The following is a 57671-nucleotide window of genomic DNA, read 5'->3' on the forward strand; positions in this document are numbered from 1 at the left end:
CGAGGGCGGCCGGGTGGTCGCCCTGGCCTCGGCCGGCAGCCAGCAGTGGAACGCCGACCACGTCATCGACGCGACCGACAAGTACGTCATCCCGGGCGGCGTGGACGCCCACACCCACATGGAGATGCCGTTCGGCGGCACCTTCGCCTCCGACACCTTCGAGACCGGAACCCGGGCCGCGGCCTGGGGGGGCACCACCACCATCGTGGACTTCGCCATCCAGCCCAAGGGCAGCTCCCTCCAGCGCGGACTGGACGCCTGGCTGGAGAAGGCGGACGGCCGCTGCTCCGTCGACTACGGCTTCCACATGATCATGTCCGACGTCGACGAGTCCTCCCTCAAGGAGATGGACGCCCTCGTGGAGCAGGGCGTGACCTCGTTCAAGGGTTTTGCTGGTCGACGTACCCCTGGGTCATTCTCCCGAATCGGCGCGCTGACCAGCGCTCATGTCGCCCAGATGCCCTGCCCGAACACGCCGCGAAGCTGAGACGAAGGGGGTATCGGCCATGACCCGCACCCTGATCACCCACGGCCTGGTGATCACCGCCGCCGACGAACTCCACGCCGACGTCCTCATCGAGAACGGCCGGGTGGCCGCCCTGGCCACGCCCGGCAGCCAGCAGTGGGACGCCGACCACGTCATCGACGCGAGCGACAAGTACGTCATCCCGGGCGGCGTGGACGGCCACACCCACATGGAGATGCCCTTCGGCGGCACCTACGCCTCCGACACCTTCGAGACGGGCACCCAGGCCGCGGCTTGGGGCGGCACGACCACCGTCATCGATTTCGCCATCCAGTCCAAGGGCGGCTCACTCCGCCAGGGCCTGGACGCCTGGCACGAGAAGGCCAACGGCCGCTGCGCGATCGACTACGGCTTCCACATGATCATGTCGGATGTCAACGAGTCCTCCCTCAAGGAGATGGACCGCTTGGTCGAGGAAGGCCTCACCTCCTTCAAACTGTTCTGTGCTTATCCTGACGTCTTCTATTCCGACGACGGCCAGATCCTGCGCGCGATGCAACGGGCGGCCGGCAACGGCGGGTTGGTGATGACCCACGCCGAGAACGGTCTGGCCATCGACGTCCTCGTCGAGCAGGCCCTGGCGCGCGGCGAGACCGATCCGCGCTACCACGGCGAGGTCCGCAAGGCACTTCTCGAAGCCGAGGCCACCCACCGCGTCATCCGCCTCGCCCAGGTGGCCGGCGCCCCGGTCTACGTCGTCCACGTCTCCGCGCAGGAGGCCGTCGCCGAGATCGCCCGCGCCCGCGACGACGGCCTCCCCGTCTACGGCGAGACCTGCCCCCAGTACCTCTTCCTCTCCACCGACAACCTCGCCGAGCCGAACTTCGAGGGCGCCAAGTACGTCTGCTCCACCCCGCTGCGCCCGCGCGAACACCAAGCCGCCCTGTGGAAGTCCCTCCGCACCAACGACCTCCAGGTGGTCTCCACCGACCACTGCCCCTTCTGCTTCAAGGGCCAGAAGGAGCTGGGCCGCGGCGACTTCTCCAAGATCCCCAACGGCATGCCCGGCGTGGAGAACCGCATGGACCTCCTCCACCAGGCCGTGGTCGAGGGCCACCTCACCCGCCGCCGCTGGATCGAGCTCGCCTGCGCCGCCCCGGCCCGCATGTTCGGCCTCTACCCCCGCAAGGGCACCATCGCCCCCGGCTCCGACGCCGACCTCGTCATCTACGACCCGGCCGCCACGCAGACCCTCTCCGCCTCCACCCACCACATGAACGTCGACTACTCCCCCTACGAGGGCAAGAAGATCACCGGCGCCGTCCACACCGTCCTCTCCCGAGGCATCCCCGTCATCACCAACCACACCTACACCGGCCACCCCGGCCACGGCGCCTACCTCCCCCGCGGCCTCACCCAGTACCCGGGCTGAACCAAGCGCCCCGCCGAGAGCGAACGCAGCCCGAGCCCCAGCGGCGACAGAACCCGGCGTATAGGTCGACTCGTCCGCCGCCTGGATCGCGAAGGGCTCCTGATCTGCTTCTGTGCAGGTCGGGAGCCCTTTTCCAGTTCTGCGGCTGATGCTGATCCATCTGGGTTTTGCTGCCCATTTCGGCCTGTCTCCGGGTGTCGTGTGGCGATCGTGTGGCGGTGATCATGGTGCCGATCATGGCGCTGAGCTGGGCTTTGGGGGATCTCGGCAGCCTGCCGCCACATGGTGCCGGATGGTAGAGCTGCCTGTGGTGTCCGCAGGTGGCGAATGGTCCCGCCGGGGACCTCCCGGGGGGTGCTACATCTCAGGTCGGGGCGGCATGCGCGACGCTGAGAACCCGGCGTAGGTACCTCCTGGCCTGGTCATCAGGGCCGGTTCTGGGGTCGGGCAAGGCGCGTGCTCCAGGCCGGCTTCCTCGCTCCGCGCTCCGTGGGGTGTTCGGCGTTCTTGCATGGCGCGTATCGAGGGTCCTTCAAGCTGCGGCTCGTCTCCGGCCGGTACCTGCTCAGGCGTCCTGGTGGATCTTTCGACGTGTTCTCGATGACGCACCACTTCGAGTGCGTGGCGGTGCTGGAGCCTGCGAGGGAAGGCTCCTGATCTGCACTTTTGTCGATGTGCATGATGCGCCTTTTGGGCGTTACGGGCGATATCTTGACGCTGAAATGACGCTTGTGACGCTCATTTGACGCTCGTTCTGACGAGGCGTCAGGCAATGAAAGCCGGGCTGGGCGCTGGCGATGAGCAGGCCCAACGCGGCAGCCGCGGCGTCACGATGCCTCCGGAGATCCTCGGCTGACTCGGGCCGACGCCTCTGGGGCGCCGGACTTTTCGTGCTCACGCGATCTAATCGCCGGCCCCGGTCTCGGCCCCGACCGGATAGCCGCATCGCGCCGAGGGGGCTGGCGTCACGGCTGCGAAGTCGGGACGCCTCGCGTCCAACTCCTCGGCCTGCCACACTGTTTGGGCACCTATCACCTCATAGTGACTGCGCATGTGGTGGAGGACGTGTGGCGAACATCGTCTGGCATGCCATCCGCGAGCTGAAGATCAACCTGAGCTTTCCCGACCTCGGGCATCCTGAGCTTCCTGACCTGCTCGAAGAGATAACAACCCCCGTGGGCGAGCGCGATCGGCGCATGCTCATGTGCTGGGAGTGCCACGAGAGGGGCCGGTGCAACTCCGTAGCGGCGGGCAAAGGACCCTGGGTCGGCATCCGAAGAGCCCGTCGCCGCGACGGCACCCGCATCCTCGCTGCTGCCCATCTCCCCGTCACTCACCGCGCTACCGCCGAGGAATCGGACCTCCACAAGGCGGTCAAGCGGCGGATTGCCCTTGCCGCGACCAATTGCGGCCTGTGGGCGGACACCGAAGTGTTCAGCTCCGACGGCAGCACCCGGGCCGACGTCCTGGTCCGAGGTCCCGAGGGGGACGAATACGACTGGGAGCCTCAGATCAAGAATATTCGCGGGGAGAGCGCCCGCACTCGCGACCGCAGTGCCCGCCGGGTCGGCCGACTCCCCGTGTGGGTCGTGGTTGCTGCGGATGCCCCGCTCATCGACAAGGTGAACTGGGCTCGGATCGACAAGATGGGCTGGCACGACGTGGAGCGCGGCCGCGCACTTCTGGTCCGCGGCGGCTACCGGAGACTGCAGACCTGGCACTGCACTCCAGGTGCTGAACGCGCCTGCCCCGACCGTCATCACAGCGGTACCTCTCCGCTGTACTGCTGGGGGCATCATGTGGCGTTCATGCACCCCACGCAGTGCATCCCTCCGCAACCCGATATCGGTCTCGATCGCCTTGTACCGGCAATCGCCGAACACGAGATCGTTCCGGTCCGAATCCCCTCGCCAGTTTCCCCGCGTCAGGGCAGCCATGTCTTGGCCCTGCAGCACGAGCGCGAGGAATTCGTTGCACTCGTAGGGGAGTGCGAAGAGGCTGAGTCCACCGAAAGCGACCGGGACGACGAAGACCCGATCGGCTTCGACGAAGAAGCTCCAGAGGACGGCACCTGCCCTTACGGGCGTGACGAATACACCCTGGGCGGCCCCCGCCCCATCCTCGACCACCCTGCGCAGGCGCTGGCCTTCACCCTCGACCGCCCTAAGCTCCCCGCGTGGTTCGCGGCGCTAACCCCCGCTGACAAGCGCGCCATTGCTCGCCAGTTGGGTTGCTGGCCTCATCAGATCCGACCCTGTATTCGCTGCGCTAGCGAACCGGCTTCCGTGTACCGCTACGACGACATCCCAATGTGTCGCGGGTGCCGCCGGGGCAGGCCCTGAACTGGAGGTACTCGAACTTCGGCATCGCCGGACGGCCAGGATCAAGTGTCGCCGCTGCGAGATGCCCAGGCCCGACACAAGTGAGGCGATGTGTGGTCTGGAGAATCCGCTGGGACGCCTGGCGACGCATACGACAGGGCAGGTGCTTAGAAGGCACTCGACTCGTCCTGGAGGCAAGGCAGTTGACCTGCGCGTTCACATGCATCTGATGCTCCGTCAGTCAGCTTGTGGGACGTATGCGGGACGGGTTCGCTCTCGACCCTTTGGTGCTTCAGCGACGAAATATTCGCCGGTCCTGGCACGTTGGTGAGCCGCGTCGCGGAGATCGGGAGGGGACGGTGCCGGGCCTGAAGCTGTTCAGCCTGCTGGGCGAGGTGGATGAGATCGAGCCGCGGCTCGCCGACCTTGAGGTGGACGTCCAGCGCCTCGTCGAGGCCAACATGGAGTCGATGCTCGGGGTGCGATTCCTGGCGAGCGAGTTCGTCATCGACTGCGGCGAGGGCGGCCGGATCGACTCGCTGGGCCTGGATGAGAACGGTGCTCCGGTGGTGATCGAGTACAAGCGCGGCACCGATCCGGGAGTGATCACCCAGGGCCTGTTCTACCTGGCCTGGCTCACCGCCCACCGTGGCGCCTTCGACCAGCTGGTCCGCGACCGACTCGGGGCGGCAGCCGCCGCCCGGGTGCTATGGAGTGCGCCCCGGCTGATCTGCGTCGCCGGTGACTTCACCCGCTACGACGCGCATGCCGTGCGCGAGCAGCGGCGCAGCATCGACTTGCTGCGCTACCGCTTCTACGGACCGGGCCTGTTCGCTCTGGAGACGGTCGCCTCGACCACTGGCACCGTGGAGCCCCGCCGGGCACGCCGGGGGCCGGACGTGAGGCGGGTGCATCGGGGGCCGGCTGGGGCCATGGCGGGGCTCGCCTCGGCGCTGGATGGGGCCCTCCTGGGCGTGGGAGAGGGGGTGGCAAGGGTGCAACGCCGGCAGTACGCGGCCTACCGGCGGCTGCGGAACTTCGCCTGCGTGCTGCGGCCGCAGCAGACCAAGCTGCTGATCTACCTGCGCCTCGATCCGGCGCGGGTCGACCTCGTCCCCGGCTTCACCCGGGACATGAGGGGCCTGGGCCACCACGGGACCGGTGACCTGGAGGTCCAACTGCGCACCGAGCGGGACCTGGAGCGCGCCCATGACCTGTTCCGTCTCGCCTATGCCGCAGCATGACGCGTGCCCGGCGGCCGGAGCGGCGAGGTTTTCGAGACGGAAGACTTGGGCGTCGTAGAGGCGCTGCCCTTCGGCGATGCGGTCATGGAGTGGCGGTGGAGGCCCAAGTATCCGGCGGATCGCCGATTTCGATAACCGGGGTCCCACCCGTATGCTGCCGAGCGCAGTCTGCCATCCCTCGACAGGCTGAACGGCAGAGCGGATCACCCCCCGCGCTGGCGGGAAGCACGAGTGCAAGAGGTGTACCGCTCCCTCGGATTCCGGACCACCCCCGCGTCGGCGGGGAGCACATCGCGATCAGGTGGAGGAACTTCAGGGCCTCGGGACCACCCTCGCGTCGGCGGGGAGTACCAGCCGGCCGCGCACAGGAACGCCACTGAGGCCGGACCACCCCCGCGTCGGCGAGGAGCACCACGCGGCGAGGAAGGCCTCGCGCTCCTGCGGCGGACCACCCCCGCGTCGGCGGGGAGCACAGCAGTACCCCCACGAGGAATCGAACCCCGATCGGACCCCCCGTCGGCGGGGAGCACGCGGGCTCCGCCGGTAATCAGGCCCACATGTCCGGACCACCCCCGCGTCGGCGGGGAGCACGTGCGGCGGATGGCGATCGACATCTGCGTGATCGGACCACCCCCGCGTCCGCGGGGAGCACCGGATGCGCTCGGCGGCCGCGGCGGCGTCGAGCGGACCACCCCCGCGTCGGCGGGGAGCACGAGGACCGGCATCGCCGGTTCGGGCCCGGTCACGGACCACCCCCGCGTCGGCGGGGAGCACGGCATCGGCGCCTCGCGGCGGCGCTTCGCCTCCGGACCACCCCCGCGTCGGCGGGGAGCACATGTTCAACGAGCCGAACGCCTTGCTGTTGAACGGACCACCCCCGCGTCGGCGGGGAGCACCTGGGCAAGGTGGCCAGTCGTGACCTGCACGCCGGACCACCCCCGCGTCGGCGGGGAGCACGTCGACACCGAGCCGGGCAGCACCCCGCCGGACGGACCACCCCCGCGTCGGCGGGGAGCACATGGCAGCGATGCGCGGTGATGACGCGCTCACCGGACCACCCCCGCGTCGGCGGGGAGCACGCGATGTGCTGGCGTTGGCGCGGCCAGCAGATCGGACCACCCCCGCGTCGGCGGGGAGCACTGGACCGGCGACGAGCACGAGCCGCTGACCATCGGACCACCCCCGCGTCGGCGGGGAGCACGTCACCCTGTACGGCTTGTGCGCACACGTGGCCGGACCACCCCCGCGTCGGCGGGGAGCACCACCACCCGCCCCTGCCTATTTCCGCTGCTACCGGACCACCCCCGCGTCGGCGGGGAGCACGAGGGCCGCGCGGGGCCGTCCTCCATCGGGTCCGGACCACCCCCGCGTCGGCGGGGAGCACGCACAACGCGCTCTCCAAGCTGGGCGCCGACACGGACCACCCCCGCGTCGGCGGGGAGCACATGACGACGGCAACGCCCTTGGCCTCGGGCTGCGGACCACCCCCGCGTCGGCAGGGAGCACGAGGACTTCCCCACCGAGGAGCAGTGCGTGGACGGACCACCCCCGCGTCGGCGGGGAGCACACCGCGGCCCGCTGCTCGTCCGTGAGGGCGACCGGACCACCCCCGCGTCGGCGGGGAGCACCACCAAGGCCAGCTCGCCAACACTCGGAAGATCGGACCACCCCCGCGTCGGCGGGGAGCACCCTCAGCGTGGCGCGCAGCATGTCGCGGCTGGCGGACCACCCCCGCGTCGGCGGGGAGCACACGGTCGAGCCGGCTCCGAGGGGCAACGTACGCGGACCACCCCCGCGTCGGCGGGGAGCACTGCTCATCCGCGCGGATGGCGGACCGCTCCGCCGGACCACCCCCGCGTCGGCGGGGAGCACGGTCGCGATCCATCAGGGTCGCGATCTCGGCGCGGACCACCCCCGCGTCGGCGGGGAGCACGGACCGTGCTCCTGCGAGGTACGGCGCCGGAACGGACCACCCCCGCGTCGGCGGGGAGCACGGACCGTGCTCCTGCGAGGTACGGCGCCGGAACGGACCACCCCTGCGTCGGCGGGGAGCACTGGGCCTCGGCAACCTGCTGCTCGGCGGCGGCCGGACCACCCCCGCGTCGGCGGGGAGCACCAGACAGGCGCCTACGAGGCCGGTTTACCGATCGGACCACCCCCGCGTCGGCGGGGAGCACAAGGAAAGCCATACCAAGCCGTTGCCGGAGAACGGACCACCCCCGCGTCGGCGGGGAGCACCTGCTGGACCTGGCCGCACGCCAGGAACAGGACGGACCACCCCCGCGTCGGCGGGGAGCACGCGCTGTGCGGCCGGTAGAGCAGGGTGACGCGCGGACCACCCCCGCGTCGGCGGGGAGCACCCGCTCTTCCTGCTGCACAATCACGCCCACTCCGGACCACCCCCGCGTCGGCGGGGAGCACCTCCTGGCGCTCCTCTTCGTCGCCTACCTCCTCGGACCACCCCCGCGTGGGCCTGTCCTGAGGATTGTGTTTCGCCTGGTGTGACCTGAGTTGGCATGAGCTGGGTGCTCTGCCGGGAAGGATCACAGATGGGTACCAGGGACGAGTCTTCCGCGAACGCGAAGGCGAGTGTGCAGACGGGGGCGGAGTTGGCACAACAGGCCGAGCTGGACCGGGAGATGGCACAGCGGCTGGTGGAGCGGGCCCGGAGCCAGGGGGTGAGCCTGACCGGCCAGGACGGGCTGCTCAAGGGCCTGGTCAAGCTGATCCTGGAGGGCGCGCTGGAAGCGGAGATGACCGACCACCTGGGCTACGCGCGCGGCGAGGCCGGCCCGGCGGAGAAGTCCAACAGCCGCAACGGCAGCTACCGCAAGACGGTCCGCACCGACATCGGCGAGGTCGAGTTGGACGTGCCGCGCGATCGGGCCGGCAGCTTCACCCCGCAGGTCGTGCCCAAGCACCAGCGCCGGATCTCCGGGTTCGATGAGACCGTGATCTCCCTGTATGCCAAGGGGTTGACTACCGGGGAGATCCAGGACCACCTCGCGCAGATCTACGACATGGACGTCTCGAGGGACCTGATCTCCCGCGCCACCGGCCGCGTCAGCGCCGAGTTGGAGGAGTGGCGCTCCCGCCCGCTGGACTCGCTCTACGCGGTCGTCATGATCGACGCCCTGGTCGTCAAGGTCCGCGACGGGGCGGTGGCCAACCGGCCGATCTACCTCGCGGTGGGGATCAACCTGCGCGGCGAGCGGGACGTGCTGGGCATGTGGGCCGGCACCGGCGCCGAGGGCGCCAAGCAGTGGATGACCTGGCTGACCGAACTGCGCAACCGCGGAGTCGGCGACGTCCTGATCGCCTGCTGCGACGGCCTGAAGGGCCTGCCCGACTCCATCAACGCCGTGTGGCCGCTGGCCGAGGTCCAGCTGTGCGTGGTCCACATGGTCCGCGCGGGACTGCGCTACGTCTCCCGCAAGCACTGGGCCACCGTCGCCAAGGAACTGCGCGAGGTCTACACCGCGCCGACGGTGGAGGAGGCCGAGCGCCGCTTCGCCGCCTTCGAGGAGGACTGGGGCGACAAGGCCCCCGGCCTGATCGCGACCTGGCGCCGGAACTGGGAGCACTTCGAGACCTTCCTGAAGTTCCCGCCGCCGGTCCGGAAGATCGTCTACACCACCAACATGATCGAGAGCATCAACGCCCGCCTGCGGCGCGCGGTCGACCGCCGCGGACACTTCCCCAGCGAAGACGCCGTCTTCAAGGTCCTCTACCTCGTCCTGCGCGACCGCCACCCCCGCCGGACCAACCCCACCGGCCGCACCCGCGACTGGATGGAAGCCGTCAACACCCTCGCCGCCTACTACGGCGACCGCGTCACCAACCACCAGTAACAACAAGCACCAGCGAAACACAAACGATCAGACAGTCCCCCCCGCGCCCGCTCGGCCTCCGGGCCGCGACCGCCACCCCCGAGACGGGCCCCCGTCCGCCGCCGCCCCCGGACCCGCCCCGGTATCCGCCATCCCGTCGCCCCCGTCAGCCGCATCCGCCCCCGCACCGCCCGCGGGCGGGCGCCCCGGACCGGTGACCCGGCCCAACGGTCAGCCCTACCACCCCCGGAAGCTCGCGGGCCTGCCCGACGTCCTCGCCCTTCAGAAGCTCCGCGCCGCCGGTGTGCCCGCTCTTCTCTACGGCCCGCCCGGCACCGGGAAGACGGCGCTGGTCGAGGCCGCCTTCCCCGACCTGATCACGGTCGCCGGGGACGGCGACACCACCGTCGGCGACCTGATCGGCGAGTACACCCAGGACCCCTCCGGCGGCTACACCTTCGTCTACGGGCCGCTGGTGGTCGCCATGCTGGAAGGCCGCCCCCTGCTCCTGGACGACGCCACCCTCATCTCCCCCCGCGTCCTGGCCTGCGCCTACAGCGCCCTGGACGGCCGCCGCCAGCTCCAGGTCAAGGCGCACAAGGGCGAGACGATCACCGCCGCCGAGGGGTTCTACGCCCTTGCGGGCCACAACCCCGGGGTGCACGGCGCGGTACTTTCCGACGCCCTCGCCTCCCGCTTCGCCGTCCAGTTGCACGTCGCCACCGACTACAGCCTCGCCGACGCCCTCGGTATCGACTCCAAGGCCGTACGCATCGCCCGCAATCTCGCCAAGCGCGTCGAGTCCGGTGAGATCGGCTGGACCCTCCAACTCCGCGAACTCATCGCCTTCCAGAGGATCGCCGACACCCTCGGCGCGCAGGCCGCCTTCGCCAACCTGGTCGGCATCGCCCCGCCCGAGGACCGCGACACGGTGATCGACGTCGTCACCCGCATCATCGGCAGCGAGGTCGCCCCGCTCACCCTCGGCCCGCGCATCTGAGCGCGATCCCTCGACCGCGCGATCCCCAGCCCGATCGCCCGATCACTGACGCCGCCTCAACTCCGCCTCCCCGCGAAGGACCGTGATCCGCCATGCCTGCACACATCCACCTCGACCCCGGAGCCGGCCCCGCCGCCCCCTCCTCGACCGCCGCTGCCGCCGCTGAAGACGCGATCGCCCGCTGGGCGGACGACGGCGGCGCCCCGGCCCCCGAGCGCACCGTCGACGCCGAGGCGCACTGGCTGCGCGTCTCGGCCGCCCTGACCGCCCGCCTGCCCGAGCTGACCGGACGCGAGGACCTCGTCGTCACCTGCCGCCCCGGCACCGAATCCGGCGCCCCCGCCGCCTTCTTCCCCACCCGCGCCGCCATCGAGGTCGACGGCACCCTCTTCCGCCCCCACCCGCCCGCGGCCCTGCGGCCCGACCAGCACGGAGACGAGGAGCGCTACCCCGCCGCGTGGGGCGCCCTCGTCCACGAGGCCGCCCACGCCGTGCACTCCCGCTGGGTCCCCGCGCCCTGCGAGCGTGGCAGCCGGGCCGCCGAAGCCGCCGGGCTCCTCGAGGAATCCCGCATCGAGAAACGCCACCTGAACCGCCGCCCCCAGGACCGCCGATGGCTGCGCGCCTCCCTCCACCGCATCGTCCTGGCCGACCTCGGCCCAGCCCTGCCCGACACCCCGCACAGCGCCGCCCGCCTGGCCACCCTCGTCCTCGCCCGCACCGACGCCGGAATCCTCGACGAAGCCGAGACCGCCCCCGTACGCCGCGTCGTCGAAGACGTCCTCGACCCCGAACTCCTCGCCCGCCTCGCCGCCCTGTGGAACCGCGCTCACACCCTGGCCGACGAGGACGGCGCCGCCATGCTCGACCTCGGCCGCCAGTGGTGCGACCTCCTCGGCCCACTCCCCACTCCGCCCGGAACCGCGCCCGGTGCCCCAAGGCGGCCCGGTCTCGGCGACGACGCGTCCGCCCCGACCTCCTCCCGCCCAACCGGCGGGCGTCTGGCCGACTCGCTGTCCGACCTCGGCGGTGAGATCGCCGCCGACGAGAAGGCCCGCGCCGCCCGCAGCGCCCGCACCCGGGACTGCGCCGCACAGGCGGCCGAGCAACGACGCGCCGCCGATCTCGCCAAGAAGGTCTTCGACTCCGCCCGCGGAACTCACCCGATCAACGCCCACACCGGAGCTGAAGGCCCGCGCAGCCCGCTGCGCGGTACCCGACCCCCGACTACCGCCGAACGAGCCGCCGCCGGGAAACTCGCCCGCGCCCTGCGGGCCGCCGCCTACCGCGAGCGCACCGAGACCACCCTCACCTGCGCCACCCCGCCCGGCCGGCTGCGGATGCGGGCCGCCCTCGCACGCGACGCCCAACGCGCCGCGGGTGCCGCGCCCACCGCCGAGCCCTTCACCCGGACCGTCCGCCGCAGCGTGCCCAGCCCCCCGCTCCGGGTCGGCATCGCCGTCGACGTCTCCGGCTCCATGGCCCGGGCCACCGCACCCATGGCTTCCGCCACCTGGATCCTCGCCCGCGCCACCGCACTGACCGACCCCGACTCCCGCACCGCCGCCCTCACCTACGACGCCCACCTCACCGCCGTGACCCGCCCCGGCCACCACCCGGCCCAGGTCACCGAGTTCCGCGCCCGCGGCAACGTCGAACGCCTCGCCGCCGCCACCAGCGTGCTCACCGCGGCCCTGGACCTCGACCAACCCGGCGCCGGACGCCTCCTGGTCATCGCCACCGACGGCCACTACACCCGCGAGGAGACCCAGGCCGCCCGCGCCCGCCTCGCCGCCCTGTCCGCCACCGGCTGCGCGGTCCTCCACCTCGCCTTCGCCCCCGCCGCCACCCGCTTCCCCGGCGTTCCCCTGGCCATCCTGCGCAATCCGGACCGCGCCGTCGACATCATCTGCCGCGCCGCCACCCTCGCCATCACCACGACTCAGTGACCCCCACTCCCCGGCCCCGCCAAGGCCGGGGGTACGCACCCGCGCACTCAACCCACTCCCGGCCCGCTCAACCCGCCTTCCTCACCCAGGAGTTGAAACCCATGACCCTGAACGCCGACCTCTTTTTCACCCACGACTTCCGCCTCCCCCTGAACGGCGCCACCGTCGTCGGCAACACCCTCTACGCCGCCCCCGACCCCGCAAGCCCTCTGCGCCTGCGCATCGACTTCCACCCCGGCCCGCACCACAACTCCTACACGGGCCTCCGAATCACCCTCCTCCACCCCGAAGCCGGTCAGGTCGACCACACCGTCCTGACCTTCGCCGACCACCACACCTACCCCGACCGCCCGCAGCCCGTCATCCGCGACTGGCACGACGAGGACTGTCCTTGGGCCGGCGGGAGCTTCGGCGAGCTCTGGCACGCCGTTGCGCGCTACGTCGCCCTCTGGTTCACCGTCGACCTCGAAGCCGACCGACCTGCTTGATCGGCTTGAACGGCTTGAGATTCTTCGGCCACTGCAACGGGTGAATGGACGCAGTAGGAGAAACCTGGGCCGATCTCAGCTCGTTCCCTGGTGCAGGCCGCCTCCGCATCCCCCGGCGGAGGCGGCCGCAGCAGGCCGGTGACGCACCGGCCACCGCGCTGCTGTCGCTCTGACAGGAGCACGGTCTCAGGGGCGGGGTGTGCATACCGACATGCGGCGGCCCGGATGCACGACCAGCACGACTAAGGTGGGCCGCTCGACAGCTCGGCGGCCGAGGCTCGGCCGGATGGGGAGTGCCATGGAGAGCAGCACCGCGCAGCCGTTCCGTCTCCTGGTGACCGGTGGCGGTACCGGCGGGCACACCTACCCCGCGCTGACCGCTGTGCGCACACTGCGGGCCCGACTGGCCGCCGAGGGGCGGGCCCTGGAGCCGTTGTGGGTGGGCCAGGCCGATTCCCTGGAGGAGCGGGTCGCGGCCGGCGAGGGCATCGCGTTCCGCTCGGTGGCGACCGGAAAGATCCGACGCTCCAGCAGTCCGCTGAAGATGCTGTCCGCGGCGAACATGCGGGACATGGGGCGGGTCCCGCTCGGCGCTGCGCAGGCCCGCTCGATCGTCTCCGATTTCCATCCCGATGTGGTGCTGGCCACCGGCGGCTATGTCGCGGTGCCGATCGGGCTCGCCGCTGGGGTGTGCCGTCGGCCGCTGGTGGTGCACGAGCAGACGGTGCGGCTGGGGCTGGCGAACCGGGGGCTGGCCAGGGTGGCTGACCGGATGGCAGTCTCCTCGGAGTCCACGTTGGAGCTGCTGTCGGAGTCGGTGCGGCGGCGGGCGGTGGTGACCGGAAACCCGGTGCGCCCGGAGGTCCTGACCGGACGGGTCGACAAGGCCCTCGGGCTTCCGGCTCTGGCGGGATTCGCCCCAGGGCTGCCGACCGTGTACGTGACGGGTGGAGCGCAAGGCGCCCAGCAGGTCAACCGGCTGGTCAGCCAGGTGCTGCCGGAGCTGCTGCAACACGCCAACGTGATCCACCAATGCGGTCCTGACAACGAGGCCTCGCTGCGCGAGCACGCGACTGGGCTGCCGCCGGATGCGGCCGCACGGTACTGGCTGACGGGCTACGTGGGGGCCGAACTGCCGGACGTGCTGGCCCTGGCCGACGTCGTGGTCGCGCGCAGCGGGGCCGGGACGATCGCCGAGCTCACGGCGCTGGGCAAGCCGGGGGTGCTGGTGCCGCTGGCCTCGTCGGCCGGGAACGAGCAGGTGCACAACGCGCGCCATCTCGAAACCGCCGGGGCCGCGGTCGCGCTGGTCGGCGAGGTGGCGGCCGAGGATCTGACGGCGGCGCTGGGGCCGCTGCTCGCTGATCCGGCGCGCCGCTCGGGAATGGGCGAGCGCGCCCGATCGCTCGGGCGCCCGGACGCTGCCGAGCGCCTCGCGGACGTGCTGCTGGCCGCCGCCGACCGGTGAGACCCCGGTGGGCGGCGGCCCGGCGTGCTATGCGTTCATCCAGTGGGCGGCCCCATCCGCGATGAGCGCGGCGCACTGGGCGAAGCTGCGGGCGTCGCCGCCGTAGGGGTCGGGAACCTCGCGATCGGGCAGGTAGAGGCGCAGCCGGGGCAGGGCTGCGGGGTAGCGGGCGGCGAGTTCGTCGCGGACGGCGTAGTCCATTGCCAGGACGAGATCGGCCTGGGCGACCAGCGCCGCGGTGACCTGCCGGGCGCGGTGCCGGGCCAGGTCGTAGCCCAGGGCCGCAGCGGTGGAGACCATCGGCGGGTGGGCCGGCCGGCCGCGCCAGCGGTCGCGCAGCCCGGCCGAGCGGACGAGGGTGCCGGCCGGGGCGCGGTCGGCGAGGACGGCGGCGGCCAGCGGGGAGCGGCAGATATTGCCCAGGCAGACGGCCAGGATCCGGCACTGAACAGGCTTCTGACGGCTCATCGCCCCGCCAGGGCTTGGCGCAGGGCATCCGCGACGCGTGCCGGATCACCGGGGCGCAGGTGCTGGTGGAAGGGGAGGGTGAGGATCTCCCGTCCGGTCTGCTCGGTGACCGGCATGGGCCGGGTCCAGGCGCGGAAGGCGGGCTGCAGGTGGTTGGGCGGGTAGTGCACGCCGACACCGACGCCGGCCGCGCGCAGCGCCACGAAGGTCCGGTCGCGCTGCTCGATGGGCACCCGCACCGCGCACAACGAGGGCACGCTGCGGGCGACGTCCACGTCGACCGTGCGTACCCCGTCGATGTCGGCGAGTGCCTCACGGTAGGCCGTCCACAGGGTCCGGCGTTCCCGCTCGGCGCGATCGCGGTGGGCGAGCTGGACCCGGCCGATCGCCGCGTTCAGGGCCGGGAGGCCGGCCCGCAGGCCGTGTCCGGTGACGCGGTAGCCGGTGGCGGCGGCCCGCTGTTCGGCGCTCTCGGCGATGCCGAGGCCGCGCAGGGTTCGCAAGGCGGCGGCGTCGAGGGGGTGACGGGGGACGACGGCGCCGCCCTGGCCGCAGGTCAGGTTCTTGATGGGGCCGAAGGAGAAGCACGTCAACTCGCCGGTGGCACCGACCCGGAGGCGGCCGTGCCGGGAGCCGAAAGCGTGGGCGGCGTCCTCGACCACCGTGATCCGTCGCCGGGTCAGCTCCGCCCGCAGCGGGTCGAGGTCCACCGCCCGCCCGCCGTAGAGCACCGGGAGGACGGCGCGGGTGGAAGCAGTGAGGGCGGCGGCCACGCTGTCGGCCGTGACGCACAGCGTGTCCGGGTCGATCTCGGCGAAGCGCGGCGAGGCGCCGACGGCGAGCACTGCCTGGACGGTGGCGCAGAAGGTCATCGAGGGCACCACCACCTCGTCCCCGGCGCTGATCCCGGCAGCGTGCAGGGCGAGTTGGAGGGCGGTGGTGCCGGAGGCGACCGCGACCACGTCGGGTACGCCGAGGAACGAGGCGAGTTCGCTTTCGAATTCTTCGGTTTCGGCGGTGTGCCCGTACTGGCCCTGGGCGAGTACGCGGCTCAGGGCTTCGTGTTCGGGTCCGTACAGGTACGGCGCGGCGTTGCGCTCGATGCCCGGGATGGGGACCTGGGAGGGTACGCGGTAGGTGACACTCATGGCTGGTCTTCTCCTTCGTGGGTCAGGTTGCAGTGGTGGGAGTGGTGGGAGCGGGGCCGGTGATGGCTGTGGTGCCTGTGGTCGTGACGGCGAGCGTGGTCACGGCCTTGGTGAGGCGCACACCGGGGTGGTAGGCGAGGCGCGCGTGCTCGACGGGACGGCCGAACAGCCCGTTGAGTAGTTGCAGGACGAGTTCGGCGCCGGCCGCCTCGGCCACTGCGAATCCGCCGGCGACCCGCGCGTTCATCTCCGTGATGACCACCCGGGGGTCGTCATCGCGCAGGAACCCCTGGACGCAGCACAGCCCAGCTGCCCCTGTCGCGGCGAGTACCTCCTTGACCACGCTCTCGGCCGCAGGGTCGGTGAAGGTTCGCGAGACGACGGCCAGGCCTCCCTTGACCCGTTCGCGGTCGCGAAGGATCACTGACGCCCGCCCGCCGCGGTCGACGAGGCAGTCCGCGGTGAATTCCTGTCCGGTGACGCGCTCCTGGACCAGCGGATCCGGGGTGAGTTCGCAGAGCACCCGGGCCTGTGCGACGTCTTCGCAGGTGTGCACGCCCTGGGAGCCGTGCCCGCGGCGGGGTTTGACGATCAGCGGGGTTCCCTCGGGAACGCGCTCCAGACGGTCGGGCGGCCAGCTGCGCGGGGCCGGAATGCGGTGCGCGGCCAGAACGGCGGCGAAGGCGCCCTTGTCCAGTGCGGCGGTCATCGCCCGTGCCGGGGGCAGCCAGGTGCGTACCCCTCGCGCGAGCAGCGTCCGCCGCAGGCCCCGCAGCCGGGGCAGTTCCTCCTCGACGGTGCTCACCATCGCATCGGGGCGCCATCGTCGGCACAGGTCGAGCAGCACCGCCGGGAACGCCGGAGCGGAGGCCCGGGCCAGCACCGTGGGTGTGGCGAAGGGCAGGTGGAGACCGGGGGCGAGCGGGTCGGAGTCGGCGACGATCACCCGGTGCCCGGCGCGTTGGATGGAACGGGCGAGATCCAGGCCGGGGGCGGCGCCCACGCCGGTGACCAGCACGGTGCACGGGGCGGCCATGGGTCAGCCCTGCCGCTGCGGGTGCGGCCGCAGTCCGACGCGGGGGAGCGGGGCCCGGGGATTGCGCTTCAGCGGCGCCCAGCGGTCGGGATGGTCCCGGTACCACTCCACGGTCGCGGCCAGTCCCGCCTCCAGCGGGACGACGGGCCGGTAGCCCAGCCGGTGAATCTTGGCCCAGTCCATGGCGTAGCGGCGGTCGTTGGCCGGCCGGTCCGGGACCTGAGTCACGGCGTCCCAGCCGGCCCCGCACGCGTTGAGCAGCAGCTGCGTCAGCTGGCGATTGGTCAGGTCGGTGCCGCCGGCGATGTTGTAGACCTCGCCGGGGGTGCCGTGGCGCAGGACGAGTTCGATGCCGGCGCTGTTGTCCGCCACATGCAGCCAGTTGCGTACGTGCCCGCCGTCGCCGTGCAGTGGCACGGTCGCGCCCTTGAGGAGATTGGTCACGAACAGGGGGATGATCTTCTCGGGGTGCTGGGCCGGGCCGTAGTTGTTCGAGGACCGCGTCACGCACACCGGGACTCCGTAGGTCTGGCAGGCCGACAGCGCCACCAGGTCGGAGGCGGCCTTTGACGCGGCGTACGGGACACTCGGGCGCAGGGGCGCGTGCTCATCGGCCCGTCCGGATGCGAGCGGCCCGTACACCTCGTCCGTGGACACGTGTACGAAGCGGCGCACCGCGTGCCGGCGGGCGGCCTCCAGCAGGGTGTGGGTGCCGAGTACGTTCGTCGCCAGGAACGTCCCGCCCTGCAGAAAGGAGCGGTCGACATGGGACTCGGCGGCGAAGTGCACCACCGCGTCGTGGCGGGCGACGAGCTCGTCCACCAGTGCGGCGTCCAGGATGTTTCCCTCGACGAAGTCGAAGCGCTCGCAGAGGTAGGCCTCCCCGAGGTTGGCCCGGTGCCCGGCGTAGGTGAGCGCGTCCAGGACGGTGACGCGGGCGATGTCGTCGGCCGCGAGCAGCCGTTTGGTGAAGTGCGAGCCGATGAACCCGGCGCCGCCGGTGACGAGCACGCTGCCGCCACTGAATTCGGGCTGTTTGCACTGCTCGGTCATGATGCCTCCCAAGGGAATGGGGGAGATGGAGGGTTGCGGACCGTCACGGTCGGGATGTGACCGCAGCGGTGAAGTGCTCGGGCACGGCGCGTACCAGCGCGCGGTGCGTGACGTCCGGGTCGGTCTCGTCCGATGGGGCGACCTCCGCCCAGACGATCTTCCCGGCGTCACGTGACGCGCAGCCCCAGCGCTCGGTGAGGGCCTGTACGAGTAGCAGGCCGCGTCCGCTGGTCGACTCTTCGTCCGGCGGGACCCCGGCGGTGGGCGGGAGCGTCGAGCCATCGGCGACCTCGATCCGCAGCGACCGCCCGGTCCACATCAACGCCAGTTCGCACGGGCTGTCCGGACACGCGTGCGTGAGGGCGTTGGCCACCAGCTCGTCGGCCACCAGCTGGGCATCGGCCAGGGCTTCGGCGGTCATCGGCAGCAGCCAAGCCGTTGCGAGGGTGAAGAGCTGCCGCCGGGCCTTGGGCCCGATCTCTCCCGGTGTCGCGACGACGTCGACGAACGGGTGTTTCGGCGCGGTGACGCGGCGCACATGGGCCCGCGGGGGTGGCGTTGGATTGGGGCGGGCGAGCGGCATGCGGGCCTCCGTACGCTTGCCGGCGGGCCGTGTGGCCGGCCGGGATCCGGTGATGCACCGTCACGAACCGGCGCGTGGACCAGAAAGCCAGCCCTGTCCCGTGCGCTCCAGCGTTTATGCGGACCGGCATACGGATATCCACCGACCGCATACGCACGGCGGCCGGGCCGCGGGAGCGTGCCTAGGCTGGGACGGAGGAACACCATGGACTGGGAGAGCCACGCGCCGCTACGCGACGCCGCCCGCCGCCGGGACTACGGGCAGGTGATCAATCTCGCGCGGCGGATGCGCGGTGAGACCCAGGCCCAACTCGGCCGCGGCTGCGGGCTGTCCCAGTCCGCCGTCTCCCGGCTGGAGACCCGGGGTTCTGACGGCCCCTACACCCTGCAGCACCTGGCGAGCGCGGCCACCCATCTGGGCATCCCCCCAGGCCTGGTCGGCCTCGCCGACGACGGAAACGGATCAACCACCGTGCAACGGCGGACCTTTCTCACCGGCGTGGCCGCCCTCGCGGCCGCGTCGGCCCTCCACCAGCCCGACCCTCCGCACAGCTCAGCGACGGACGATACCGCCGAGGCCGCATGTCTCCGCCAGGCCACCAACGCCTATCGGCGGCTGGACGCCACGGTGCCTTCGCGCGATCTGCTGCCCGCTGCCCACGAGCACCTCCGGCTCATCCAGCGCACCACCGACGCGGGCCCCGACCGCGCCCACCGCGCCCGGATGGCCGCCATCGGTTCTGAGGCCGCCTCCCTGACCGGCTGGCTGGCCTGGGACATGGCCGACCACGGCTCGGCCCGCCGCTGGTACGGAGCCGCGGTCAAGGCGGCCCGCACGGCCGGCGACCATCTGCTGATGGCCTACCAGATCGGGAGCCTGGCCCAGTTCGAGGTCGAGGTCGGCAACGCCCATGAGGGCCTGCGCCTGATCACCCGGGCTCGCCGACCCGAGACCGAACTGCCGGTCATCGCCACCGCCTGGCTGTCCTCCTTGGAAGCCGTCGCCCACGCCGGCCTCGGCGACCAGCAGGCCAGCGCCCGCGCCCTGGACGCCTGCTCCCGGCTCACCGAGACCATCCCGGGACAGGAGGCGCCCCCGTGGCCGTGGGTGTTCACCTTCGACCAGCGCAAGGTCGCCGCAGCCCGGATCACCAGCACCGCCCGGTTGGGCCGACCGGCCTGGAAGGCTCTCACCGTCACCGACATCACCACCGCGCTGAGCGGCGGCCACGCCAAGCAGCGCGCCTTGCTGAGCCTGGACGTGGCCACCGGCCAACTCGCCTCCGGCCGCCTGGAATCCGCCTTCGACCTCGCCGCCCAGGCCCTCGCCGACGGACTGCGCCTGCGCTCCGGGCGCGTGGTGGAGCGGGCCCGAACCTTCCGTCGCGGCTTCACCGGCACCTGCCCGCCCGCTATCGTCCGGGACTTCGACGAACGACTGCACGACGCCTACCTGTGACCCGATACCGAACCGACTTCGACCCCGGACGAAAGGCGGCCCATGCGCCTGGGCATCACCGGACACCGCGGCCTGCCCGCCCCCGTCGCCGCCCAGGTGCGCGCGGCCCTCGACGAGTTCGTGGCCGCTCGCGCCCCCGCGGCGGTCGGCCCGACGAAGCTGACCGCCGTCTCCAACCTCGCCGACGGCCCCGACAGCTGGTTCGCCCGTGCCGTCCTGGACCACGGCGGAAGCCTGGAGGTCGTAGTCCCCGCCGGCGAATACCGCGCCGGTCTACCCACCTGGCACCACCCCGAGTACGACGCCCTCTACGCCCGCGCCACCGCCGTCCACCGCACCGGCCTGACCGCCTCCACCCCCGAAGCCCACCAGACCGGCAGCGAAATGCTGGTCAGCCTGGTCGACGAACTGGTCGCCGTATGGGACGGCCGTCCCGCCCGAGGCTACGGAGGCACCGCCGACGTCGTCGCCCACGCCCGTCACCTTGGCATCCCGGTCCGTATCGTCTGGCCCGATGGCGCAACCCGCTGACGCAGCATCCTCGGCGATGAGAAGACTGCTTCCTTCGGGGACCTGGACAGACGCCCTGCGAGGAGCTGACTCACGGGCTCGGCGGGAGGAGGTCGGTCGTGTTGAGGAGGCCGTCGGCGACGGCCTGGTACCCGTCGTTGGTGAGGTTGACGTGGTCACCGGCATCGAAGCTGACGGTGGCTCCGCTGCTGTTGGTGCCCTGGGTGTTGAGCTGCTCCTCGAGGTTGGTGGAGTCGATGGCGGCGATGGCTCCGTCGGCGTCGTAGGCGTAGGTGTAGGGGCCGGTTCCGACGGGCGGCGGGGCCATGTCCTGGATGTCCTGGTTGATGCTGGCGCGGGTGGCGTCCACGGTGCTGGTGCAGGCGGCGTAGCCGTCGCAGGGCGTCTGGGTGGTGAAGATCGCGGTGATGCCCCAGTCGGCGAGGGTCTGCTTCAGGGCGAGGTCGGCCGCGTCCTGGGTGCCTTCGTCGACGCCGCCCAGGGTGTCGTGGAGGCCTTCCTCGATCACGACGGTGGTCAGGCCGGGCTCGCTGAGGACGTCGCGGTCCAGGCGGGTCAGCGCGGCCAGGCCGGTGTAGCCGAGGGTGTCCTGGTTGAGGCTGTTGTTCTGGATGCCGGCACCGACGACCCCGGACTGGGGCGCGCTCCAGGTGTTGCGGCTGGGGTCGGCGAGATCGTCGGCGATGTCCCGGGAGAGCCGCCTGCTGCCGATCGTGGCGCTTGCCGTGCTGCTGAACGGATCGACCAGGCCGTCACCGAGCACGGCCAGGGTCGGCTCGCTCCCGGCGGAGGCGGTGACGTCCACTCCGGTGAGGATGTTGGTGAAGGCCCCGCTCTTGGTGCCGGTCCCGGTGAAGGCGCCGGCCGCGGTGTCAGCGGTGTGATCGCCGGAGCCGGCGGCGGTGACCCAGGTGTAGCCGTCGGTCGCCCAGGTGTGCTCGACCAGGTAGGGGACGTCGCCGGTCAGGTGCGAGCTGACCAGGAGGTTCTGGCCCGCGGTGACGGGGAAGCTGACCGGGTCGCTGTAGATGTCCGCGCCCGCGGGGAGGGTGATCGAGGAGGCGCCGTCGAAGGTGACGGCGACCGGGGCGGCCTTCGCGCTGGACTGGTAGTTCTGGGCGGCGAGGGTGACGTGGTCCAGGGTGATCGGGCTGGTGCCCTGGGCGTTGGAGAGGTGGATGCGGGTGCTGCTCCCGGTCACGGTGGGGGTCAGTGCGGTGCGGATGGTCTGGTCCTTCCAGTCCGCGCCCTGGAAGTTGACGGTGGTCTCGGTCGGGGAGGCCCAGGCGCCGGTCCAGGAGGCTCCGCCGGCGGCGGAGGTGGTGTCGCGCACGTTCATCGCCAGGATGTGCAGGGCGGGGAAGCCCTGCCGGGCCGAACCGCTGACGTCCGGGAGGGTGATGGAGGAGACGGTCTTGCTCGAGTCGAGGTGGACCGTGATCGCGTACAGGTTGACGGCGCCGTCGAAGGTGCCGCTCGGGTTGTGCCGGTGCGCCAGGGTGAGCACGGCGTAGGGCGAGGTCAGGTTGTCGGTGGCCCCGTCGGGGCGGTCGACCCAGTCCGGGGGCCGCAGGTAGTAGGTGCCGGTGCTGCCGTCGCTGTACTGGATGGTCCCGGTGGGATCGGCGCAGTCGGTGGAACTGCCGTTGGTGAAGGTGCAGTTGGTGCCCGAGGTGTCGGTGGTGGGCGGGATGAAGGGGGTGCTGGAGTCGTCGTCCGCGCGTTGGGTGTCGCTTTGCAGGGCGTAGGTGCTGAAGCCGAGGAAGACGACGGCCGAGCCCTTGGTCAGGCCGCCGCTCTGGGCGGGAAGGGAGATGGTCTGGTTGTCGGCCAGGACGTTGTCCGGCTTGCCGTTGCCGTAGTTCGGCAGGGTGAGGGACGCGCCGTTGATGTGCACGGTGCTGCCCGGGTTCCAGCCGGCTGCCTGCAGGTCCTCCAGGGGGAGGCTGTTGCTGGCCCCGTCGGCGTTGCCGCTCGCGGCGTTGCTGGTGGCGGTGACGGCGGTGTTGTCGAAGGCGGCGGCGAGGCTGGAGTAGGTGCTGCCGGCGGCTGCGTTGACGCTGAAGGTGGCCGAGGTCCCGGCGGTGTTGCTGGCCGCGTCGTACGCGGTGACGTACAGGGTGTGGGTGCCGGGAGAGGCCGGGGTGACGGTGATGCTCGCGGTGCCGCTGCTGTCCGCGGTCACGGTCTGGTTCGCCGGCGGGTTGCTCACCGGCGGTGCCACGTCCAGGTTCCAGACGTACTTCACGGCCTTGTCGCTGGCGTCCGTCGTGGCGGTGTACACGCTGGAGCTGCCCTCGCTCGTGCCGGCGGACTTGACCGCCAGGCGCAGTACGGGGGTGTTGGGGTAGGCGGTGAAGTGGCAGGTCTCGTTGCGGGTGGTGGAGAGGTGGCCGTCGGAGGCGGAGACCTGCCAGTCGACGGTGGTGCCGTCCGCGAGGCCGGAGACGAAGCCGGAGGGCAGGGACTGGCTGGCGGTCTTGCCGCTGGAGGTGACCGCGGAGACCAGGGTGTGCTTGGTGGTGCTGCCGTTGATCCAGTAGGTGAACGTGGCGTCCAGCTGGTCCTTGTCCGGGTCGGAGACCTGCGCGTTCAAGGTGGGCGCGGTGACCGAGTCGGTCTTGCCCAGCAGCGGGTAGGGCGTGGTGGTCGCGCAGCCCAGGGTGGTGCTGCCGGCGTTGGCGGACAGGTAGCCGGGCGGGTTGGGGGCGTGGTCGTAGACGATGGTGATCGTCGGGTTGTAGTTGAACCGGCGGAAGTAGGCCCCGTCCGATTCGTTGCTGTTGACCAGCGCGAAGGTGTAGGTCCCCCAGTCGTTCGCCGCGGCCTTGGCGAAGTTGGAGGTGATGTCGTACCCGCCCGAGGGCCAGGAGGAGCAGGCCGACCCGAAGGTCTGCGCGCCCAGGTAGGTGCCCAGGGCCGGCTTGTTGTTCCAGTTCGTCGCGGAGCTGATCGGGCTGGTGAGGTAGGCCTTGATGTCGTTGCTGGTGCTGCAGCTGGCCGAGTAGGTCTCCTGGACGTTCGCCGTGGCGCTGACGATGGAGGCGCCCCAGACGTTGTGCGGGACCGCGATCTGGAAGTAGCTGCGTTCCAGGCCGATGCACCCGGTGAAGGTGTTGTCGCCTACCCCGGGGTAGCCGTAGGAGGTGTCGTTGACGTGCGGGGTGGAGGGGCAGGCGCTTTGCACCTCGGTGAACATCTGCCGGTTGCCTGTCGCGTTCAGCGGGCTCCAGTCCGGCGGGTCGATGTAGACCGGGTAGGTGGTGGAGGAACCGGTGAGCAGCTTCTGATCCGGTGTCAGGGTGATGGTGGAGCCGTCGACCTGGGCGTCCACGGGGGCGACCTGCGCGCCCTCGCCCGGCCCCGGGGTGTCGGCGGCGGTGGAGGCGTCCAGGGCGGCGACTTTGCTGGTGGCGGCCCCGGAGCTGGTGGAGGTGGAGTCCCACATCAGCGGGCTGGGGGCCTGGAACTGCACCTGGCCGTCGGCGGAGCGGGCGCTCAGCGTGCCGTGGCCGTCGTCGGTGACGGTCACGCCCTGGGTGTGCGTGGTGAGCTTGAGGCTGCTCAGCGCCGGATTCGACGCCGCGGCCGCCGTCTTGACGACCAGGACGTCGGTGATCCCGCCGGTGGGGGTAGCACTGACCTGCAGGTCGACATCGGGGAAGACCGAGGGATAGGTCAGGGTGGAGCCGGAGACGGTCGGCGTGGGCAGCGCGGAGGGCCAGTACAGGGAGACGTCGCGGCCCGCGCTGTCGGCGATGGTGACCAGCGGGCCGCTGCCGCCGCCGGACAGGACCAGGGAGCCCGGGGCCGCCGCGGGAGCGTAGGTGCCGGAGGCGTTCTGCTTCAGCGTCGTGTCGATGTCCGCCCAGGCGCCGTTCTTCTGCACCCGCTGGGGCATCACGCTGCTGGACCAGGACAGCTGCCCGTTCGGCTCCGCGGTCAGCGTCGAGATCGATGTGGTGAGGGAGTCGACGCTCACCGGCTGCCCGGAGGAGGTGGCCTGGGCCGAGGCGTCGGCCACGGCCTGCTGCTGGGAGGCGCTCAGACCGGTGCCGGTGGCCAGCATGGCGGGGCTCAACGGGGAGGGAGGCGCCTGCGGTGCGGCCGGGGCGGGGTCGCCGGAGCTGCCGTCGGCGGCGGTCGCGGCGTGCGCGGGAAGCGCCGCGGTGATCGACAGGAGTGGAACGCCGGAGAAGAGGAGCGCGGCGGCGACCGCCGTCGCGAGGGGCCTGCGACGTCGCGCGGCCCCTGTGCGTGTTGTGTCCCGTCTCCGCATGGCTGTTCCCGTCTTATGTCGTGCGCGTGAAGACTCGGCGCAGGAGAGTCGCACGCTACCGGGGCGGTCGCGGACACAACAAGCGCAAAGAAGGAACATCCAGGGATGTCCAATTCGTGCACATAGAGCCGCAGTTGGCGGGGCATGGCGTTGATTGCGCCGCGCGGTCACTTCGCGTGGAGTCTTTCATCCAGTTAGTTCCGTTACGTACTGAGCCTTTGCCAGGACTTGACCCAATGGCCATGACAGCCGTGTTGAGAGATTGGTAAGTTCCGGTCGCCTTCATGTCAGGATTCTTTGAGGAATGGTGGGTCTGATGGCGGGCCGGATACGGAAGTCGGTTCACTGCGGCGTCTCGGCGCGCGTGCGCTGGATCGGCGCGCTGACCGCCGTGCTGGCCGTCGTCGTTCCCACCGCCGTCTCCGTCCCCGCGCAGGCCGCCACCCACCACGGCGCTTCCTACGGTGCGGCACCGGCGAAGGAGCGCTCCATACCGGTGAGCGCGGTGAAGCTGGGCAGGGCGCCGCGGCATGTGGTCAAGGACCAGGCTGTGAGCAGTGCAAGCCTGCCGGCCGAAGGCACGGCGAGCGTGTCCCTGCCCCTCGCCCCAGCCGTGGGAGGCGCCGGCAAGACCTCGGCGGTGCGTGCCGGGAAGCTGCCAGTGTGGTTCGCACCAGGCAGGACAAGCCCGCCAAAGCGGTCCAAGAGTGCCGGCTCCTCCCCCTCCAATGCCTCCTCGACCACTGCCGCCGCGATCCGCGTCGCCGTGGCGCCGCAGTCCACCAGCCGCCGTCTGGGCCTGCACGGCGTCGTGGTCTCCGCGCAGCGCACCGACCACGCCGGCGACGCCCGGCGGGCGCAGTTGACTCTCGACTACGGAACCTTCCGCAACGCCTTCGGTGCCGGCTGGGGCTCGCGGCTGCGCCTGATCCAGCTGCCCGCCTGCGCCCTGACCACGCCGCAGAAGGCGGCCTGCCGCACGCAGACGCCCATCGCCTCGACCAACCGCGACCAGGCTCACCAGCTCACCGCATCGCTCTCGTTGGCCCCCGCCGCCTCCGCACCGGCGCAACCCATGGTGCTGGCCGCGCAGGCCACCCCCTCCGGCGACGGCGGGTCCTTCGCCGCCACCTCGCTCACCCCCGACGGCCAGTGGTCGGCCGGGTCCGGATCGGGCGCCTTCACCTGGTCCTACGGCATCGGCCTGCCCCAAGCACCGGGCGGCCTGGAGCCCCAGGTGGGCCTCTCCTACAACTCCCAGGCGGTGGACGGGCGCACCTCGGCCACCTCCCCGCAGGCGTCCTGGGTCGGCGACGGCTGGAGCGACACCTCCAGCTTCATCGAACGCGACTTCATCCCCTGCTCCCAGGACTCCAACTCCACCGACAACACCCCCAAGACGGGCGATCTGTGCTGGTCGGACTCGGCCAACACGCTCACGATGTCGCTCAACGGCTCCTCCACCACCCTCGTCCACGACGACAAGACCGGGGCATGGAAGGCCCAGAACGACACCGGCGAGCAGATCAGCCTCAAGACCGACACGGTCAACGCCGACCACGCCCACCAGTACTGGGTCGTCACCGTCGGCACCACCAGCTACTACTTCGGGCTCAACCAGCTGCCCGGCTACGCCGCCGGCGACGCCACCACCGACTCGGTGTGGACCACCCCGGTCTACGGCAACGACGCCGGGGAGCCCTGCCACGCCTCCACGTTCGCCGCCTCCTCGTGCTCCACCGCCTACCGGTGGAACCTGGACTACGTCGTGGACAGCCACCAGGACGCGATCAGCTACTGGTACAAGAGCGCCACGGGGTACTACGGGCCGGACAACACCACCACCCCCACCGCCTACACCCGCGACGGCTGGCTGGACCACATCGACTACGGGCAGCGCGACGGCCACGTCTACGACACCGCCCAGCCCGCCGCCGCCCAGGTCTCCTTCGATGTGAGCGAGCGCTGCGACCCCTCCGGGGGCTTCGACTGCTCGCAGGCGCTGAGCTCCTCCACCGCCGCGCACTGGCCGGACGTCCCCTACGACCTCAACTGCGCCTCCAGCGGGACCTGTGACATCCACGGCCCCTCGTTCTGGTCCACCAAGGAGCTGACCGGGATCCACACCCAGGTCCTGGTCGGCTCCGCCTACAGCAAGGTCGACAGCTGGGCGCTGGCCTACGACTTCCCCGCGACCGGGGATGCGAGTCCGCCCTCGCTGTGGCTCAGCTCCATCACCCGCACCGGGCAGGACGGGGGCACCGCGTCGCTGCCGCCGATCACCTTCACGCCGCGGATGATGGCCAACCGGGTGCCCTCGCTGGCCGGCTACCAGCCCTACACACGTCCCCGGCTCTACCAGATCACCACCGAGTCCGGCTCGGTGATCGCGGTCAACTACACCGGCTCCACCGCGACCATCCCGGCCTGCGACAACCGGGTCGGCACCTCGGTGGTGCTGCCCTCCAGCCCGGACGCCAACGGCTGGCTGTGCTACCCCGCCTACTGGACGCCGCCGGGCCAGACCGCACCGCAGCTGGACTGGTTCAACAAGTACGTCGTCGACTCCGTCACCCAGCAGGACCCCATCACCCACGGCAAGTCCACCACCACCGCCTACAGCTACATCGGCACCGGTGCCTGGCACTACGACGACAACCCCGCCACCCAGACCAAGTACCGCACCTGGGACCAGTGGCGCGGCTTCGGCGAGGTCGACACCCGCACCGGCCTGTCCCCCGACCCGGTCACCCTGAACAAGGCGATCTTCTTCCGGGGCATGGACGGCGACAAGACCTCCTCCGGCACCCGCAGCGTCACCCTCAACGACCAGGCCGGCGACGACCCGCAAAAGGACGCCGACGCCCTGGCCGGCGCCACCTACGAGACGCTGTCCTACAACGGCGACGGCGGCGCGCTGCTGGCCGACACGGTCAACGACCCCTGGCTCGGCCCCCTCACCGCCTCCCAGGACCGCTCGGCCGTCGGCCTGGACCCGCTGACCGCCCGGATGTCCGGCACCTCACGCACCCGCACCACCACGACCAAGGCCGACGGGACCGCGCGCACCACCGAGACCGACTACACCTACGACGACACCAGCGGCCTGGTCACGAGCGTCAACGACCTGGGCGACACCTCCACCGCCTCCGACGACCAGTGCAGCCGGGTCACCTTCGCCAAAAACGGGTCCGGGCAGCTGCTGGATGTCGTCTCCCGGATCACCGCCGTCTCCGTCGCCTGCGACAAGACCCCCTCCTACCCCAAGGACGCGGTCAGCGACACCCAGATCTACTACGACGGCTCCTCCACCCCCGGCACGATCACCGGGGCCGGGGACGTCACCCGCGTGGACGAGGCCGACTCGGTCGCCGCCGACGGCACCCCGCACTACGTCACCGCCGAGCAGGAGACCTTCGACCAGTACGGCCGCCCGCTCACCAGCACCGACGGCGACAACCGCACCACCACCACCGCCTACACGCCCGCCACCGGCGCCAACCCCACCCAGATCGCCGTCACCGACCCCAAACTCGCCAACCAGAGCACGGGCTTCACCACCTACCAGACCTACGACCCGGCCCGCGCCCTGGTCACCAAGACCCTCGACCCCGCGGGCTACAGCACCACCTCCGCCTACGACCCGCTGGGCCGGCTCACCGCGGTGTGGGACCCCGGGTTCTCCCAGAGCGCCAACCCCGACCAGCCCAACACCAAGTACTCCTACCAGCTCTCGGCCACCGCCCCCTCCACCGTCACCACCCAGACCCTCACCCAGGTCGCCAACGGCACCGCCACCTACCGCACCTCCATCTCCCTCTACGACGCCCTGCTGCGGCAGGTGGAGACGCAGAGCGCGACCGTGGACGGCGGACGCGATGTGACCGACACCGTCTATGACTCCCACGGCTGGGCGGTCAAGAGCGACGACGCCTACTACAACTCCGGCGCCCCCTCCGGCACCCTCGTCCAGGCCCCCGACAACCAGGTCCCCGCCAGCCAGGGCACCGTCTACGACGGCTCGGGCCGGCCCACCGCCCAGATCTCCTACAAGGCCGCCACCGAGACCTGGCGCACCACCACCGCCTACCCCGGCTCTGACGAGACCGTGGTCACCCCGCCCGCCGGCGCCACCAAGACCGCCACCTTCACCGACGCCCGCGGCCACACCAGCAAGCTCCTGCAGTACGACCCCGCGCACCCCGACAGCCCGGACGCCGTCACCTACACCTACGACGCCCGCGGCGACCAGCTCACCCAGTCCGACAGCGCCACCGCCACCCTCCCGCAGCACACCTGGACCAACACCTACGACCTGCTCGGCCGCAAGACCTCCAGCACCGACCCGGACACCGGCACCACCACCCAGACCTTCGACCACGCCGGGCAGCTGCTGACCACCACCGACCAGCGCGGCAAGCAGATCAGCTACACCTACGACGCCATGGGCCGCAAGACCGCGGCCTACGACACCACCAGCACCAGCGCCGAGACCTCCGCCAACGAGCTGGACTCCTGGGCCTACGACACCCTCAAGAAGGGCCTGCCCACCTCCTCCACCAGCTACCAGAACGGCAACGCCTACACCGAGAAGGTCCTCGGCTACGACTCCCACGGCTGGTCCCAGGGCTCCCAGACCGTCATCCCCGCCGCCGAGGGCGCCCTGGCCGGCACCTACTCCACCCAGAACACCTACGACTACACCGGCACCCTCCACTCCTACCTGGACACCGCCGCCGGCTCCCTGCCGCAGGAGACCGTCACCTACACCTACGACGCCTTCGGCAACCCCACCCACGTCGCCTCCGGCACCGGCGGCTGGGACTACCTCGACAAGGTCGACTACAACGAGTTCGAACAGCCCACCCGCCTCACCTACGGGCCCTCGACCGACTTCACCCAGCAGACCCTGAGCTGGGACGAGCAGACCAAGCGCCTGACCGAGTCGCAGACCGTCACCGGCTCGGGCGCCACCACCGCCGACGACACCAGCTACAGCTACGGCGACAAGAACGTCTCCCCGGGCGCCGGCCTGATCACCTCGATCAGCGACAAGCAGGACGGCGGCGCCACCACCGACACCCAGTGCTTCGCCTACGACCACCTGCAGCGCCTCAGCTCGGCCTGGACCGCCACCGACGCCTGCGCGGCCACCCCCAGCCCCGGCTCCTCCAGCACCGTGGGCGGCCCGAGCCCCTACTGGCAGTCCTGGACGTATGACCAGCAGGGCAACCGCCTCACCCAGACCGACCACGACACCAGCGGCGACACCACCAAGGACACCCTGTCCACCTACACCCCGATCGGCGGCAGCGGCGACGCCGCCACCCCCGGCAAGCCCGCCCACGGCCTCGACTCCGTCACCACCGGAACCGCCCTCGCCCCCAGCGCCGACGGCACCACCACCTACACCTACGACGCCGCCGGCAACACCACCAGCCGCACCGACCGGGCCGGCACCGACACCCTCACCTACGACACCCAGGGCCGCCTCGCCTCACTCGCCTCCACCGGCACCAGCTCCACGACCACCTACACCTACGACGCCGACGGCAACCTCCTCCTGCGCCACGACGGCAGCAACACCACCCTCTTCCTGGGCGACGAGGAGATCACCCTCGCCCAGGGCCAGAGCACCCCCAGCGGCGTGCGCTACATCAGCATCGGCGGCTCACCCGTCGCCGTCCACGCCTCCACCGGAGACGTCTCCTACCTCATCCCCAACCAGCAGGGCACCGACCAACTCCAGATCGACGCCACCACCCAGGCCGTCACCCGCCGCTCCTACACCCCCTTCGGCCAGACCCGCACCACCACCTCCGACTGGCTCGGGGACAAGGGCTTCGTCGGCGGCCAACAAGACGACACCACCGGCCTGACCAACCTCGGCGCCCGCGAATACGACCCCACCACCGGCCGCTTCCTCTCCCCCGACCCCCTCATCGACTCCGGCGACCCCCAGCAATGGAACGCCTACACCTACGCCGACAACAGCCCCGTCGCCAAATCCGACCCCACCGGCACCATGGCCTGCCGCTCCCCCGACGAATGCGCCGGCGGCACCCAGATCGGCGACAACTCCCCCTCCCACCAGGGCAAGTCCACCGTCGACCCCTCCTCCGGCTGCAGCGGCTGCGACGGGCGCCCCGACCACGACAGCCCACCCACCAAACCCGCCAACACCGTCTCCTCCGCCACCAGCGCCGACCAGGCCGCGAAAGCCCAAGCCGCAGCCGCCGCCCGGGAAGCCGCCGCCGCCGACGCCCAAGCCGCCGCCGCCAAAGCCCGCGAACAAGGCCTCACCCACCGCATCCTCAGCCTGATCGCCGACCTCGTCGGCATCACCGACGCCGTCAACTGCGTCACCAAGGGCAGCGTCATGGGCTGCATCAACACAGCCCTCAACTTCATCCCCTGGGGCAAGATCTTCAAAGCCGGCAAGATCATCCACGAAGGCGAGGAAGCCTACGACGTCTGGCGCGCCGTGGAGAAAGCCGACGACGCCCTACGCGACGCCGAAGCCCTCTCCCGCGACGCCCACGCCGCCGAAGACGCCGCCAAAGCCGAAGCCGAAGCCGCCGACGCCCAACTCGCCGCAGTCAAGGACCAAGCAGCCAAAGACGAATCAGCCGGCGCCCAGGACGGCACCACCTGCACCCACAGCTTCACCGCCGACACCCGCGTCCTCCTCGCCGACGGCACCACCAAACGCATCAAAGACCTCAAAACCGGCGACAAGGTCCTGGCCACCGACCCCCAGACCAACACCACCCAACCCCAAACCGTCCAACACCACATCATCACCACCACCGACCACGACTTCACCCAACTCACCCTCGCCACCACCAGCAAAGGCCCCCGCGGCCCCACCACCACCCTCACCACCACCTGGCACCACCCCTTCTGGAACGCCACCACCCACCAGTGGACCAACGCCTCCCAACTCACCCCCGGCACCAAACTCCGCCAACCCAACGGCACGACCCTCACCGTCACCCGGGTCCGCAACAACCACGCCCAAGCGACCACCTATGACCTCACCGTCGCCGAACTCCACACGTACTATGTTGTGGCGGGGGATACGCCGGTACTGGTTCATAACTGTGGAACCGGTACGGCTGATTCCCTTGCGGATAGCCTGACGGGCGATACCCACTTCCACTACACCAACGAGGAAGGGTACAACGCGATTATGCGTGGCGATGGAGGAGCGCATATCGCGGCAAACCCGGCTGGTAAGGTCCATGTTACGCAAGAGATCTACTCGCCGGCCGAGGCCGAACAGAATCTATTTATCGGCGCCGCTTCCCATTCTGGCCGAGGGGACTACGTCATCGCATTCAATAGACCGCAAGGCGCGGAGTTCGTTCCGGGTGCCCAGTCAAATGAGTTGATCCATTGGGGCTCCTTGAAGATCTCTTCAGAGGATATCTTGTTTGCAGGAAGGAATCCTTTCGGTGGCTGAGCTGCTAGAGTTCGACGACCTCGCCCAAGTTGAGTCACTACTCAAGGCGTCGATCACCTTCAAATTTGACGGGACCGAAGAAGCTCAGATCTTTGTGATGAGTCCGATCTACGGTGCGGCGCTCGGGCGACTGCGTGATGGCCTCTTCGATGCTATGCGCTCTGGTGGTGAATCCGGGAAGATCGAGCGGGTTAGCGCATGGTATCGACTCAGTCATCACACTCATCGATGGCATTTTGTAGTGCGCTCGGCCAAGGCGCATCCGAAGTGGGGTGTCATGGACGCCGCCGAACGTAGAGAATGGGTCGAAGTGGTGGCTTCGCCGTTCACCGTTGACGACGATGTTTTCGCCGAGATCGAACGGCTGGCCGTTGATGACGTGTAGTCAGGCGTAAGCATTCAGGAGGGTGACGCGTCTGTTGGGAGTTGACGATGTGACAGGTACTACAGCAGCGGATCTTCGTTGTCGCGATCGGATCTGACCGATTCGTCCGACGAAGACTGGCCGTCAGACCCCAAGCGGGCCCGCGAGGCGGTCCACCGACAGGGCCGGCGACCGAACTCGACCGACTCTGTTCATCGGTCCAAGATCTGCGGCTGTAGTACAGGTCTGGTGCGGGTCTGCCACCCTTGCGGATCATGTCTTCTGCCGTCGAGCCCGCCGCGTCGCGTGAGGACCTCCTCGCGCTGATCGGGGTGCTGCGCGAGCAGGTCGCTGGGCTGGCCGAGCACAACGCGATCCTGCTGGAGCGGTGCGAGCGCGCGGAGGCCGATAACACCTCCGCCGTTCCCGAGCCCCGCACCGCGGTAGCCCAGGCCGCCCGCCGCCGCAAGAGGTCAAGGTCGGCGACAAGATCACCGACGCGGTCCCCGGAGCCAAGGGCACCCAGACCCACACCGTCACTAAGGTCATCGTCACGCACACCGACCGCGACTTCGCCCGACTCACCATCACCCCCGTCCCCAAGACCGCCCAGCCGAGCCTGACCCGACGCGTTCTCCGCAAGGCCGCCCTCGGCCTCGCCGCCTCCGCCGCCGGCCTCACCGCCCTCCTCGGCCTCGGCCACCACGCAACCACCCCTGCCGCCCCAACCGCCTACACCCGGCCCGCGACAACCGCCACGCCCCCGGCGGGCACTCTCATCACCACCTTCACCCACCCCTTCTACGACGAGACCCGAAACTCCTTCGTCGAGACAAAGCACCTCCACGCAGGCGACCTCCTCCAAACCCCCACCGGCCCCGCCCGAATCACCCGAATCCACCTCTTCCACGCCCACACCACCACCTACGACCCCACCATCGGTAACCTCCACACGTACTATGTGCTCGCAGGCACCACGCCGGTCTTGGTTCACAATTGCGGTGAAGACACTCCAGGTCTTCTCAGCGATTCACACCAGCCGATTGGTGACCCGAATGCAAAGGGTGGCATCTACGCATTGGTCTCTGAGAGTGGTGAGGTACAGCGGACTGGCATGGCCACAAATTTGGCAGACCGTCTGGCCACTCATGCGCGGACGTATCCGGATCTTAAGGGTGTAGTGCTTTACCGTACGGATGATCGGGCGGCCAGAAGGGGCCTGGAGGAGATGGCGGAGCGATGGTTCACGCCGAAGCTTGCTGGCCAAATGGCCATCAGATTGAGCAATCCACGACGGCCGCAATACCTGCAGGCTGCTAGGGACTTCTTGGAACAGTGGAGCGGGAGGTCGGAATGAGTGCTTCCGGAGTCGGGCCGTTTGAAAACGACGGGGCCGGAGATCTCTGCTATGCCCTGAGGGAGGTAGGTTGCGAAGGTGCGCTTGACGTGCTGAGATCTGCGTTCACAACTGTGGGACAGTTGGCGGCTGGCGAGTACCTTGAGAAGGACTATGCCGAGGAAGCAGTGGCTGCCGCAGCCGTGATTCTGGCGCGAATTCAGGGCGACACTGAAGTCCTTGAATTCAACGGTCTGGATGGCCTGGTCCCGGAGATCGACCGGGATATGCCAGGCATGGCCATCTTGGCGCTGAGGCGGACTCTTGCAACTGACTCGGAAATCTACGAGCTCTGGGTTGACGGCGGACGAGGAGAGGAATGGAGAGCGGGTGTGGAGTCCATCATTTCGAGCCTGGAGAATGAGGCGTAGCTCTTCTCATTCCTCGCGCGCAGGGCTCGCGGACCCGGGATCTCTCCGGGTGTGGTCGGAGGCTGGTCGCCGAGCTGTTCGAGAGCGGGCCGTAGCGCGGGCAGGCATGGCCTCCGATTGAGCATGACGTGCCGAGTCCCTGATCACCGTGGCGGAAGCCGTGCCTGCCCGCGTATCGTCGCCTATCCGCCGGCCTGGGCCGGCTCGCCCCGCGCCCGGCCCATCGAGCCGAGGAACACCCGCGTCTACTCGAGTGCTTCTCAGCGCTGCCCGATCCTCGCCGGGCCAAGGGCCGCCGCCACCCCTAGCCTTGGTCCTCGCGCCGGCCTGCGTGCTTGGTGCTGGCCGGCTCGAAGTCCTCCGCCACGATCGCGGAGTGGGCCGCCGACGCGCCAGTGGGCGTGCTCGCCACCCTCGGCGCCCCGCGAGTTCTGCGGCCTCACCGCTCCGGCCGAGGCCACCACGCGTCACATCTGCAACACGTACGCGAGCGCTGAGGCATCGAGAACAAGATCCACAACGTGCTCGACACCACCTTTGCCGAGGAGGCCTCACGCGTGCGGACCGGAACCGCTCCCGGGCCATGGCGGCCCTGCGCAGCCTGGCGATCGGCGCCCTGCGCCTGGGTGGAAGCAACAACGTCGCCGCATGTCCGCGCAAGACACGGACGAGACGCCGTCCGACCATTCGCCTCACGTGATCAATCTGGACAGATGTCTTGAATGACGCTGCTCTATCTGCCAGGCAGGTCACCGGGGCGTCCTAGCCCCCATGATCTTGGATGGCCGTGCCTGTCCTGCCTCCACTCTGACACCAGCGAACCAGTGCGAATCGGGTGGTTGCCGATCACGCCCACGCCCTGCTCGGAGGACGGTGGTCCAGGCGGCGATGACTCACGGGCTGGATGAGGCACCGCCGCCGTTCGCACGGACGCTACTCGGTCGGGGGCGACAGGCGCAGGGCGTATCGCTTGGGCTTGGCGGAGACGAGATCGATGATGTCGTCGCTCTCGGCGCGGGCGCAGGCGTTGGCGACTGCGCCCGCGGACCGGCTCAGTGCCTTGGCGATGCCCGTGGGGGAGTGCTGTTCGTGCGGGTGGGCGCGGAAGTGGTCGATCACCAGGGTGCGCAGTTCGCCCTGGCCGAGGCGGCCCGGGCGAGGGATGGGCGGCGGCGTCGGCCGGGGAGCCGGGGGTTCGGTTCGGGTGGGGAGCGGTGTCGTGGGGGCTGTGGCTGAGGTCTTGGCCTGCGCGTGGTTGTCGCGGGGGTGGATGGTCGGCTGGGTGGCGGCAGCGGGTGCTGCGGTGACGGGGTGCCAGTGGTCGGCGGTGGCGCGGTTGTCGGTGTCGCGTCCGGTGTTCTCGCGGCGGGTGGTTCCGTGCTTCTCGAGGCTCGCGAGGATCTTGCCGGCGGTGGAGCGGCCGATCCCTGCGGCGGTGGCGAGTTCTGCGGCGGTTGCGCCAGGGTGGGCGGTTAGTGCCCGGCGCAGGGATTCTGCGGCGGGGATGGCGGTGGGGGGCTGGTCGGTGGTGGGGGCTGCTGGGCTCTCGGACATGGTGGGACCCTTCGGGGTGCTGGTGAAGTTGAGGTCCCGGCGCCGGGGTGGCCCGTGCGGTGCGCTCCGTGTTGATCGGGCCGGTCTCCATGCACGCTCTGCTCTGGGGTGTTCGTCAAGTCGGTGACTGGGGTGATGGGTTGCTCATCCAGTGGGGCGGCTGGCGGCAACGGGGGTACCGATCTGTTCTTGGCGGACGACGGCGCCGGTGTGGGGGGCGTCGATCATGGCGCCGTTGCCGATGGCGATGCCGACGTGCTCGATGTGGGTGGGGTCGGGGCCGAAGAAGACGAGGTCTCCGGGGAGGTACGGGGTGTTGGGTGGGAGGCGGCGGCCGTGGTCGTACTGGGCCTGGGCGACGCGGGGGAGGTGGATGCCGGCGAAGGCGTAGGCGGCCTGGACGAGGCCGGAGCAGTCGAAGGCGTGGCCGGGGGCTTCGGCGCCCCATTGGTAGGGGACGCCGAGCTGGCTGCGGGCGTAGGCGACGGCGTCGGCGGCGGCCCGAGTGGGGCCGCCCGTGCCGGCGGCGGGGGCGGCGGTGGCGTAGGTGCGGGCGTAGCCGAGGACGGTGCGGACGTAGGGCCAGGAGTGGTTGTAGGCGTAGATGGCGTGGGGGATGTCGTGGCCGTTGCGGGCGCCGCTGGCGCACAGGAGGTGGGCGGCCGCGTAGGTGGCGTCGGTGGGGTCCCAGGGGGTGGGTGGGGTGGCGCCGCCGGGCGGGACGGGGTGGTCGTAGACGGCGAAGGTGGCGGGGAGGAACTGCATGGGGCCGACGGCTCCGGCGGTGGAGGTCTGGTCGTGGGCGCGGTCGTGGTCGGATTCGACCTTGCCGATGCCGGCCATGACGGTCCAGGGCAGTCCGGGGCAGGTGGCGGCGGCCTGCTGATAGAGCGTCAGCATGCGCGGCGGGATGTCGGCCAGGGCGCTGGGACTGGGGGCGGGGCCGGAGAGGAGGGAGGAGAGGCCGCCGGTGGCGAGCGCGGCCGCGGTGGTGAGGACGGCCGCGGCCGTGGCGGCGGCGAGGAGGAGGAAGGCGCCGCAGCCCGTGGCGGCGGCGCCCGCAGCCCGGGCTTCGGCGGACGGGTACGGAGAGGGGGACGTGGCGGTGGCCATGGGGCGCGGGTCAGGGTTGGCGGAGGAGGCCGGTGGGCCAGGCGGTCTCCGGCGTTGTCGGGGACGGGGCGGGGAGCGGGGAGGGGTCTGCGGTGTGGGGGAAGTCGGGGTCGGGGCGGTGGGTGGCGGGGAAGGCGTCGGGGAGTTGGGGGAGGGTCGTGCGGTGGGCGGGGTGGCCGAGGGGGAGCCAGACGGGCCGGTCGGGGGTGCCGAGGTCGCGGGCGGTGGTTGCGGCGGCGATATGGGCGAGGGCGGGGTGGTGGCCCAGGCGCTGGTGGAGGTGGGCTTCTCGGCGGGCGCTGTGGACGCTGAACAGGACGAGGGGTCGGGCTCCGGTGGCGTGGGCGGCCTCGGCGTAGGCGTCGAGCTTGGCGGCGAGGCGGGCGTGGGGTTCGGTACCGGTGTCGTACTCGAGGAAGAAGGCCGTCTCGCCGCCGGGGTGGGTGAGCCGGGCGTGCGCGTCGGGTTGGACGAGGTCGCCCCAGATGCGGGTGCAGCGCGGTTCGGACCACCAGCGGGTCAGCCGCACTGTCGAGGCGTGGCCGCCGTTGCTGGCGCCGTCGTGGTTGCCGGGGGTCTGGGGGCGGGCGAGGTGGGTGAGGAGGTCGTTGCAGCCGAGGTCGTGGGTGAGGGTGGGCCGGTAGGCGGTGCGGGAGGCGTGTTCGGGGTGCCAGCCGAGGGCGGCGGGGGTGGTGGCGTGGCGCAGGGCGAGGAGTTGGGCGCCGACGTGGCCGAGGACGTAGGTCTCGGGGGCGGAGCCGACGGGGAGGCGGAGGCGGAAGGAGTCGAGGAGTCCGAGGCGGTGGAGGGCGGCCAGGCGGCGGTTGGCGGTGCGGTGGCCGGTGAAGGCCAGGTGGGTGATCTGATGGCTGGTCAGGGCGGTGTGCTCGGCGAGGACGTCGAGGAGCCACAGGTCGCGCGGGGTGAGGCGGGCGGCGAGGGCGGAGAGCGGGGTGCGGCGGCGTCCGCCTCGGGAGCTGGTGCGGGAGGCCGGGGCGTCGGGGGTGGTGGGGCCGCGCCGGATGGTGACGGCGGGGCGGATCGGGGCTGGGGGTGGGGGTGCGGCATCAGGAACTCCTGTTCTTCTTGGGCGGGGTGGCGGCGCCGGAAGCCTGTCGGTGGCGCGTGGGCGCGCCCGGGCCGAAGTTGCGGCGCGAGGCGTGGCGGGCGGCGGTGGCCCGGCCGCGGACGGGGGCGGGCAGTGGGTCGGTGCGCAGGGTGAAGGCGGGGGTGTTGGCGGCGTCGGCGACGAGGCGGGCGGCGGCCTGGTAGGCGCCGAGGTGGGAGAGGTCGTGGGCGGTCAAGTGTGGGGCGACGTGGCGTTCCAGGGCGCGGGCGTCCTCGGGGGAGGCGTTGAAGAAGACCTTGCTGCGGGCGTTGGCGGAGATGCCTTCGCGCAGGTCGGTGGGGAGTTGGGCGAGGTTTTGGTGGGCCAGGACGAGGGAGAGGCGGTAGCCGCGGGCCTCGGCGAGCATGTCCTCCAGCGGGTACGGCAGGGTGAGGAAGTTGTGCGCCTCGTCGAGGATCAGTGCGGCGTCGCGGCGTTGGTGTTCGCCGGCGTCGGCGCGGTGGGCGGCGGCCTGCCAGGTCTTGGCGACGATGAAGGAGCCGAGCAGGCGGCAGGTCTCCTCGCCGAGGACGCCCTTGGGCAGGCGGATCAGGGCGATGCCGCCGTCCAGGACGTGGTCGAGGTCGAAGGTGGAGGGGCCGGAGGCGATGGTGTCGGTGACGAAGGAGCGCAGCAGGAAGGCGCGGAGCTTGTTCATCAGCGGGCCGATCGCCGCCGCGCGGGAGGGTTCGGAGAGTTGTTCGTACCAGGTCCAGAAGCCGCGCAGGGTCTTGTCGGCGCCGGACAGGCCGGCCACGGCGCGGTGGCGGTAGGGGGCCTCGGTCAGCAGGCGGGGGATGTCGGCGAGGGTGACCTGGGCTCCGGCGGTGGGGCTGGTCATCAGGGTGAGGCAGGCGGCGCGCATCACGTCGTCGGTGCGCGGTCCCCAGAAGGCGGTGAAGATCCGGCGGAAGATGCCGACCAGGTTGTCGGTGACGACGTCGGCGGCGGCGCGGTCGCCCTCCAGGACGTTCAGCCGCGGGGGCGGGGCGTGGTCGCCGGGGTCGAGCAGGACGGTGCGGTCCAGGGCGTGCTCGGGGAGGCGGGAGAGGAGGTCGAGGACGAGGTCGCCCTTGGGGTCGACGACCAGGACGCCGCGGCCGGCGTCGGCGTCGGCGAGGGCGAGCTGCGCCAGCAGGGTGGATTTGCCGGAGCCGGTGGCGCCCATGATGTGCAGGTGGTGGCGGGCGTCGGGGACGGCCAGGCCGATGCGGCGCGGGGGTCCCAGCTCGGCGCGGCCCAGGGGCTTGACGTGGGGGCCGGGGGCGGGGATCGGGATGGGCGGGGCGGTGGAGCGGGCGCCGGCCCGGGCCACGCCGGGGGCGTCGACGTCCAGCGGGAGGTGGGCGAGGGCGGCCAGCTCGGGGACGGACAGCAGGTCGCCGCGCAGCGGGAAGTGACGGGCCGTCATGACCTGGTAGGGGTGGGGCAGGCGGTGGCGCGCGTACCAGTTGCGGCCGGAGTAGACGGCGAAGCTGGAGGCGGTGGCGTGCGCGAGGGAGCGCGCCCGGCCGCGCGCGCCGGACGGGTCGCCGTCGGCGCCGGTACGGGCGGTGGCGGCGTAGCGCAGACAGGTCTCCCATTGCGGGCCGGCGGCCTTGGTGAGGGCGGCGCGCAGGTGGGGGCCGTGTTCGGGGTCGAGGGCGTGCGGGCTGCCGGTGCGCTGGGGTTGGTGGGTGAGCCAGTCCAGCAGGGCGGTGGCGCGGTGCGGGCCGGTGCGGCCGCTCTTCCAGGCGCGCAGCCGGTGTTTGGCGCGGGCCGCGCGGGCGCCGGTGGCGGGGCGGGCAAGGACCTGCACGGTGATCTCTTCGCCACCGGCCACCGCGCTGCCGGCGGCCAGGAGCGCGCGCAGCGGGTCCGTCTCGTGCTGGTGGTGCAGCGGCAGGATCTCCGGTCGGGCGAGGCGAAGGACGCCGCCGGTGGTGTGCACCGGGCCCGGCCGGTGCGGGTCGGGCGGGGGTGCGGCACGGGGCGGAGGGAGGGGACGGGGGCGGGTGTGGGCTCCGGGCCAGGCCGCCTCGACGGCGCGTTCCAGCAGGACGGGCGGCAGCGTCCCGGGGGCCCACAGGCACAGGGCGAGTCCGCGGGTGGTGAAGCGGTACTCGAGGACGAGGTGGGTCTGGCGGCCGGCGGCGCGCGACCACCACGGGCGCAGCAGTCCGACCAGGTGGGACCAGAAGGCCTCGGCGGCGGACGGGTCGATCTCGGGCGGGGCGAGGATCTCGGTGAGGTAGCCGTCGGCGGTCAGTCGGCGCTGCGCGCGGTGGTGCAGGAGGCGGCGTGCGGCCGCGGTGAGCGCGTACGTGCCGGCGGCGGTCGCGGCGAGGGCGGGGGCGTGCGCGGTGAGTGCGGGGGCGAGGTGCTGGGGCCAGCGGCTGAGCGGGCCGGTGGGGTCGAGCAGCCAGCGGCCCAGCGGGCCGCCGCCGGTCGCGGTGTGGTTCACGTCTCCTCCTGGTGGATGCCGGTGAGCAGGAGGTCCTCCTCGCGCGGGGAGGCGAGGGAGCGGAACGCGGCCCGCTGGCCGGGGCCGGCGCACAGCAGGGCCTCGCCCGGGGCGGCGGAGGCGAGGTAGGCGGCCTCGCCGGCGGAGAGGTGGAAGGCGTCGATCACCGCGTCCAGGGCCTGGGGGGACTGGCGGAGCAGGATCTGGGTGGCGGCGTTGGCGGCCACCGCCCTGCCCAGGTCGGTGGCGAGGACGTCGGCGACGTCCTGGGTGACGACGGCGAGTCCGGCGCGGTGCTTGCGCGCGGACTTCGCCATCCGGAACAGGAAGCTCGCGCCGTGTCCGTCGCGCATCAGCTGCCAGGCCTCGTCCACGACGACCAGGCGGCGGCGCGGGGCGGCCGGGTCGGTGACGGTGCGCCAGATCCGGTCCAGGGCGAGCAGGGTGCCCGCCCCGGCGAGCTCGTCGGGCAGGGCTCGCAGGGAGTAGGAGACGAGGTGGCCGGCGGGCGCGGTGGTGGTGGGGCCGGTGAAGAGCTGGGCGTGCGAGCCGGTGGTGAACGGGGTGAGGCGGGCGGCGAGGGCGGCGCCGGGGGTGCTGCCGCCGCGAGTGCTGTCGCCGGGGGCGCCGTCTCCGCCGGGGACTGTGTCGCCGTCGGCGGCGAGGTGGCGTTGCAGGTCGGCCAGGAGCGGGGCGGGGCGGGCGTGGGTGCGGATGTCGGTGGTGATGCCGGCCTCGCGGTAGGCGGCCAGGACCGCCCGGTCCAGTACGGCCCGCTCGTCGGCGTCCAGGGCGCTGCCGAGCAGCACGGCCAGGAAGGTGTGGGCGAACAGGGCGCGGCGCATGAGCGCCTGCTCGCCGTCGGCGCGGTCCAGGTCGAGCGGGTTGAGGTGGACGCCGCCGGTGCCCAGGGCGATGACGGTTCCGCCGGCGGCGCGGGCCAGCGCGGTGTACTCGTCCTCCGGGTCGACCAGGTGGGCCTCGACGCCGGTGTAGAGCTGGCGCAGCACCTCCAGTTTGGTCAGGTAGGACTTGCCGGCGCCGGAGCGGGCGAGGGTGAGCGAGTTGTGGTTGTCCAGCGCCCAGCGGTCCCACAGCAGCAGCGAGTCGCCGCCGGTGATCCCGTACAGCACGCCGCCGCAGGGCGGGGTGGGCAGGGCGGGGGAGGAGAAGGGGAAGGCGGCGGCCAGGGCCGCGGTGTCCATGGTGCGGGCGGCGCCGATCTCGTCCAGGCCGAGCGGCAGGCAACTGGTCCAGCCCTGCAGCGGGCGCCAGGTGCAGGGGGCGGTGCGCAGCAGCATCGACTCGGCGATGGCGCGCACCGCGGAGACCTCGTCGGCGAGTCGGGCCTCGGTGTCGGAGTAGACGGTGAGGTAGAGGGCGGTGCGGAAGAGCTTGCCCTCGCCGCGGGCGACCCGCCAGGCCAGCTCGGCCGCGTCCTCGGCGGCGGCCTCGGTGTCCGGGTCCTCCAGCCGGCCGTGCCGCCAGGTGACGCGGCGCTCGGACTCCAGGCGGGCGCGGCTGCGGCGCAGCCGGTCTGCGGCGACCGCGGCCGGGACGGGTTCGATGTGCACGGCGAGGTCGAGCCGTCCGGGGTAGGACAGAAGCGGGTCCAGCCAGCCCGGCCCGACCTCCGCCGGGTAGCCGGTGACCTGCAGCGGCGCGGCCAGCAGATCGCCGACGGCGAGATGGCGGGGCGCCAGTTGGACGCTGTCCGGGCCCAACATCGGCTCGGCCGGGGCCGGTTGGTCGGTCGGCGGGAAGAGGCCCGCGAGGAAACCGGTCATGCAAGGACTCCAGGGGCGATCACGGGGCGTCCGGGCAGCGCCGGGTCGGGACTGGGCGGCGGGGCGGCCGGATCGCACGCCGCCTCCAGCGCGGTCCACGCGGCGCCGGCGTCCAGCGGGGTAACGGGGACCTCGGCGGCGGCCAGCAGCCCGGAGCTCTCCGCGGCCCGGGCGTGCAGGCGCGCACCGGCCGCCGAGTCCGGCCCGGATTCGCGGTGAACGAGCAGGACCTGACGGGTCAGCAGGCAGGGCTGCTCGCCGAGGGCGGCGAGGAAGGCGGCGTGGTCGAGCGCGGCCTGTTCCAGCAGCGGATGCGGCAGTCCGCGGGCGGCGTGCTCCAACTCGCCGATCCGAGCGGCGAGATCGAGACGGTGGGCACGTACCAGGATCTGCACCGGTCCGGTCAGGCCGTTCAGCCAGCGGCCCATCGCGCCCAGCAGTCCGCGCTGCTCGGCGCGGGTGCGCAGGGCGAGGTTGACGGTGCCCGCGCGGCTCAGCAGCGCCCGAGTGCCGTCGGCCAGGGCGAGGACGCCGTCGTCGGCCACGGAGATGATCGGCAGCCGCAGCGCCGCCAAGGGGGCCGGAAGTTGCTGGGGGGCGGAGGTCGGGACCAGGCGCTTGGAAGAGCGGTGGTGGCGCAGCGCGGCGGCCAGCCAGCGATCCATGCCCACCCCGTCCCGCCTGGCGAGCACCACCGCGGCGGCCACGGCCAGCACCAGGCCCGCGCCGACCGCGTAGAAGAGCGGTGGTACCCACGGCCGACCCGCCTGCCAGCCGATCCACAGCGCCGCGCCGACGGCGCCGAGCTGGACGCATTGACGGGTGGTCAGATTGCCGATCAGACGGTCCTGGTGGTCCACCGCCGGGATCTTCACCAGCGACTCCCACGCCTCGTTCTCGCTTTCGCGGGCCATCAGCTCCTCTTCCTCTTCTTCCTTCTCGTGCTCGCGGGGTGCGCTGTCTGGTGGCGGTAGGGGCGGGGCGGTTCGGAGGCGTCGTCATCCATCGGGGGACGCAGCCGTACCGGTCTGGGCCGGGGCGCCGGCGGCGATCCGGTGGTCGGCGGCACGGGCGGGCTGCCGGGGGTTGGGTGCGGCGGTGCGGAACCGCCGGCCGGCGTGCCTGCCGTTCCTGTCGGGGCATCGGGGTCTGGCGTCGGTCTGGTCCCGGGCAGGCCCGGCTGCGGCGGTACCCCGGAGGGCGAGGGCGGAGACGACGGGGCGGAGGTGGATCTGCCCGGACCGTCGGCCGACGGTCCCGTTCGGGTCCCCGGGCTTCGGCCGCGTCGCTTCGCCCCTCCGCTCGCGGGACTGCTCGGTGCGCCGCGAGGCGGGCTGGCCGGTACGGGCCCTCCGCCGGGAGCGGCGCCAGGACCACTACTGGAGGGCGCGGTGCCGGGAGCGGGCCCCGCCGGTCCGCCGCCGCCAGGCGCTGCGGTGGGGTTACCAGTACTTCCGGAACCGCCGGGCACGGCAGGGGAGTTGGGCCCGCCTGCTGGGCCGCCGGGGCTCCTGGGGCCCCCTCCGGAAGGGGGAGAGCCGCCGGGCCCAGGCCTCTGCGGCCCACGGCCGGGGCCCCGGGCCCGGCCGGAACCGGCCCGGCGCCTGCCCGTGAAGCCGAGGAGCCCGCCGGACATGCCGGCCCTCCCGGCCAACTGGGCGCCGAGTCCGTACACGCCGAAGGGCCCGAGCAGCATTCCCAGGGCGACCTTGCGCAGGAGGTGGAGGGAGCCGCGCGGGTTGCCGAGCGTCTGGTGGATCGGGTTGGTGATCAGCGACCGGGTCCAGGCAGGGATCTTCAGCAGCAGGTACAGGCAGGCGCCGAGCACCAGCAGGTTCACCAGCGAGGCGGCGTTCGGCTCGCCGTACAGCGGGTAGTTGGCGGGGTCGAGGGTGACCTTGACCGCGGTGAGGAAGACGATCGCCTGCATGATCTGGATGGCCAGGACCGCGGTGAACGCCCGCCACCACATCCGCGCCACCGGCTCGGTCCCCGGGGTGGCATGGCAGGCCAGCGCCAGCGGGGCGGCCACCACCAGGACGGTGAGCACCGCGATCCGCACCACCAGGGTGAGTGCGAGGGCCAGCCCCAGCGCGGCGACGATCAGGCCGAGGGCGACGGCGTACAGCGGGGCTGTGGTCGAGTTGACGTTCGTCACCAGCCCGACCAGGGTCCCGGCGAGATCGTCCGGGGTGATGCCGTCCCCGAACACCGCCTGCGCGATCGCGTTGGCCAGGGTGATGGCCTGATGGGTCAACAGCAGCGAGAGGTTGGCGGCCAGCATCCCCCAGGCCAGCCGCGGCAGCAGCTCCCGCAGCGGGTAGCGCTGCTGGATGGTGCCGTGTCCCATCGCGAGCACTGCGGCGGCGAGCACCAGCAGCCCGTACAGCGAGCAGGCCAGCAGCCGCAGCCCGTCCCACAGTTCGCGCACCCGCGGCAGCACGGTCGGGTCCGGCGCGGCCAGCAGCAGCCGCACCACCGTGTTGAGGATCGGGGTGATGCTGGAGGCCAGCAGGTCCGCGAGGAACCCGGTGATCGCGGCCTTGATCTGTCCGGGGATGTCGAACGGGTCCGAGCCGCCCGGCTGGGGATTGGGGGAGGCCGGCGGGGCCAGTCCGCCCCCGGCGGGCGGGGCCGGCCGCGACTTGTTCGGCTCCGGGGCCGGGTGGGGGTTCGGCGAGGGGCCCGGAGAGGGGGAGGGGACCGCCGTGGCGCCGGGCGCGGGCGATGACGGCCCCGGGCCCGCCGGGGCCGCGGCAGCCGGCGGAGCGGCGAGCAGCAGGGCAGTCAGCGCGACCAGCACAGCAGCGAACTCGGCGACCCCGTGCGCGGGGCGGCGGGACGTCATGCGCCGACCAGGCCCTTGAGGATCCCCACCAGGACCGGGGCGAGAATGGCGAGCATGTAGCCGATCGCGGCCGACTTCAACGCCGTCTTGGCTTTCTCCACCTCGCCCGGGTCGCCCCCGGCCATCAGGTAGCGCAGCCCGCCGATGGTCAGGAACAAGGTCGCGAGCGCGGCGAGCAGACCGACGATCCAGTGGGTGATGTTGGCGATCGTCTGATCCACGCTGTTCACCGCGAGCAGCGAGACGGCGTACGCGGACGGGCAGTTCAGCAGACCCACGACACCCGCAACCACTGGGCAGGCGAGGACGACGGAGGCTGCGGGCGGATGGCGGGGCACGGGCATCGGACCACGCTCCTGCGAATGCACGGACGGATGGACAAGCGGGGGGAGGAGTTGGAGTCGGGGCCGGCATCGGGGCGGCGGCAGAGGGAGAGGTGACAGGCCGGTCCGGGGCGCACGACGCGGGCCGGGCGCGGACGAGAGCGGGCCGCGGGCCCTCACCTCCCTCACGGGATCGCGGTGCGGGCGGCGTGGAGGGGTGTCAGCGCCTCCCGGCGGACCCCGCTCCCGTCCGCGGCGGCCTGGCGCACGCCCCGGACCGGGCCTGTCACCTGCTAAAGCGCTCTCAGGGGCCCCGGCATCAACCCTCGATCAAGTGCTCGACCTCGGTGAAGGCCAGCGCCCCGGAGGTGATCGCGCTGGCCAGCCGGGCCTCCGCACGGCGCCGCCGCTTGTCGATCGCCTGCGGGGACATCCCGGCCTGTTCGGCCAGTGTTCGAGTCGACACCCCGCCCAGGCGGTAGTCCCCGACCAGCGCCGCGTCCCGGGCGCCGATCACCCCCTGACGCACCGCCAGCGACAGCAGCGCGTCCGGATGGATCGGCTGCCGCCGCGCCTCCGCCGGCGCGTCCGCCAGCTCCGCCTGCCGCGCCGCGAGCACCGCCTCCCGCTCGCGGTAGGTGCGGGCCGCCCGATCCGCGGCCCACACGACCCGCGCCGGGATCCTCCCGGCCTCCTCGGGCGGGGCCTGCCGGGCCACCGCCAGCGCGGACCACGCCGCTTCGATGATCACCTGCTGCAGGTCGAGGTTGTGCCCGGGCAGCATGCGGCACACCCGCGCGGCCACCCGGCGCAGACCCCAACCGACCATCCCCAGACAGGCCAGCCGCCACGACTCCGCCTCCGGCCCCTCCCCGCCGGCCAGTTCGCTCAGATGCCGCCAGATCGCGGTGCGCGCCGGATACCCGAGCGAGGGATGCAGCAGCAGCGAGCGCAGCGTCACCACGTCCACCTCCTCCTGCGGCAGCCCGGCATGCAGATGCCCGATCTTCACCGTCAGGGGTTCCGGACGCGCGGCCAGGCACTGGAACTCCAACTCCACCCGCCGCAGCGGCTCCACCGCCGCCCCCGCGGACTCCGGCACCTGGTACGAGAAAGCGCTCATCGGCGCGACTCCCCTCTGGGACGGGCGACCCGGGCGGCCGCCTCGCCACCAGATCGCCAGAGCCCATCCGGACAGCCCCCGGATCACCTCCGGACAGCCCGCGCCCGCTCCCGGGACGGGTCCGGGAAGGCTTCGGGACGCGATCTGGACGACACCCCGCCCGCCATCCAGAACTCACCCAGATCTCGGCGCTGACCAGCGCAAACCCTGCCCGTGCCCGCCGAGTTCACCACCCCGGACGGTCCGCCCGAAAGATCCCGGAACTTCACCCGCGCCTCGACTTGCCACCCTGCCCGGACCCGCCGCCACCCGCCCGGCGTTCGTATGACTTTCCCCCGATCACCCAGCCCGTTGTCCGAAACCGCCGCCCCGGCCACGTTTTAGGGATCGTCAGCGCCTTCCCGGCGACCGCCGGGCCCACCGCACATGACCCGACCCACCCCCGGCTCAACCCCTGCCCCTGCCCCCGGCACCGGCACCGGCCGTAGCCCCCACCGCCCCGTGACCGGAGCCGACCGCCGCGCCCGCGAACGCGCCGCCCAGCGTGCCGCCGCCCACCGCCGCCCCACCCCGATCACTGTCTGGCTCACCCAGCCGCCCACCGGCTGCTGCCCGCACTGCGCCGACCCGACCGCCGCAGCCTGCGCCCACCGCATCCCTCTGGACCTGGCCGCCCAGCTGGTCACCGCCTTCACTCGCCCCGGCGACCTCGTCTACACCCCCGACGCCGGCAACGCCGCCCTCCCCATCGCCGCTGCCTGCGCCCGCCGCCGCGCCCTCGCCCACGCCCCGACCGCCGAGGCCGCCCGCCGCACCCACGCCGCCATCCATGAACACGCCGCCGACGCCGCCGCCCTGGCCGCCGTCCGCCGTGCCGAACCCCGCGCCCTGCCCGACCTCGCCGCCCGCGCCCGCACCCGCGCCGCCCTGGCCGTGCTGGCCCCGCACCACCCCGCCGCCCCGGCCGACGTGGCCTGCCTGGCCGAGGCCTGCGCCCGCAGCCTCGCCCCGGGCGGCGTCCTGGCCCTCATCTCCCGGCAGAGCGCCGGCGGCCCCGAACTGGCCGGCCACCTGGTCACCCACGCCCAGGCCACCGGGCTGATCTACCTCCAGCACATCGCCGCCGTCGAGGCCGAAGCCCGCGGCGAGACCCTCCACCCCCGCCCCCGCCCCCGGCATCAGCCCGGCGACCACGGCCCCGGCTGCGCCTGCGCCCGCCCCGGCCACCGGCTCGTCCACCACGACATCCACATCCTCCAGGCCCCCTGACGCCCCGCCAGCCCAGCCTCTCCCGCCCGCACCACCCCGGAGGACCCGTGTCCCAGCACCAGCCCCACCGCGGCGACACCCGCGACATCGACGAGCTGCCCACCTCGGTCTGGCTCACCGCCCAGCAGGACTCCCGCACCCAACGCACCGGCCGCTACCTGCCCGCCGCCATCGCCCACCCCGGCAAGATGCTCCCCGCCATCGCCCGCCACGCCATCCGCGCCTACACCCGCCCCGGCGACGTCGTCCTCGACCCGATGTGCGGCATCGGCACCACCCTCGTCGAGGCCGCCCACCTCGGCCGCCACGGCGTCGGCATCGAACTCGAACCTCGCTGGGCCGTCCTCGCCCGCGCCAACCTCCAGCACGCCCACACTCAGGGCGCCGAGGGCGCCGGCACCGTCTACCGCGGCGACGCCCGCGACGCCGACCGCATCGTCAACCCCGAACTCCACGGCACCGCCCGCCTCCTGCTCACCTCACCCCCCTATGGCCCCTCCACCCACGGCCACGTCCGCTCCAGCCGCGACTCCGGCAACCCCGGCGTCGCCAAGTTCCACACCGACTACGGTCACACCGCCGGCAACCTCGCCGACGCCCCCACCGACGAACTCGTCGACGCCTTCACCGAGATCCTCCGCTCCAGCCTCCCCCTCCTCGCCGACGACGCGATCGTCGCCGTCACCGCCCGCCCTTGGCGCCGCCGCGGCGAACTCGTCGACCTCCCCGCCGCCGTACTCGCCGCCGGCCGCGCCGCAGGCCTCGTCCCCCTGGAGCGCTGCGTCGCCCTCCTCGCCGCCGTCCGCGACGGCGACCTCGTCGCCCGCCCCTCCTTCTTCCAGCAGAACAACGTCCGCGCGGCCCGCACCAACGGCGTCCCCCTGGCCTGCATTGCGCACGAAGATGTGCTGGTCATGGCGGTGTCGACCGATGGGTCCCACGAGCGAGCCCGGTGCTCGGAGGCGCCGCACACCCCGTTCGCTGAACGATGCCTCCGGGCATCCCGATGAGCTCGCGGTATCGGTGGTGATCCCTGTCGGCGGGCAAACGAATGGGGAGCGGCCAGGGGACTCCGCAGGTTCTACCTCGGCCGAGAAAGAATCGACCTCACCTGAGTCCGCGCCGGAGGTGAGCGCGGCGGGCTGCTCACCCCCGACGGTTCAGCGCTGCTGGCGTCACCGTGACTTCTCGCCGCGTGAGCGGGCGCAACTCGCGGAAATCCTAATCAGCGGGTTGCTGCGAGAGTTGCCGGAGGGGTTTGTCCAAGAATGCGGGACACCGTAGAGCGTCAGCCCGCTGACGCGTATGGTCCATGGAGCTCGCCGCCCCCGGGTTCGCACTGTCGGCCTGGGGGCTCGCCATGGGATGAAGGGGAAGAGCTATGCCTCGTACGATGCCTCATCGCGATCACGGCCTTGGTCCGCGGGAATCGACGGTCGCGATCTATCTGCGCGTTTCCTCCGCGAAGCAGCTCCGTGGGTACGGTCTCGATGTCCAGCTCGACGAGTGCCGGGCCTGGTTGGACTTCCGCGTCGGAAAGGGCAAGTACACCGCCGAGGTCTACACCGACGGTGGTGTGTCCGGGAAGCTGGCTAACCGGCCCGGACTGGACCAGCTCAACCAGGACGTGGCCGCCGGCAGGATCGGCCTCGTGGTGTTCGGGAAGCTGGACCGGATCGGCCGTACGATGAAGCACATTCATCGCTGGGTCTACGACACCACCGATCTCGGGGTGCGCATCGCGACCGCCGACGGGCGGATTGACAGCGATGACGAGATGTTCGGCATCCAGCTGAGCCTGCTCGCCTATATGGCAGAACTCGAGCACGCCATGATCCTGGACCGGACGGTCGGCGGCCGGGAGAAGAAGCTGGCGGCCGGAGGATGGCCCGGCGGCGTCGCGCCCTTCTGGCTCAAGCTGCCGCCCCCGGGAGTCGTGGCCGTGCCCACCCTGCGACCGGAAAAGGTCAAGCTGCTTGAGACGGCGGCCAGGCTGATCGTCGACGAGCATCACAACGGTGAGCAAGCAGCGCGTGCCCTGAACGCACTGGAGATGACCACCGCACGCGGGTTGCCCTGGTGCGGGGCCACCCTCATCCGTACGTTCAGGGAGACCGCGCTGGACGGCTACATCATCTACCGCAACACGGAGCGGGTGCACGGCACGACTCTGCGCCGGGACGCCGAGGGAAACCCGCTCTACGGTGAGACGACGCACATTCCAGTTCCGATGCCGCTGCCCGCCGAACGCGTGGCCCAGGTGCGGCGGGCGCTGGACCAGAGGTCGTTCCGCACGACCAGACTCAAGCAGTACATCCTGTCAGGCCGCATGCAATCGCCCTGCGGCTGCAAGTACGTAGGAAACCATCGCGCTGAGCGCGATCGGACCACATACCGGTGCACCGGTCGGAGGTCCACCCCTCCGTGCAAGTGCCGGGAGATCCTCGCAGCCCCGATGGAGCGCCTGGTGTGGTCGGAAGTCAGCCCGATCATTGGCGACGCGAAGCATCTGGCGGCACTCGCCGCGGAGTGGCTCGGCTCGGTGCCTGAACGAGCGCAGGCCTATCGCGAGCGGATCGCGGAGCTGGACGCGCAGATCGAACGGAGCCGCAACACACGGAAGCGGAAGCTCATGGGGCTGGCCGCGGCTTTCAGCGCTGCGGCCGACAGCGCCGAGGACGGCACTGATGAGGACATTCAGCGCGCGATCACGGAGATGCGGCTGGAACTCCGGGAGAAGGAGAGGAAGCTCGTCGCGATGCGGGAGGATACCGCCGCCCGACTCGGTGACGCGGAAGCGCAGGAGACCCGGGCTAAGGAGATCCTCGGGCTGATCTCGAAGGCGGCTCCTCGGCTGGCAGATCTGGCGTACGAGCAGAAGTGCGAACTCCTGGATCTGCTCGATGTGCGCATTCAGATCACCAGCGACCACTCCGGACAGCTACGCCCCGCGGGCTGTCCGTTCGAAGAGTGGTTCAGGTCCCGGGACGCGCTGGTGCCACCACCGCTGAGCGATGAGCAATGGCGGCGAGTCGAGGGATGCTTCCCGGCACCCAGGAAGGCCAGGGGAGTCATTCAACCGAGGGTGGCGTTCGAGGCGTCCTTGATGAAAGTGCGGGACGGGCTCCAGTGGACAGATCTGCCGACGTCGTTCGGGCGTCAACTCAGCGTGTATCAGCGGGCGCTGACCTACTTCCACGACGGAGAGTGGGAGCAGGCCGTCCGGGCGCTCGGGGATTGCGGGGGGACGCCGGTGCCTCGGCGATATGTCTTGCCCGGCTTCAAGATCACAGGGTCCTTCGACATGCGTCTCCGCCGGGAATCGACGAACACATGTGAGGGGCCCGGCCAGCATGTTTCAAGCTCTTCACCGCGTACCCCGGGGTCTTCCTCTCCGACGACGGGCAGATCCTGCGGGCGATGCAGCGGGCCGCCAGGAACGGCGGGCTGGTGATGACCCACGCCGAGAACGGCCTCGCCATCGACGTCCTGGTCGAACAGGCCCTGGCCCGGGGGGAGACGGACCCGCGCTACCACGGCGAGGTCCGCAAGGCCCTGCTGGAGGCCGAGGCCACCCACCGGGTGATCCGCCTGGCCCAGGTCGCCGGGGCGCCGGTCTACGTCGTCCACGTCTCCGCGCAGGAGGCGGTGACCGAGATCGCCCGGGCCCGCGACGACGGCCTCCCGGTCTACGGCGAGACCTGCCCGCAGTACCTCTTCCTGTCCACCGACAACCTCGCCGAGCCGGACTTCGAGGGCGCCAAGTACGTCTGCTCCACCCCGCTGCGCCCCCGAGAACACCAGGCGGCCCTGTGGCGGGCCCTGCGTACCAACGACCTCCAGGTGGTCTCCACCGACCACTGCCCCTTCTGCTTCAAGGGCCAGAAGGAGCTGGGCCGCGGGGACTTCTCCAAGATCCCCAACGGCATGCCGGGCGTGGAGAACCGGATGGACCTCCTCCACCAGGCCGTGGTCGACGGCCACCTCACCCGCCGCCGCTGGATCGACATCGCCTGCGCCACCCCCGCCCGGATGTTCGGCCTCTACCCCCGCAAGGGCACCATCGCCCCCGGCTCCGACGCCGACATCGTCATCTACGACCCCAACGCCCGCCAGACCCTCTCCGCCGCCACCCACCACATGAACGTCGACTACAGCCCCTACGAGGGCAAGGAGATCACCGGCGCCGTCCACACCGTCCTGTCCCGAGGCGTCCCCGTCATCACCGACCACGAGTACGTCGGCCACCCCGGCCACGGCGTCTTCCTGCCCCGCAGCCTCACCCGATACCCGGGATAGGCACGCAGGTGGTGGGTCCGTTCGATGACCTGCCATTGACGCGGTCTGGTGGGCGTCGGCGCTGACGCTCACGTCGGTGTCGGCGCGGGTGCGATCGGATGGCTGGATGGGCAGTGTCTCAGCGGGCACTGACAGTCCTCCGTGCGATGAAGCCGCCCGGTGGCAACCTGCGGGCTGGTGATGACCCACGCCGAGAACAGGCTGATTGTCGACATCCTGGTCGAGCAGGCCCCCGGGAGGGCACCTTCGCCTTTGGCCCCAGCCCCGGCCCCTCTCCGCCGCCATCCCGGGCCCAGCCGGACGCCGGCCCCCGTCGTGGCCTGGTCCGGTTCCGACGCATCCGGCGGGGTTCTTGCTGCGGCGCAGTGCCGACACCGGCCGTTGCCCGTGTGGACTCCTGGCCTTGTCAATGGCCCGGCCTCCCGCTTCCGGGGTTTCGCGCGGCCGCGGCGGCCGCCTCGAAGGCGGTGACGTCGAGGACGTCGGCCTGGGTGGGCAGGACGGATTCCAGGAGAGTGCGGTGGACCTGCGGGTCGAGGTCGGCGCAGGCGTCGCTGAGGACCAGCAGCCGGTAGTCGCGGTCCGCGGCGTCGCGCACGGTGGAGAGGATCGCGCCGCTGGTGAAGATGCCGCCGAGGACCAGGGTGTCGATCCCCTGCTCGCGCAGGAACGGATCGAGCGAGGTCGTGCTGAAGGCGCTGACCCGGGTCTTGGTGACCGTGTGAGGGGCGTTGCCTGTGGCGCGCAGCACCTGGTGGAAGTCGTTCGCCGGCTCGCCCTCGCCCAGCGCGCCGGACCGGGCGAGCGGGGCGAACGCCTTGTTGTGGGCGGGCACGGCGGCGTGGTCCTCGGGAGTGAAGGCGACGCGTACGTGCACCTCGCGGATGTCCGCCGCGAGCGCGGCGCGCTGGGTGCGCTGGGCGCGTTCCAGGAGGCCGTCCGCGTCGGGGAGGGTGTCCAGGAGGGAGTGCTGCAGGTCCAGCAGCAGCAGCGCGGTTCGGCCGGGGGTGAGGGCACGGGTCGGGGTGTGGAACTGTGCGGTCAAGGCTCGTCCTTTCCGGAGGGCGCAGGGGAATTTAGTACAGCGCTGGATAATCGTGTAGCGTAGTAAACATGATGAGCGAGGACCAAATCGACTGGCTGACCCCCGAGGAACTGCGCGTCTTCCGGGCCCTCAACCGCGCCTGGGAGGCGGCCGCGGCCCGCCTCGACGCCGACCTGGAGCGCGAGGCCGGCCTGCCGCGCACCTACTTCGACATCCTGTGGCGGCTGCGCCGCGCCCCGGGCCGGGCACTCCGGATGACCCGCCTGGCGGAGATCACCCACTCCAAGGCCAGCCGGATCACCCACGCCGTCGGCCGGCTGGAGGCGGCCGGCCTGGTCCGCCGCGAGGTCCCCGAGGGCGACCGGCGCGGCTGGCTGGCCGTGCTCACCGACGAGGGGCTGGCGCGGGCCGAACAGGCCGCGCCGGTCTACGCCCGCAGCGTCCGCGAGAACGTCCTCGGGCCGCTCAGCGGGCGGCGGCGCGAACAGCTCACCGCCATCGGCGAGACCCTTCTCGCCCACCTCGATCCGGAGTCGCTGCCCGGCACCCCGGACGAAGAGACGGGCGCCTGACCGTGCCGTCCACCACCGGCCGGCCTGCCCCGGCCGCAGCGGCCCCCGGTCCGAACTCTCCGGCCGCGTTGCGCCGAGGGGCCCGAGGGGGCGCTATGCGGGCACGGGCACTCGCGCGGGCCGCGCGGCGTGCCGCCCGCACGGTCACCGGCCTCTACCTCGCCCGCGAGGGCCACTACGCCTGGCGTCTCGGCGGAGGGATGGTCCTCGCCCTGGGTGTCCCGTTGGGGATCGGTATCGCCGCGGGCCATGCGCCGTTCGGCGTCGCGGCCGGCATCGGCGCCTATCTGCTGAACCTGCTGGTCCCGCAGGGCGACCTGAGGGCCCGCCTCCGGCAGGTCGGCATCCAATGGCTGGCCTGCTCGGCGGCCACGGCGCTGGGCGCCCTGCTGGGCGGCAGCCTGACGCTGAGCGTCCTGGCGGTCCTGGCGGTCGTGCCGTCCACGACGGCGGGGATGGCGCCGGTCATCCCCCTGGTGTTCGCCTTCCAGGGGCTGGCCGGTGTCGGCAGCGGTACCTATGTCCTGCTGTTCGCCGCCGGCGGCCTGTGGACCAGCCTGCTGCTGCTGACCCCGTTCATCGGGGGCCGGCCGGATCCCAGCCGGCCCAGCCGCCAGGAACCCCGCCGCTCTACGGGCGGGGTGTGGCGCCGGCACTGGGCGGGGGTGCGCATCTCGATCGCCGAACGCCCGCCCCAGTTCCGCTACAAGGTGCGGCTCGCCGTCTGCTTCACCCCCGCCTTCCTGGCCGTGGACCTGCTCCACACCCCGCACGGGATGTGGGTGCTGGCGGGCATCTTCGGCTGCCTGCGGCCGAGTTGGGGGCAGACCACCAGCCGGGTGGCCAAACGGGTCATCGGGAACGTCCTGGGCTCCAGCGTGGCCGCCGCCCTGCTGATCCTCGTCCCCGCACCCTCTGTGCCGGCGCTGGCGGCCGTCATCGTGGTCCTCGCCGGCACAGCCCGGACTCTGCGCGGCTACAACTACGGCCTGTGGCCCGTCTTCGCGGCGCCCGCCATGCTCCTGTTCTTCTCTCTCGACGCCCGGTCGACCTGGGTCGACGCCCTGGAGCGGATCTCCAACAACACGATGGGCGCCGCTCTGGCGGCGCTGGCCACCCTCTTCCTGTGGCCGCACCGCGAACAGCCCTTGGTCCCCGAACGGCTGGAGGAGCTTCTTCTGGCGCAGGCGCGCTACCTCGCCCGGGTGGCCGCCTTCGCCGGAGCGCCCCAGCCGGGCGAACGCGGCCGCACCCGCGAGGCCGTCGAGGCCGCCGAACAGCGGCTCGCGGCCTCCAAGGACCGGCTCGCCGCTCAGCCGCGCCCGCCGCGGCAGCTGACGGCCCGGCTCGACGCCGTCCGGGACGCCTCCGCCCGCCTCCGTGCGCCCTTGGCCGCGCACCCACCGCACGCCGCCCCGCCGCTGCCCTACACCGCCGACGGCCTCCGCCGACTGGCGGCCCGACTCCGGGACGCCGGCGCTGCGATGGACAGCCCGGCGGTGACCCCGCCGGCGCCGATCGCGCCCCCGCCGGCCGAGCTCTGCCTTCCCGGCACGAGCAGCGACATCACCGATGCCGCGCTCGACCTCATCCGGCAGGCGACGAGTGCGGCCGAACTCGCCGTCGGGTCGGCCCCTTCGCCCCGTTGAAGGAGGGCCCAGGGGCCGACAAGCAGGCGCCCGGACGCCGACCCCCACTGCCCGCTGCCGTCAACCCGTTCGCTCGCGGATTCGGGCCCCACCGCCGGCTCGGGCGGACTGCCCGACCGCGACGAGCTGCTACGCGACGTGATGGACCGTATCGGTGACAAGTGGTCGGTGACGGTCATCTGCCGCCTCGACGACGGGCCGCTGCGGTTCAACGCGCTACGGCGCGCCGTGGGCGGCATCACCCAGCGGATGCCGAGCGCGACGGCGCGTCGCCTCGAACGCGACGGCCTGGTCAGCCGCACCGTCGAGCCCACGGTGCCGCCCCGGGTCGAGTACGCGCTGACCGAGTGCGGGCACAGCCTCCACGGCGTCCTCGCCGAGCTGGTGGCCTGGACCGAGGCGCACCTCGACGAGATCCGCCGCGATGGTGCGGAGTACGACGCCGCTGCCGGGCCCCGCGCGGGGCAGTGACACCTACCACTTACCACTGCACCACCGCCGCCCCATGCTCGCCGGGTCGGCGGCCGAGGGTTTAACCGGGTTCTCAGGCGGTTCACAGACTCCCCACGTAGGGGGCGCGCAGTCTGGGAGAGGAACCGAACGCAGGAGGCCGACCATGCAGAACCTCCCCACCGCGATCTGGACCCTGGCCCGCACCACCGTCGAGGTGCTGCTGGCGCCGCCGGAGATCACCGCCCGGGCCCTGGCCGAGGCCAACGCCGCCCCGCAGCTGCGGTGGGGCCGGACACCGCGGACGGCCGCCGCGTCCCCGGGCCCCCGGCGGGACTGGACACCGGCACCGAATGGCGGCCCGCTGACCGCCCACTGAGGGCCTCAGCCCACCTCGACCCCGTCCGCCTCCGAGTCCGCCAGGGCCCGCAGCCGGGCCAACTGCTCGGCGGCGTCGGTGCCCTCGACGGGGAAGGCGGCCAGCATCCGGACGTCCTCGTCGGGGGTGAGCAGCAGCTCGCAGCGCAGCCTGATCAGCCCGAGCTCGGGATGGAGGACGTCCTTGCGGTCCGAGCGGCGGACCCCGACCTCGTGCCGGTCCCACAGCGCCCGGAACTCCTCGCTCCGGTCGAGCAGCTCGTCCACCAGCTCGGCGATCCGGCGGTCGCCGGGGCGCCGGGAGCGGGTCGCGCGGAGGTCCGCGACCAGCGCCGCCGCCAGTCTGGGCCGGTCCTCCTCGGGCGCCCGCCGGCGGTACGCGGGCTCGGTGAACCACCGCCGGAAGAAGTTCCCCTGCTGCCCGCCGCCGGGCTCGTGCCCGCCCAGCAGCGCGCGGTGGAGGGCGTTCTCCCAGACCACCTCGCCGCCCTCGGTGTAGATGCAGACCGGGATGTCGGTCAGCCTGCTCGCCAGGCCGATCAGCCCCGGCCGTACCCGGTCGCCGGCCAGCCGCGGCGGCGCCGGCTGCCCGGCCAGGTGGCAGAGGTGGTCCCGCTCGTCGGGTTCGAGGCGGAGCGCCCGGGCGAGCGAGGCGACCACGGCGGCGGACGGCGCCGAGCCGCGGGCCTGCTCAAGCCGGGAGTACAGGTCGGTGGAGACCCCCGCCAGCTGCGCCACCTCCTCCCGCCGCAGGCCGGGGGTGCGGCGCCGGGCGCCGGCCGGCAGCCCCACGTCGGACGGGCGGAGGGCCTCGCGCTTCCGGCGCAGGAAGTCGGCGAGGCCGGGGCGGTCGATCATCCTCCCATCCTGCCCGCCGGCGGGCGCCGCAGCCAGGGAGAGGGCCTCCCCGGATACGCCGTCCCTGCCCCCGCCCGCCTCGCGGCGCAAGGCTTGACCCGAGACCGGTCCGGACGGGACCGGAGATGGGGACGAGAGACATGCGCTACCGCACGCTGGGCCGCACCGGCATCAAGGTCAGCCCGTACGCCCTGGGGACGCTGATGTTCGCCACCTCGGTCGGCAACCCGGACCCGGCCGACTCGGCCCGCATCCTCCACCGGGCGCTGGACGCCGGGATCAACCTGGTCGACACCGCCGACGCCTACGGGGACGCGGAGGAGATCGTCGGCCGCGCCCTCAAGGGACGCCGGGACGAGGTGGTCCTCGCCACCAAGGTGGGCCGCCCGATGGGCCAGGACCCCAACCGGCAGGGGGCCTCCCGCCGCTGGATCACCACCGCCGTGGAGGACTCGCTGCGCCGGCTGGGCACCGACCGCATCGACCTCTACCAGCTGCACCG

39 protein-coding genes, 2 pseudogenes and 1 CRISPR repeat array (2 of these 42 only partly in view) are annotated in these 57671 nt (G+C 71.9%); of the genes and pseudogenes, 24 read left to right on the forward strand and 17 right to left on the reverse strand.

Going from position 1 to position 57671, the window contains the following annotated elements; all coding sequences use genetic code 11:
* From BS73_RS30140 to BS73_RS30185, 9 genes and pseudogenes are all read left to right on the forward strand, one after another.
* Nucleotides 1–418, forward strand: a pseudogene (locus BS73_RS30140) (amidohydrolase family protein) (its annotated part extends 89 nt beyond the left edge of the window); the annotation flags it as partial.
* A gap of 88 nt (nt 419–506) precedes the next feature.
* On the forward strand, nt 507–1898 hold the full coding sequence (gene hydA / locus BS73_RS30145) for a dihydropyrimidinase (RefSeq protein ID WP_037577617.1): 1392 nt from the start codon (nt 507–509) through the stop codon (nt 1896–1898).
* 1067 nt (nt 1899–2965) lie between these two features.
* On the forward strand, nt 2966–4240 hold the full coding sequence (locus tag BS73_RS30155; protein WP_037577619.1) for a hypothetical protein: 1275 nt from the start codon (nt 2966–2968) through the stop codon (nt 4238–4240).
* 338 nt (nt 4241–4578) lie between these two features.
* The gene (locus tag BS73_RS30160; protein ID WP_037577620.1) at nt 4579–5463 is read left to right on the forward strand and encodes a DUF5655 domain-containing protein; all 885 of its coding nucleotides are present in this window, start codon (nt 4579–4581) and stop codon (nt 5461–5463) included.
* A 562-nt stretch (nt 5464–6025) separates the two neighbouring features.
* Nucleotides 6026–7884: direct repeats of the CRISPR family, unit length 29 nt; unit sequence CGGACCACCCCCGCGTCGGCGGGGAGCAC.
* Between the two features lie 128 nt (nt 7885–8012).
* Complete coding sequence (locus BS73_RS30165; RefSeq protein WP_235215583.1) at nt 8013–9314, forward strand: IS256 family transposase; 1302 nt, start codon at nt 8013–8015, stop codon at nt 9312–9314.
* Nucleotides 9315–9444: 130 nt separating this feature from the next.
* Nucleotides 9445–10293 (forward strand): AAA family ATPase, encoded by an 849-nt coding sequence (locus BS73_RS30170; RefSeq protein ID WP_063837092.1) that lies wholly within the window; start codon nt 9445–9447, stop codon nt 10291–10293.
* 92 nt (nt 10294–10385) lie between these two features.
* Nucleotides 10386–12242, forward strand: a complete 1857-nt coding sequence (locus BS73_RS40525; RefSeq protein ID WP_037577622.1) for a VWA domain-containing protein — start codon at nt 10386–10388, stop codon at nt 12240–12242.
* Nucleotides 12243–12343: 101 nt separating this feature from the next.
* Complete coding sequence (locus BS73_RS30180; RefSeq protein ID WP_051941145.1) at nt 12344–12730, forward strand: hypothetical protein; 387 nt, start codon at nt 12344–12346, stop codon at nt 12728–12730.
* A 298-nt stretch (nt 12731–13028) separates the two neighbouring features.
* Nucleotides 13029–14198: a UDP-N-acetylglucosamine--N-acetylmuramyl-(pentapeptide) pyrophosphoryl-undecaprenol N-acetylglucosamine transferase gene (locus BS73_RS30185; protein WP_037577623.1), complete on the forward strand. Its 1170-nt coding sequence runs from the start codon at nt 13029–13031 to the stop codon at nt 14196–14198.
* A 27-nt stretch (nt 14199–14225) separates the two neighbouring features.
* Here BS73_RS30185 and BS73_RS30190 read toward each other — a convergent pair whose 3' ends face one another.
* From BS73_RS30190 to BS73_RS35240, 5 genes are read right to left on the reverse strand one after another with little or no spacing between them, the layout of a single operon-like run.
* Nucleotides 14226–14666, reverse strand: a complete 441-nt coding sequence (locus BS73_RS30190) for a low molecular weight protein-tyrosine-phosphatase (protein WP_037577624.1) — start codon at nt 14664–14666, stop codon at nt 14226–14228.
* Nucleotides 14663–15814: a DegT/DnrJ/EryC1/StrS family aminotransferase gene (locus BS73_RS30195; RefSeq protein ID WP_051941146.1), complete on the reverse strand. Its 1152-nt coding sequence runs from the start codon at nt 15812–15814 to the stop codon at nt 14663–14665. Before BS73_RS30195 ends, BS73_RS30190 begins: the two co-directional genes overlap by 4 nt.
* Nucleotides 15815–15836: 22 nt before the next feature.
* The gene (locus BS73_RS30200; protein ID WP_235215584.1) at nt 15837–16832 is read right to left on the reverse strand and encodes an ATP-grasp domain-containing protein; all 996 of its coding nucleotides are present in this window, start codon (nt 16830–16832) and stop codon (nt 15837–15839) included.
* A 21-nt stretch (nt 16833–16853) separates the two neighbouring features.
* Nucleotides 16854–17903, reverse strand: a complete 1050-nt coding sequence (gene rfbB, locus BS73_RS30205) for a dTDP-glucose 4,6-dehydratase (RefSeq protein WP_051941148.1) — start codon at nt 17901–17903, stop codon at nt 16854–16856.
* A 43-nt stretch (nt 17904–17946) separates the two neighbouring features.
* A complete protein-coding gene (locus BS73_RS35240) occupies nt 17947–18486 on the reverse strand; it encodes an ATP-binding protein (protein ID WP_051941149.1) in 540 nt (179 codons plus the stop codon).
* A gap of 204 nt (nt 18487–18690) precedes the next feature.
* Between BS73_RS35240 and BS73_RS30215 the strand changes: the two genes are divergently transcribed.
* Complete coding sequence (locus BS73_RS30215) at nt 18691–19944, forward strand: helix-turn-helix domain-containing protein (RefSeq protein WP_152617773.1); 1254 nt, start codon at nt 18691–18693, stop codon at nt 19942–19944.
* Between the two features lie 42 nt (nt 19945–19986).
* Complete coding sequence (locus tag BS73_RS30220) at nt 19987–20475, forward strand: hypothetical protein (protein WP_037577625.1); 489 nt, start codon at nt 19987–19989, stop codon at nt 20473–20475.
* Nucleotides 20476–20545: 70 nt separating this feature from the next.
* Here the strand turns inward: BS73_RS30220 and BS73_RS30225 are convergent, their stop codons facing one another.
* Nucleotides 20546–24544 (reverse strand): hypothetical protein, encoded by a 3999-nt coding sequence (locus BS73_RS30225; protein ID WP_051941150.1) that lies wholly within the window; start codon nt 24542–24544, stop codon nt 20546–20548.
* Nucleotides 24545–25058: 514 nt separating this feature from the next.
* Between BS73_RS30225 and BS73_RS40530 the strand changes: the two genes are divergently transcribed.
* From BS73_RS40530 to BS73_RS30240, 4 genes are all read left to right on the forward strand, one after another.
* A complete protein-coding gene (locus tag BS73_RS40530; RefSeq protein WP_051941151.1) occupies nt 25059–32219 on the forward strand; it encodes an RHS repeat-associated core domain-containing protein in 7161 nt (2386 codons plus the stop codon).
* Entirely contained in the window at nt 32212–32604 is a 393-nt protein-coding gene (locus BS73_RS30235) for a hypothetical protein (protein ID WP_037577627.1), read from the forward strand. Before BS73_RS40530 ends, BS73_RS30235 begins: the two co-directional genes overlap by 8 nt.
* Nucleotides 32605–33361: 757 nt before the next feature.
* A complete protein-coding gene (locus BS73_RS41055; RefSeq protein ID WP_152617924.1) occupies nt 33362–33940 on the forward strand; it encodes a polymorphic toxin-type HINT domain-containing protein in 579 nt (192 codons plus the stop codon).
* Complete coding sequence (locus BS73_RS30240; protein WP_084704461.1) at nt 33937–34350, forward strand: DUF4259 domain-containing protein; 414 nt, start codon at nt 33937–33939, stop codon at nt 34348–34350. Before BS73_RS41055 ends, BS73_RS30240 begins: the two co-directional genes overlap by 4 nt.
* A gap of 933 nt (nt 34351–35283) precedes the next feature.
* Here BS73_RS30240 and BS73_RS30245 read toward each other — a convergent pair.
* The 9 genes from BS73_RS30245 to BS73_RS40535 all read right to left on the reverse strand — a co-directional run bounded on the left by BS73_RS30245 (nt 35284) and on the right by BS73_RS40535 (nt 46649).
* Nucleotides 35284–35904, reverse strand: coding sequence for a helix-turn-helix domain-containing protein (locus BS73_RS30245; protein ID WP_037577628.1), 621 nt, complete (start codon nt 35902–35904; stop codon nt 35284–35286).
* A gap of 144 nt (nt 35905–36048) precedes the next feature.
* Nucleotides 36049–37017, reverse strand: a complete 969-nt coding sequence (locus tag BS73_RS30250; protein ID WP_084704462.1) for a C40 family peptidase — start codon at nt 37015–37017, stop codon at nt 36049–36051.
* A gap of 10 nt (nt 37018–37027) precedes the next feature.
* Complete coding sequence (locus BS73_RS40095; RefSeq protein WP_084704463.1) at nt 37028–38059, reverse strand: replication-relaxation family protein; 1032 nt, start codon at nt 38057–38059, stop codon at nt 37028–37030.
* Between the two features lie 25 nt (nt 38060–38084).
* A complete protein-coding gene (locus tag BS73_RS30260; RefSeq protein ID WP_051941154.1) occupies nt 38085–40568 on the reverse strand; it encodes a TraM recognition domain-containing protein in 2484 nt (827 codons plus the stop codon).
* The gene (locus BS73_RS30265; protein WP_200886740.1) at nt 40565–42355 is read right to left on the reverse strand and encodes a VirB4 family type IV secretion system protein; all 1791 of its coding nucleotides are present in this window, start codon (nt 42353–42355) and stop codon (nt 40565–40567) included. Before BS73_RS30265 ends, BS73_RS30260 begins: the two co-directional genes overlap by 4 nt.
* Complete coding sequence (locus BS73_RS30270; RefSeq protein ID WP_051941155.1) at nt 42352–43269, reverse strand: PrgI family protein; 918 nt, start codon at nt 43267–43269, stop codon at nt 42352–42354. Before BS73_RS30270 ends, BS73_RS30265 begins: the two co-directional genes overlap by 4 nt.
* Complete coding sequence (locus tag BS73_RS30275; protein WP_037577629.1) at nt 43269–45203, reverse strand: hypothetical protein; 1935 nt, start codon at nt 45201–45203, stop codon at nt 43269–43271. The genes BS73_RS30270 and BS73_RS30275 overlap by 1 nt, the downstream gene beginning before the upstream one ends.
* A complete protein-coding gene (locus BS73_RS30280) occupies nt 45200–45547 on the reverse strand; it encodes a pilin (protein ID WP_037577630.1) in 348 nt (115 codons plus the stop codon). Before BS73_RS30280 ends, BS73_RS30275 begins: the two co-directional genes overlap by 4 nt.
* A 298-nt stretch (nt 45548–45845) precedes the next feature.
* Nucleotides 45846–46649, reverse strand: a complete 804-nt coding sequence (locus BS73_RS40535; RefSeq protein WP_037577631.1) for a hypothetical protein — start codon at nt 46647–46649, stop codon at nt 45846–45848.
* 501 nt (nt 46650–47150) lie between these two features.
* On the opposite strand from BS73_RS40535, the gene BS73_RS30290 reads away from it, so the two are divergent.
* The 4 genes and pseudogenes from BS73_RS30290 to BS73_RS30305 form a co-directional block, all read left to right on the forward strand.
* Entirely contained in the window at nt 47151–47918 is a 768-nt protein-coding gene (locus tag BS73_RS30290) for a hypothetical protein (RefSeq protein ID WP_037577632.1), read from the forward strand.
* A gap of 47 nt (nt 47919–47965) precedes the next feature.
* Nucleotides 47966–48928, forward strand: coding sequence for a TRM11 family SAM-dependent methyltransferase (locus tag BS73_RS30295; RefSeq protein ID WP_063837093.1), 963 nt, complete (start codon nt 47966–47968; stop codon nt 48926–48928).
* Between the two features lie 383 nt (nt 48929–49311).
* A complete protein-coding gene (locus BS73_RS30300) occupies nt 49312–51372 on the forward strand; it encodes a recombinase family protein (RefSeq protein ID WP_161789720.1) in 2061 nt (686 codons plus the stop codon).
* Nucleotides 51276–52217 (forward strand): annotated as a pseudogene (locus BS73_RS30305) (amidohydrolase family protein); the annotation flags it as partial. The gene BS73_RS30300 and the pseudogene BS73_RS30305, both read left to right, overlap by 97 nt.
* A 406-nt stretch (nt 52218–52623) precedes the next feature.
* Here the strand turns inward: BS73_RS30305 and BS73_RS30310 are convergent.
* Entirely contained in the window at nt 52624–53262 is a 639-nt protein-coding gene (locus tag BS73_RS30310) for a cysteine hydrolase family protein (protein ID WP_051941156.1), read from the reverse strand.
* Between the two features lie 71 nt (nt 53263–53333).
* On the opposite strand from BS73_RS30310, the gene BS73_RS30315 reads away from it, so the two are divergent.
* The 4 genes from BS73_RS30315 (at nt 53334) to BS73_RS30330 (ending at nt 56312) form a co-directional block, all read left to right on the forward strand.
* Nucleotides 53334–53834: a MarR family winged helix-turn-helix transcriptional regulator gene (locus BS73_RS30315; protein ID WP_037581870.1), complete on the forward strand. Its 501-nt coding sequence runs from the start codon at nt 53334–53336 to the stop codon at nt 53832–53834.
* A gap of 95 nt (nt 53835–53929) precedes the next feature.
* A complete protein-coding gene (locus BS73_RS30320) occupies nt 53930–55483 on the forward strand; it encodes an FUSC family protein (protein WP_037577634.1) in 1554 nt (517 codons plus the stop codon).
* Between the two features lie 141 nt (nt 55484–55624).
* A complete protein-coding gene (locus BS73_RS30325) occupies nt 55625–55954 on the forward strand; it encodes a winged helix-turn-helix transcriptional regulator (RefSeq protein ID WP_235215585.1) in 330 nt (109 codons plus the stop codon).
* 145 nt (nt 55955–56099) lie between these two features.
* Nucleotides 56100–56312, forward strand: a complete 213-nt coding sequence (locus tag BS73_RS30330) for a hypothetical protein (protein ID WP_037577636.1) — start codon at nt 56100–56102, stop codon at nt 56310–56312.
* A 5-nt stretch (nt 56313–56317) separates the two neighbouring features.
* Here the strand turns inward: BS73_RS30330 and BS73_RS30335 are convergent, their stop codons facing one another.
* Nucleotides 56318–57169 carry a helix-turn-helix transcriptional regulator gene (locus tag BS73_RS30335; protein WP_152617775.1) on the reverse strand — a complete coding sequence of 284 codons (852 nt, stop codon included), beginning with the start codon at nt 57167–57169 and terminating at the stop codon, nt 56318–56320.
* Between the two features lie 140 nt (nt 57170–57309).
* On the opposite strand from BS73_RS30335, the gene BS73_RS30340 reads away from it, so the two are divergent.
* A protein-coding gene (locus BS73_RS30340) for an aldo/keto reductase (protein ID WP_037577637.1) crosses the window boundary here: on the forward strand, nt 57310–57671 show its start. Its footprint extends 661 nt past the window's final position; the window shows 362 of its 1023 coding nt (coding positions 1–362); its start codon is at nt 57310–57312; its stop codon lies beyond the right edge, outside the window.

Source organism: Phaeacidiphilus oryzae TH49 (assembly GCF_000744815.1).
In the GTDB taxonomy this organism is placed as follows: Bacteria; Actinomycetota; Actinomycetes; order Streptomycetales; family Streptomycetaceae; genus Phaeacidiphilus; species Phaeacidiphilus oryzae.

Coding starts and splice junctions, on each gene's coding strand:
- BS73_RS30165 (WP_235215583.1), top strand. CDS start 8,013: ATGGGTACCAGGGACGAGTCTTCCGCGAACGCGAAGGCGAGTGTGCAG.
- BS73_RS30215 (WP_152617773.1), top strand. CDS start 18,691: ATGGACTGGGAGAGCCACGCGCCGCTACGCGACGCCGCCCGCCGCCGG.
- BS73_RS30265 (WP_200886740.1), bottom strand. CDS start 42,355: ATGACCGGTTTCCTCGCGGGCCTCTTCCCGCCGACCGACCAACCGGCC.
- BS73_RS40525 (WP_037577622.1), top strand. CDS start 10,386: ATGCCTGCACACATCCACCTCGACCCCGGAGCCGGCCCCGCCGCCCCC.
- BS73_RS30220 (WP_037577625.1), top strand. CDS start 19,987: ATGCGCCTGGGCATCACCGGACACCGCGGCCTGCCCGCCCCCGTCGCC.
- BS73_RS30335 (WP_152617775.1), bottom strand. CDS start 57,169: ATGATCGACCGCCCCGGCCTCGCCGACTTCCTGCGCCGGAAGCGCGAG.
- BS73_RS30195 (WP_051941146.1), bottom strand. CDS start 15,814: ATGAGTGTCACCTACCGCGTACCCTCCCAGGTCCCCATCCCGGGCATC.
- BS73_RS30250 (WP_084704462.1), bottom strand. CDS start 37,017: ATGGCCACCGCCACGTCCCCCTCTCCGTACCCGTCCGCCGAAGCCCGG.
- BS73_RS30180 (WP_051941145.1), top strand. CDS start 12,344: ATGACCCTGAACGCCGACCTCTTTTTCACCCACGACTTCCGCCTCCCC.
- BS73_RS30270 (WP_051941155.1), bottom strand. CDS start 43,269: ATGGCCCGCGAAAGCGAGAACGAGGCGTGGGAGTCGCTGGTGAAGATC.
- BS73_RS30190 (WP_037577624.1), bottom strand. CDS start 14,666: ATGAGCCGTCAGAAGCCTGTTCAGTGCCGGATCCTGGCCGTCTGCCTG.
- BS73_RS30330 (WP_037577636.1), top strand. CDS start 56,100: ATGCAGAACCTCCCCACCGCGATCTGGACCCTGGCCCGCACCACCGTC.
- BS73_RS30245 (WP_037577628.1), bottom strand. CDS start 35,904: ATGTCCGAGAGCCCAGCAGCCCCCACCACCGACCAGCCCCCCACCGCC.
- BS73_RS30240 (WP_084704461.1), top strand. CDS start 33,937: ATGAGTGCTTCCGGAGTCGGGCCGTTTGAAAACGACGGGGCCGGAGAT.
- BS73_RS30185 (WP_037577623.1), top strand. CDS start 13,029: ATGGAGAGCAGCACCGCGCAGCCGTTCCGTCTCCTGGTGACCGGTGGC.
- hydA (WP_037577617.1), top strand. CDS start 507: ATGACCCGCACCCTGATCACCCACGGCCTGGTGATCACCGCCGCCGAC.
- BS73_RS30225 (WP_051941150.1), bottom strand. CDS start 24,544: ATGCTGGCCACCGGCACCGGTCTGAGCGCCTCCCAGCAGCAGGCCGTG.
- BS73_RS30280 (WP_037577630.1), bottom strand. CDS start 45,547: ATGCCCGTGCCCCGCCATCCGCCCGCAGCCTCCGTCGTCCTCGCCTGC.
- BS73_RS40535 (WP_037577631.1), bottom strand. CDS start 46,649: ATGAGCGCTTTCTCGTACCAGGTGCCGGAGTCCGCGGGGGCGGCGGTG.
- BS73_RS40530 (WP_051941151.1), top strand. CDS start 25,059: ATGGTGGGTCTGATGGCGGGCCGGATACGGAAGTCGGTTCACTGCGGC.
- BS73_RS30325 (WP_235215585.1), top strand. CDS start 55,625: ATGGACCGTATCGGTGACAAGTGGTCGGTGACGGTCATCTGCCGCCTC.
- BS73_RS35240 (WP_051941149.1), bottom strand. CDS start 18,486: ATGCCGCTCGCCCGCCCCAATCCAACGCCACCCCCGCGGGCCCATGTG.
- BS73_RS30315 (WP_037581870.1), top strand. CDS start 53,334: ATGAGCGAGGACCAAATCGACTGGCTGACCCCCGAGGAACTGCGCGTC.
- rfbB (WP_051941148.1), bottom strand. CDS start 17,903: ATGACCGAGCAGTGCAAACAGCCCGAATTCAGTGGCGGCAGCGTGCTC.
- BS73_RS30300 (WP_161789720.1), top strand. CDS start 49,312: ATGCCTCATCGCGATCACGGCCTTGGTCCGCGGGAATCGACGGTCGCG.
- BS73_RS30275 (WP_037577629.1), bottom strand. CDS start 45,203: ATGACGTCCCGCCGCCCCGCGCACGGGGTCGCCGAGTTCGCTGCTGTG.
- BS73_RS30320 (WP_037577634.1), top strand. CDS start 53,930: ATGCGGGCACGGGCACTCGCGCGGGCCGCGCGGCGTGCCGCCCGCACG.